The 56922-nt window shown below is 62.9% G+C and carries 54 protein-coding genes and 1 tRNA gene (1 of these 55 running past the window's edge); 15 read left to right on the forward strand and 40 right to left on the reverse strand.

Annotation, left to right across the window (positions count from 1 at the left end):
- Positions 1–74: 74 nt before the first annotated feature.
- From dnaJ to OU994_RS30480, 7 genes are all read right to left on the reverse strand, one after another.
- Positions 75–1199, reverse strand: coding sequence for a molecular chaperone DnaJ (gene dnaJ / locus OU994_RS30450; RefSeq protein ID WP_131143689.1), 1125 nt, complete (start codon positions 1197–1199; stop codon positions 75–77).
- Positions 1200–1437: 238 nt separating this feature from the next.
- On the reverse strand, positions 1438–3399 hold the full coding sequence (dnaK, locus tag OU994_RS30455) for a molecular chaperone DnaK (protein ID WP_281608942.1): 1962 nt from the start codon (positions 3397–3399) through the stop codon (positions 1438–1440).
- An 81-nt stretch (positions 3400–3480) separates the two neighbouring features.
- Complete coding sequence (gene grpE / locus OU994_RS30460) at positions 3481–4062, reverse strand: nucleotide exchange factor GrpE (RefSeq protein ID WP_131143687.1); 582 nt, start codon at positions 4060–4062, stop codon at positions 3481–3483.
- A gap of 268 nt (positions 4063–4330) precedes the next feature.
- Complete coding sequence (gene hemH / locus OU994_RS30465; RefSeq protein ID WP_281608943.1) at positions 4331–5440, reverse strand: ferrochelatase; 1110 nt, start codon at positions 5438–5440, stop codon at positions 4331–4333.
- A 148-nt stretch (positions 5441–5588) separates the two neighbouring features.
- On the reverse strand, positions 5589–7235 hold the full coding sequence (gene recN, locus OU994_RS30470) for a DNA repair protein RecN (RefSeq protein ID WP_281608944.1): 1647 nt from the start codon (positions 7233–7235) through the stop codon (positions 5589–5591).
- Positions 7236–7258: 23 nt separating this feature from the next.
- Entirely contained in the window at positions 7259–8158 is a 900-nt protein-coding gene (locus OU994_RS30475; protein WP_131143684.1) for an NAD kinase, read from the reverse strand.
- 362 nt (positions 8159–8520) lie between these two features.
- Positions 8521–9459, reverse strand: coding sequence for a DUF3667 domain-containing protein (locus OU994_RS30480; RefSeq protein WP_281608945.1), 939 nt, complete (start codon positions 9457–9459; stop codon positions 8521–8523).
- A gap of 134 nt (positions 9460–9593) precedes the next feature.
- Here OU994_RS30480 and OU994_RS30485 point away from each other — a divergent pair, with 134 nt between their 5' ends.
- From OU994_RS30485 to gloA, 5 genes are all read left to right on the forward strand, one after another.
- Positions 9594–9872, forward strand: coding sequence for a hypothetical protein (locus OU994_RS30485; RefSeq protein WP_281608946.1), 279 nt, complete (start codon positions 9594–9596; stop codon positions 9870–9872).
- 117 nt (positions 9873–9989) lie between these two features.
- The gene (locus OU994_RS30490) at positions 9990–11294 is read left to right on the forward strand and encodes a sorbosone dehydrogenase family protein (protein ID WP_281608947.1); all 1305 of its coding nucleotides are present in this window, start codon (positions 9990–9992) and stop codon (positions 11292–11294) included.
- 81 nt (positions 11295–11375) lie between these two features.
- Positions 11376–14321: a hypothetical protein gene (locus OU994_RS30495; RefSeq protein ID WP_281608948.1), complete on the forward strand. Its 2946-nt coding sequence runs from the start codon at positions 11376–11378 to the stop codon at positions 14319–14321.
- A gap of 30 nt (positions 14322–14351) precedes the next feature.
- Complete coding sequence (locus tag OU994_RS30500; RefSeq protein WP_281608949.1) at positions 14352–15290, forward strand: hypothetical protein; 939 nt, start codon at positions 14352–14354, stop codon at positions 15288–15290.
- An 88-nt stretch (positions 15291–15378) separates the two neighbouring features.
- A complete protein-coding gene (gene gloA / locus OU994_RS30505; protein WP_131143679.1) occupies positions 15379–15789 on the forward strand; it encodes a lactoylglutathione lyase in 411 nt (136 codons plus the stop codon).
- Positions 15790–16052: 263 nt separating this feature from the next.
- On the opposite strand, the gene OU994_RS30510 is transcribed toward gloA, so the two are convergent.
- From OU994_RS30510 to OU994_RS30530, 5 genes are all read right to left on the reverse strand, one after another.
- Entirely contained in the window at positions 16053–17360 is a 1308-nt protein-coding gene (locus tag OU994_RS30510; protein WP_281608950.1) for a TolC family outer membrane protein, read from the reverse strand.
- A gap of 112 nt (positions 17361–17472) precedes the next feature.
- Positions 17473–17796, reverse strand: a complete 324-nt coding sequence (locus OU994_RS30515) for a rhodanese-like domain-containing protein (protein ID WP_131143677.1) — start codon at positions 17794–17796, stop codon at positions 17473–17475.
- A gap of 8 nt (positions 17797–17804) precedes the next feature.
- Positions 17805–18458 carry a protein-L-isoaspartate O-methyltransferase gene (locus OU994_RS30520; RefSeq protein ID WP_281608951.1) on the reverse strand — a complete coding sequence of 218 codons (654 nt, stop codon included), beginning with the start codon at positions 18456–18458 and terminating at the stop codon, positions 17805–17807.
- A 145-nt stretch (positions 18459–18603) separates the two neighbouring features.
- A complete protein-coding gene (locus OU994_RS30525; protein WP_131143675.1) occupies positions 18604–19236 on the reverse strand; it encodes a TetR/AcrR family transcriptional regulator in 633 nt (210 codons plus the stop codon).
- Positions 19237–19433: 197 nt separating this feature from the next.
- Complete coding sequence (locus tag OU994_RS30530; RefSeq protein ID WP_281608952.1) at positions 19434–19655, reverse strand: hypothetical protein; 222 nt, start codon at positions 19653–19655, stop codon at positions 19434–19436.
- A 134-nt stretch (positions 19656–19789) separates the two neighbouring features.
- On the opposite strand from OU994_RS30530, the gene OU994_RS30535 reads away from it, so the two are divergent.
- Positions 19790–21010, forward strand: coding sequence for a DUF445 domain-containing protein (locus OU994_RS30535; RefSeq protein ID WP_281608953.1), 1221 nt, complete (start codon positions 19790–19792; stop codon positions 21008–21010).
- Positions 21011–21054: 44 nt separating this feature from the next.
- Positions 21055–21312: a YkgJ family cysteine cluster protein gene (locus OU994_RS30540; protein WP_131143672.1), complete on the forward strand. Its 258-nt coding sequence runs from the start codon at positions 21055–21057 to the stop codon at positions 21310–21312.
- Positions 21313–21318: 6 nt separating this feature from the next.
- On the opposite strand, the gene OU994_RS30545 is transcribed toward OU994_RS30540, so the two are convergent.
- Genes OU994_RS30545 through OU994_RS30560 form a run of 4 tightly spaced genes read right to left on the reverse strand, consistent with a single transcriptional unit; the run spans position 21319 to position 27896 of the window.
- A complete protein-coding gene (locus OU994_RS30545; protein WP_281608954.1) occupies positions 21319–22362 on the reverse strand; it encodes a LacI family DNA-binding transcriptional regulator in 1044 nt (347 codons plus the stop codon).
- Positions 22362–23690: a glucarate dehydratase gene (gene gudD, locus OU994_RS30550; protein ID WP_307731772.1), complete on the reverse strand. Its 1329-nt coding sequence runs from the start codon at positions 23688–23690 to the stop codon at positions 22362–22364. Before gudD ends, OU994_RS30545 begins: the two co-directional genes overlap by 1 nt.
- 8 nt (positions 23691–23698) lie before the next feature.
- Positions 23699–25939 carry a beta-glucosidase BglX gene (gene bglX, locus OU994_RS30555; RefSeq protein ID WP_281608956.1) on the reverse strand — a complete coding sequence of 747 codons (2241 nt, stop codon included), beginning with the start codon at positions 25937–25939 and terminating at the stop codon, positions 23699–23701.
- 13 nt (positions 25940–25952) lie between these two features.
- On the reverse strand, positions 25953–27896 hold the full coding sequence (locus tag OU994_RS30560) for a glycoside hydrolase family 2 protein (RefSeq protein WP_281608957.1): 1944 nt from the start codon (positions 27894–27896) through the stop codon (positions 25953–25955).
- Positions 27897–28414: 518 nt separating this feature from the next.
- Here OU994_RS30560 and OU994_RS30565 point away from each other — a divergent pair.
- Both OU994_RS30565 and OU994_RS30570 read left to right on the forward strand, forming a co-directional pair.
- Positions 28415–29566 (forward strand): glycoside hydrolase family 105 protein, encoded by a 1152-nt coding sequence (locus OU994_RS30565; protein ID WP_281608958.1) that lies wholly within the window; start codon positions 28415–28417, stop codon positions 29564–29566.
- A 127-nt stretch (positions 29567–29693) separates the two neighbouring features.
- Positions 29694–32060: a TonB-dependent receptor gene (locus OU994_RS30570; protein ID WP_281608959.1), complete on the forward strand. Its 2367-nt coding sequence runs from the start codon at positions 29694–29696 to the stop codon at positions 32058–32060.
- 15 nt (positions 32061–32075) lie between these two features.
- Here OU994_RS30570 and OU994_RS30575 read toward each other — a convergent pair whose 3' ends face one another.
- Positions 32076–32423: a hypothetical protein gene (locus OU994_RS30575; protein WP_281608960.1), complete on the reverse strand. Its 348-nt coding sequence runs from the start codon at positions 32421–32423 to the stop codon at positions 32076–32078.
- A gap of 252 nt (positions 32424–32675) precedes the next feature.
- Here OU994_RS30575 and OU994_RS30580 point away from each other — a divergent pair, with 252 nt between their 5' ends.
- Together OU994_RS30580 and recQ are read left to right on the forward strand one after the other, a co-directional pair.
- A complete protein-coding gene (locus tag OU994_RS30580) occupies positions 32676–33509 on the forward strand; it encodes an undecaprenyl-diphosphate phosphatase (RefSeq protein WP_131143664.1) in 834 nt (277 codons plus the stop codon).
- Between the two features lie 124 nt (positions 33510–33633).
- On the forward strand, positions 33634–35454 hold the full coding sequence (gene recQ / locus OU994_RS30585; protein ID WP_281608961.1) for a DNA helicase RecQ: 1821 nt from the start codon (positions 33634–33636) through the stop codon (positions 35452–35454).
- 82 nt (positions 35455–35536) lie between these two features.
- Here the strand turns inward: recQ and OU994_RS30590 are convergent, their stop codons facing one another.
- The gene (locus OU994_RS30590; protein WP_373922515.1) at positions 35537–36493 is read right to left on the reverse strand and encodes a helix-turn-helix domain-containing protein; all 957 of its coding nucleotides are present in this window, start codon (positions 36491–36493) and stop codon (positions 35537–35539) included.
- A 240-nt stretch (positions 36494–36733) separates the two neighbouring features.
- Between OU994_RS30590 and OU994_RS30595 the strand changes: the two genes are divergently transcribed.
- Positions 36734–37645, forward strand: a complete 912-nt coding sequence (locus OU994_RS30595; RefSeq protein ID WP_281608962.1) for a DMT family transporter — start codon at positions 36734–36736, stop codon at positions 37643–37645.
- 56 nt (positions 37646–37701) lie between these two features.
- On the opposite strand, the gene trmB is transcribed toward OU994_RS30595, so the two are convergent.
- Positions 37702–38397 carry a tRNA (guanosine(46)-N7)-methyltransferase TrmB gene (trmB, locus tag OU994_RS30600; protein ID WP_281611761.1) on the reverse strand — a complete coding sequence of 232 codons (696 nt, stop codon included), beginning with the start codon at positions 38395–38397 and terminating at the stop codon, positions 37702–37704.
- A gap of 214 nt (positions 38398–38611) precedes the next feature.
- On the opposite strand from trmB, the gene OU994_RS30605 reads away from it, so the two are divergent.
- Both OU994_RS30605 and OU994_RS30610 read left to right on the forward strand, forming a co-directional pair.
- The gene (locus OU994_RS30605) at positions 38612–39721 is read left to right on the forward strand and encodes a GAF domain-containing sensor histidine kinase (RefSeq protein WP_281608963.1); all 1110 of its coding nucleotides are present in this window, start codon (positions 38612–38614) and stop codon (positions 39719–39721) included.
- 30 nt (positions 39722–39751) lie between these two features.
- On the forward strand, positions 39752–40255 hold the full coding sequence (locus OU994_RS30610; RefSeq protein ID WP_281608964.1) for a hypothetical protein: 504 nt from the start codon (positions 39752–39754) through the stop codon (positions 40253–40255).
- Here the strand turns inward: OU994_RS30610 and OU994_RS30615 are convergent.
- From OU994_RS30615 to OU994_RS30660, 10 genes are all read right to left on the reverse strand, one after another.
- Positions 40219–40578: a hypothetical protein gene (locus OU994_RS30615; protein WP_281608965.1), complete on the reverse strand. Its 360-nt coding sequence runs from the start codon at positions 40576–40578 to the stop codon at positions 40219–40221. The two genes, OU994_RS30610 and OU994_RS30615, sit on opposite strands and share 37 nt — an antisense overlap.
- A gap of 82 nt (positions 40579–40660) precedes the next feature.
- Entirely contained in the window at positions 40661–40843 is a 183-nt protein-coding gene (locus OU994_RS30620) for a DUF3606 domain-containing protein (RefSeq protein ID WP_131143657.1), read from the reverse strand.
- 133 nt (positions 40844–40976) lie between these two features.
- Positions 40977–41771: a DUF2971 domain-containing protein gene (locus tag OU994_RS30625; RefSeq protein ID WP_281608966.1), complete on the reverse strand. Its 795-nt coding sequence runs from the start codon at positions 41769–41771 to the stop codon at positions 40977–40979.
- Between the two features lie 130 nt (positions 41772–41901).
- Positions 41902–43920 carry a TonB-dependent receptor gene (locus OU994_RS30630; RefSeq protein WP_281608967.1) on the reverse strand — a complete coding sequence of 673 codons (2019 nt, stop codon included), beginning with the start codon at positions 43918–43920 and terminating at the stop codon, positions 41902–41904.
- 86 nt (positions 43921–44006) lie between these two features.
- On the reverse strand, positions 44007–44330 hold the full coding sequence (locus OU994_RS30635) for a hypothetical protein (RefSeq protein ID WP_281608968.1): 324 nt from the start codon (positions 44328–44330) through the stop codon (positions 44007–44009).
- A gap of 80 nt (positions 44331–44410) precedes the next feature.
- Positions 44411–44484: transfer RNA gene (locus tag OU994_RS30640), tRNA-Gly, on the reverse strand.
- A gap of 145 nt (positions 44485–44629) precedes the next feature.
- Positions 44630–45088, reverse strand: a complete 459-nt coding sequence (locus OU994_RS30645; protein WP_281608969.1) for an SMI1/KNR4 family protein — start codon at positions 45086–45088, stop codon at positions 44630–44632.
- Positions 45089–45222: 134 nt separating this feature from the next.
- Entirely contained in the window at positions 45223–45819 is a 597-nt protein-coding gene (locus tag OU994_RS30650; RefSeq protein WP_281608970.1) for a hypothetical protein, read from the reverse strand.
- A gap of 187 nt (positions 45820–46006) precedes the next feature.
- Positions 46007–46573, reverse strand: a complete 567-nt coding sequence (locus OU994_RS30655; RefSeq protein WP_281608971.1) for a DUF308 domain-containing protein — start codon at positions 46571–46573, stop codon at positions 46007–46009.
- A gap of 163 nt (positions 46574–46736) precedes the next feature.
- Positions 46737–47321, reverse strand: coding sequence for a TetR/AcrR family transcriptional regulator (locus tag OU994_RS30660; protein WP_281608972.1), 585 nt, complete (start codon positions 47319–47321; stop codon positions 46737–46739).
- A 305-nt stretch (positions 47322–47626) separates the two neighbouring features.
- Between OU994_RS30660 and OU994_RS30665 the strand changes: the two genes are divergently transcribed.
- Complete coding sequence (locus tag OU994_RS30665; RefSeq protein WP_281608973.1) at positions 47627–50377, forward strand: TonB-dependent receptor; 2751 nt, start codon at positions 47627–47629, stop codon at positions 50375–50377.
- 414 nt (positions 50378–50791) lie between these two features.
- Here OU994_RS30665 and OU994_RS30670 read toward each other — a convergent pair whose 3' ends face one another.
- The 11 genes from OU994_RS30670 to OU994_RS30720 form a co-directional block, all read right to left on the reverse strand.
- A complete protein-coding gene (locus OU994_RS30670; RefSeq protein WP_281608974.1) occupies positions 50792–51292 on the reverse strand; it encodes a hypothetical protein in 501 nt (166 codons plus the stop codon).
- A 475-nt stretch (positions 51293–51767) separates the two neighbouring features.
- Entirely contained in the window at positions 51768–52412 is a 645-nt protein-coding gene (locus OU994_RS30675) for a hypothetical protein (protein ID WP_281608975.1), read from the reverse strand.
- Positions 52413–52439: 27 nt separating this feature from the next.
- Positions 52440–53030: an imm11 family protein gene (locus OU994_RS30680; protein WP_281608976.1), complete on the reverse strand. Its 591-nt coding sequence runs from the start codon at positions 53028–53030 to the stop codon at positions 52440–52442.
- Between the two features lie 260 nt (positions 53031–53290).
- Positions 53291–53626 carry a hypothetical protein gene (locus OU994_RS30685; protein ID WP_281608977.1) on the reverse strand — a complete coding sequence of 112 codons (336 nt, stop codon included), beginning with the start codon at positions 53624–53626 and terminating at the stop codon, positions 53291–53293.
- Positions 53627–54090: 464 nt separating this feature from the next.
- Entirely contained in the window at positions 54091–54405 is a 315-nt protein-coding gene (locus tag OU994_RS30690) for a hypothetical protein (RefSeq protein ID WP_281608978.1), read from the reverse strand.
- 10 nt (positions 54406–54415) lie between these two features.
- A complete protein-coding gene (locus OU994_RS30695) occupies positions 54416–54628 on the reverse strand; it encodes an RHS repeat-associated core domain-containing protein (protein ID WP_307731948.1) in 213 nt (70 codons plus the stop codon).
- Entirely contained in the window at positions 54625–55197 is a 573-nt protein-coding gene (locus OU994_RS30700) for an imm11 family protein (RefSeq protein ID WP_281608979.1), read from the reverse strand. The genes OU994_RS30695 and OU994_RS30700 overlap by 4 nt, the downstream gene beginning before the upstream one ends.
- 360 nt (positions 55198–55557) lie before the next feature.
- On the reverse strand, positions 55558–55857 hold the full coding sequence (locus OU994_RS30705) for a hypothetical protein (protein WP_281608980.1): 300 nt from the start codon (positions 55855–55857) through the stop codon (positions 55558–55560).
- A gap of 15 nt (positions 55858–55872) precedes the next feature.
- Positions 55873–56286 carry a hypothetical protein gene (locus OU994_RS30710; RefSeq protein WP_281608981.1) on the reverse strand — a complete coding sequence of 138 codons (414 nt, stop codon included), beginning with the start codon at positions 56284–56286 and terminating at the stop codon, positions 55873–55875.
- A gap of 171 nt (positions 56287–56457) precedes the next feature.
- Positions 56458–56685: a hypothetical protein gene (locus OU994_RS30715; RefSeq protein ID WP_281608982.1), complete on the reverse strand. Its 228-nt coding sequence runs from the start codon at positions 56683–56685 to the stop codon at positions 56458–56460.
- Positions 56686–56769: 84 nt separating this feature from the next.
- On the reverse strand, positions 56770–56922 hold the 3' portion of the coding sequence (locus OU994_RS30720; RefSeq protein WP_281608983.1) for a hypothetical protein. It continues 360 nt past the right edge of the window; only the last 153 of its 513 coding nucleotides appear in the window; its start codon lies off the right edge, out of view; the stop codon is at positions 56770–56772.

Consider the following 56922-nt stretch of genomic DNA (forward strand, 5'->3'; position numbering starts at 1 on the left):
AGCCGGTCCGCCGCTGCGGAGTACCGGAGACCAGCGGCTGGCGTTGCGCAATAGGTTTATCGAGGTCCTACCAATCATTCGAAGAAGTCTTTTACCTTGTCCATCCAGGTTTTCGACTGCGGGCTGTGCTTCGAGCCGCCCTCGGTGGTGGCGCGTTCGAACTCGCGCAGCAGTTCCTTCTGCTTGTCGGTCAGCTTGACCGGCGTTTCCACGGCCACGTGGCAGAACAGGTCGCCCGGATAGCCGGAGCGCACGCCCTTCACGCCCTTGCCCTTCAGGCGGAAGGTTTTACCGGATTGCGTTCCTTCGGGAACGGTGAACGATACTTTGCCGGACAGCGTGGGCACTTCGATTTCGCCACCCAGGGCCGCCTTGGCGAACGAGATCGGCATTTCGCAGTGCAGGTCGTCGCCTTCGCGCTGGAACACAGCGTGCGCCTTGATGTGGATTTCCACATACAGGTCGCCCGGCGGCCCGCCATTGGTACCCGGTTCGCCGTTGCCGGACGAGCGGATGCGCATGCCGTTGTCGATGCCCGCCGGGATCTTCACTTCCAGCGTCTTGTTGCGCTTGATGCGGCCGGCGCCCGAGCACGTGGGGCACGGTTCCGGGATGATCTTGCCGGTACCGTGGCACTTCGGGCAGGTTTGCTGGATGCTGAAGAAGCCCTGCTGCATGCGCACCTGGCCATGGCCGCCGCACGTGGAGCAGGTGACCGGCGACGTACCCGGCTTGGCGCCCGAGCCGTGGCAGGAGTCGCACTTGTCCCATGCCGGCACGCGGATCGTCGTGTCGAAGCCGTGGGCGGCCTGCTCCAGTGTGATCTCGAGGTTGTAGCGCAGGTCCGCGCCGCGGTAGACCTGGGGTCCGCCGCCGCGCCGGCCGCCACCGCCGCCGAAGATGTCGCCAAAGATGTCGCCGAACGCATCGCCGAAGCCGCCTGCGCCACCGAAGCCGCCACCGCCCATGTTCGGATCCACGCCGGCGTGACCATAGCGGTCATACGCCTCGCGCTTTTCCGGATTGGTCAGCATCTCGTAGGCTTCCTTGACTTCCTTGAACTTCTCTTCCGCCTCTTTGTTGTCCGGGTTGCGGTCCGGGTGGTACTTCATCGCAAGCTTGCGATAAGCCTTCTTGATCTCTTCTTCGGAGGCATTTTTTGCCAGGCCGAGAATCTCGTAAAAATCACGCTTTGCCATATGCAGGCACCTAACTGAACTGAATAGAAGGGGGACTGTATCAGGCGGCCGGGGTTACCGCCACCTGACGCCACCGCCCAGTGACCACTGCGACGTTGGCGTTGCGAAACAACCTCAAAACCCTGCCGATTATGCAAAAACGCCGAGCGGGCCACCGTACTACGGCCGCTCCGCTCGGCGGAGCCGGGAACGCCGTCGTCAGGCGTGTTCCCGGCCGGTCTTGACGGCTCGCGCCGGCTTACTTGTTGTCTTTGACTTCTTTGAAGTCGGCGTCGACAACGTCATCCTGCTGCGCGCGGTTGTCCGCGCCGCCGCCCTGCTGGCCGCCCGGAGCCTGCTGGCCCGCGTCCGCACCGCCGGCTGCTGCCTGCTGCGCCTGCATGTCGGCGTACATCTTCTCGCCCAGCTTCTGCGCGGCTTCGGTCAGCGCAGCCACCTTGGAGTCGATGGTCGCCTTGTCGCCGGACTTGATCTCGCCTTCCAGGTCGGTGATGGCCGCTTCGATCTTGGCCTTCTCGTCGGCACCCAGCTTGTCGCCGTATTCGGTCAGCGACTTCTTGGTGGAGTGCACCAGCGCGTCGGCCTGGTTGCGCGACTCGGCCAGTTCCTTCACTTTCTTGTCTTCTTCGGCATTCAGCTCGGCGTCCTTCACCATCTTCTGGATTTCCTCTTCCGACAGACCGGAGTTGGCCTTGATGGTGATCTTGTTTTCCTTGCCGGTGGCCTTGTCTTTCGCGCCCACGTGCAGGATGCCGTTGGCGTCGATGTCGAAGGTCACTTCGATCTGCGGCGTGCCGCGCGATGCCGGCGGGATGCCTTCCAGGTTGAACTCGCCCAGCGCCTTGTTGCCGGCGGCGATTTCACGCTCGCCCTGGTAGACCTTGATGGTCACCGCAGGCTGGTTGTCGTCGGCCGTCGAGAACACTTGCGAGAACTTGGTCGGGATCGTGGTGTTCTTGTGGATCATCTTCGTCATCACGCCGCCCAGCGTTTCGATACCCAGCGACAGCGGGGTCACGTCCAGCAGCAGCAGGTCCTTGCGGTCGCCCGACAGCACGGCGCCCTGGATCGCGGCACCCACGGCCACGGCTTCATCCGGGTTGACGTCCTTGCGCGGATCCTTGCCGAAGAACTCCTTCACTTTTTCCTGCACCTTCGGCATGCGGGTCATGCCGCCGACCAGGATGATGTCGTCGATGTCGGAGACCTTCACGCCGGCATCCTTGATGGCGGTGCGGCACGGCTCGATCGTCGCGGCGATCAGTTCCTCGACCAGCGATTCCAGCTTGGCGCGGGTGATCTTCAGGTTCAGGTGGACCGGCGCGCCGTTCGCCATGGCGATGTACGGCTCGTTGATCTCGGTCTGCTGCGACGACGACAGTTCGATCTTCGCGCGCTCGGCCGAAGCCTTGATGCGCTGCAGGGCGATCGGGTCCTTCTTCAGGTCCAGGCCGTTGATCTTCTTGAATTCTTCGATGATGTAGTCGATCACGCGCTGGTCGAAGTCTTCGCCGCCCAGGAACGTGTCGCCGTTGGTCGACAGCACTTCGAACTGCTTCTCGCCATCCACGTCGGCGATCTCGATGATCGACACGTCGAACGTGCCGCCGCCCAGGTCATACACGGCGATCTTGCGGTCGCCCTTGTCGGTCTTGTCCAGGCCGAACGCCAGCGCGGCCGCGGTCGGCTCGTTGATGATGCGCTTCACGTCCAGGCCGGCGATGCGGCCGGCATCCTTGGTGGCCTGGCGCTGCGAGTCGTTGAAGTAGGCCGGCACGGTGATCACGGCTTCGGTGACTTCCTCGCCCAGGTAATCCTCGGCGGTCTTCTTCATCTTGCGCAGCACTTCGGCGGAGATCTGCGGCGGCGCCAGTTTCTTGTCGCGCACGCTGATCCAGGCATCGCCGTTGTCGGCCTTGTTGATCGAGTAAGGCATCAGGCCGATGTCCTTCTGCACTTCCTTCTCGTCGAACTTGCGGCCGATCAGGCGCTTCACGGCGAACAGCGTGTTCTTCGGGTTGGTGACCGCCTGGCGCTTGGCCGGCGCACCGACCAGGATCTCGCCATCTTCCTGGTAAGCGATGATGGAAGGCGTCGTACGCGCGCCTTCGGCGTTCTCGATGACCTTCGGCTGGCCATTTTCCATGATGGCGACGCAGGAGTTGGTGGTGCCCAGGTCGATACCGATCATTTTGCCCATGGTTTGTTCTTCCTCGTAACGGATTAGTTTCTGAATAAGTCTTATATGCGGAAAAGCTTCTTACTTTTCAAGTGCTTGCGATCACTTCGGCTGGGCAGCCGTGACGATGGCGGGACGCAGCAGGCGATCCGCGATCGTGTAACCCTTTTGCAGTACAGCAACGACGGTATTGGCTTCCTGCTCGGCGGGCACCATGGCGACGGCCTGGTGGCGGTTCGGGTCCAGCTTGTCGCCCGCGGCAGGCACGACTTCGAGCAGCTTGTTGCGTTCAAACGCGGAGGTCAGCTGCTTCAGCGTCATTTCCACGCCCTCCTTCAGCGACTCGACGGATGGCGTTTCCACTTTCAGCGCCATTTCCAGGCTGTCCTTCACCGGCAGCAGTGCCTCGGCAAAGCTCTCCACGGCGAACTTGTGGGCCTTGGCCACGTCTTCCTGGGCGCGGCGGCGGATATTGTCGGCTTCGGCCTTGGCGCGCATGAAGGCGTCGTGCATTTCGGCCAGCTTGGCTTCCGTGGCGGACAGCTGCTCTTCCAGGCTAGGATTGGCTGCGGACTCGGAAGGAGCCTGCTGCTGCGAAGGCTGCTGCGGAGCCTGTTGCTGCGCCTGGGCTGCCTGCTGCACGTCCTCGGGATTCTGGCTGGCCTGGTTTTCCTGGTCTTGCATCGTTTGACTCCTGAAATCGTGTTTGTTTGACATTGCTCTTGCTGCACTGGCCGAATCTGGGGCTATTCCCATGTCATTTCAAGGGGAATTCTGCACCGGGCGCGCGGCACTGTTCGGACAGCGCTTGACAAGAAGCCGGCAAATCATGGCCGGACAAGCCGGCCAGCCTGTTATTTTAACAGGCTGGCACTCCTCGTCCGCAAGTGCTAACAACGTGCGGGAACCGCAATGTTGCGCGATTGCAGCTGACGACGGACCGCTCGGAAAATTATTCGCCGGCGCCCAGGGCGATGGCGCGGTCGCGGCCGATGGCGGCATCGTGCTGGCGCATGGCGCGCTGCGATGGCGACACCATGGCCGGCCAGCCGATCATGTGCTGCTCGGCAACCTGGGCCAGTGCGGCGATCCAGGCCGGGCTTTCGTTCAGGCAGGGGATGTAGTGGAATTCCTTGCCGCCGGCGCTAAGGAAGTCATGGCGCACTTCCATGGCGATTTCTTCCAGGGTTTCCAGGCAGTCGCTGGTGAAGCCAGGGCAGATCACGTCGATGCTGCGCACGCCTTCGCGGGCCAGCTTCTGCACCGTGGGCGCGGTGTACGGCTGCAGCCATTCGGCCTTGCCGAAGCGGGACTGGAAAGTAACGATGTAGTCGTCTTCGCGCAATTTCAGCGCGGCGGCCAGCAGGCGCGCCGTCTTGTGGCATTCGCAGTGATACGGGTCGCCCAGCATCAGTGTGCGCTTGGGCACGCCGTGGAAACTCATCACCAGCTTTTCCGCCCGGCCATGGTGTTCCCAGTGCGACAGCACGTTCTGGCGCAGCGCCTCGATATAGGCTTCGTGGTCGTGGTAGTTCTTCACCAGCCGCAGTTCGGGGATATTGCGGATCTTCCGGTAGTGCTTGAACACGGCATCCCAGATCGAACCGGTGGTGGTGCCGGAATACTGCGGGTAGGCGGGCAGCACCACGATGCGGTCGCAGCCATCGGCCTTCAGCCGGGCCAGCACGTCCGGCAGCGCCGGTGTGCCATAGCGCATCGCCATCGCCACCGTCACATCCTGGTGCCCGCGGGCCTGCAGCGCCTCGTGCAGCAGCATCGCCTGGTTTTGCGTGTGGATGCGCAGCGGCGAGCCGTCTTCCGTCCAGATCGACGCGTATTTCTTGGCCGACTGGCCGGAACGGAACGGCAGGATCACGCCGTGCAGGATGAACCACCAGAGCGCCCTGGGAATCTCGACCACGCGCGGATCGGATAAAAACTGCTTCAGGTAACGGCGCACCGCGCCCCGCGTGGGCGCATCGGGCGTGCCGAGGTTGACCAGCACGACCGCGCTGCCGCTGACGGTACCGTGCTGGTGGGGAGGTTCTTTCGCGAAAGCCATGGAATCGTTCTATCAATCAGGGTAGACCCCGATTATATGCGGCCCGCCGCGCCGCCGCTGCCGGCCGCGTGCCGATACTGCCGGGCTCGCGCCCGAAAGAAGAGCGGTCCCATGGCGGGCACCAGCCGGGCGGCCGTGGCCGAAACGATCAGGAGGCCAGCAACTCGCGGGCGTGCTTGCGCGTGGTGGCGGTAATCTCGAGGCCACCCAGCATGCGGGCGACTTCCTCGACGCGGGCCTTGGCATCGAGCACTTCGATGCGCGAAGCGGTCTTGCCGTTGGCCAGCGTGCTTTTCGCCACCTGGAAGTGGCTGTTGCCCTGGCTGGCCACCTGCGGCAGGTGGGTCACGCACAGTACCTGCCGCTCCTGGCCCAGGCGCTTCAGCAGCCGACCCACCACTTCGGCGACACCGCCGCCGATGCCGCTGTCGACCTCGTCGAAGATCAGCGTGGGCACGGTGGTCGCGTTCGATGTGATGACCGAAATGGCGAGCGAGATACGCGCCAGTTCGCCGCCGGACGCCACCTTGGCCAGCGGCCGTGGCGCCACGCCGGCGTGGCCGGCGACCAGGAACTCCACCTGTTCGAGGCCCTTGGCCGACGGTTCGCACGGATGCAGTGCCACCTCGAAGCGCCCGCCTGTCATGTTCAGGTCCTGCATCGCCCGGGTGACCGCATCGCTCAAGGCCCGCGCCGCGGTGGCCCGCGTGGCGGACAGCTTGCGGGCCACCGCCAGGTACTCTTCCTTCAGCTTCGCTTCCTGCTTGCGCAAGCCTTCGATGTCGGTGGCATCGGCCAGCTGGTTCAGCTGCGCGGCCAGGCGGGCGTGTTCGGCCGGCAGGTCATCGGGGTCGACGCGGAACTTGCGGGCCGAGGAATGCAGCGCTTCCATCCGCGCATCCACTTCGCGCAGGCGATCCGGGTCCAGCTCAACCTTGTCGAGGTAGGTGTTCAGCGCATAGGCCGATTCCTGCAGCTGGATGCGGGCCGATTCGATCAGGTCGACGATCGGCTGCATTTCGGCATCCACGGACACCAGCTTGGCCAGCTTCTGGTTCAGCGACGACAGTTGCGACACGATCGGCTGCTCGTCCGACTCGGAAATGGCGGCGAGCGCTTCCTGCGCGCCTTCGAGCAGGCTGGCCGCGTGCGACAGCCGGCTGTGCTCGTTGCCGATCTCGGCCCATTCGCCCGGCTTCGGCGCCAGCTTGTCCAGTTCGCCGACCTGCCATTCCAGGCGCTCGCGTTCGAGCAGGACGTTGGCGGCGTTGGTTTCGAATTCCTCCAGCTGTTTCGCCAGCGCGCGCCAGGCCTTGTAGGCGATGGCCACTTCCTTGCCGTTCGCGCTGGCCTGGCTGTCGAGCAGTTCGCGCTGCGCATCCGTCTTGAGCAGCGACTGGTGGGCATGCTGGCCGTGGATATCCACCAGCAGGTCGCCCAGCTCGCGCAGCTGGGCCGCCGTGGCGGCGATGCCGTTGATGTAGGCCTTCGAGCGGCCGGCGTTGTCGATCACGCGGCGCAGCAGCGCGCCGCCATCCTCGGAGGCGCACTCGTTCGCTTCCAGCCATTGCCGCGCCGCGTCGGTGAGGGCGAAATCGGCCGTGATGTCGGCCTTGGCCGCGCCTTCGCGCACCACGCTCGCATCGCCCCGCCCGCCCAGCGCGAGGGTAAGCGCATCGATCAGGATCGACTTGCCGGCGCCTGTTTCGCCCGTGAACACCGTGAAGCCGGCGGAAAATTCCAGTTCGATGGAATCGACAATGACGAAATCGCGGATGGACAATGTACGCAGCATAGGTCTCGCAGAAGGCCTTCTTGTTAGATTTTTCCGTCCGTGGACGGGTACTCGTTCCAGTGCAGTTTTTCGCGCAGCGTGTTGTAGTAGCTCCAGCCTTCCGGATGCAGGAAGGTGATCGCGTGCGGCGAACGGCGGATGTGGATGCGGTCTTGCGGCATCAGGCTGGCGAACGTCTGCATGTCGAAGTTCACGGTGATGTCGCGCCCGCGGTTGATCTCGATGACGATCTCGCTGGAATCGGGCAGCACGATCGGGCGGTTCGACAGCGCGTGCGGCGCGATCGGCACCAGCACGATGCCGCCCAGCGTGGGGTGCAGCAGCGGCCCGCCGGCCGACAGCGCGTAGGCGGTGGAGCCGGTGGGGGTGGAAACGATCAGGCCGTCCGAACGCTGGTTGTACATGAAGTGATCGTCGACATCGACGCGCAGTTCCACCATGCCGGACCCGGCGCCGCGCGCCACCACCACGTCGTTGACGGCCAGGCCGACATGGATCGCCTTGCCGTCGCGCAGCACGCGCCCTTCCAGCAGGGTGCGGCGCTCGGCCTTGTGCGTGCCGGCCAGGATGCGGCCCAGCACGGGCAGCATGCCTTCCAGCGGGATATCGGTCATGAAGCCGAGCCGGCCCTGGTTGATGCCGATCAGCGGCACCTCGAACGGCGCCAGCTGGCGGGCGATGCCCAGCATGGTGCCGTCGCCGCCCATCACGATCGCGCAATCGCATTTTTCGCCGATGCCCTGCGCGCTCATCGCGGGGATCTCGGGCATGTTCAGGTGGGCGGCCGTATCCGTTTCAAACACGACGCTGAAGCCGCCGTCGCGCAGGAAAGCGAGAACATCGCGCACGGAATCTTCGATGCCGGCCGTGTTGGGCCGGACGACCAGCGCGATCGTGTTGTACATGGCAGGGGTGGCGGGCATAAGGAGCTCTTCGATGGGGCAGACGGTGGGCCAGGTTCATGCACCCGCGGATTGCATCAGTGAAAGCAGCAGTGAAAGCATCAGTGGAAGCATCACTGCAAGCATCACTGCAAACATCACAGGACACATCGCAGACGCGTCACAAGATACCTCACAGAGGCAAACCGCGCGGCACGGCGAAGGGTAACCCATTTCAATGCCGTTTCGCCATGCAAGCCACGCTATGCAACCAAGTGCGATCGTTTTTACGATCTTTTTTACGATCGTTTTCCTGATCGCTTCACCATCTCTCCGCAAACAAAGTACGCTCACGATTACTGTACGTTTAACCAGTATAAGCTGCGCTGATCACTTGTGCAAGATCAGGGCGCCATGGCCACGCCGAGGAACGCCGCTGCCACGATCGCCACCACCACCGACAGCAGGTGCAGCGCCATCAGCACCGCCCAGCGCCACGCGGTGCCGAACAGGCCCTTGCGGTAGACACGCTGCATGGCCCACGGCAGGTAGCCGATCAGCCAGCAGAACAGCACGAACTTGATGAACCCGTCCGGCATCGGCAGGAAGATGGAAAATACCGCGAAGGCGAACGCGTTGGCATGCAGCGCGAACAGCAGGTGTTCGCCATAACGCCGGCCGGTGCCCAGGTACAGCCCCTTGAGGTACAGCGCGAACACCGGCATCAGGAAGAACATCGCGTACGGCGCGTAACGGAAGAAGCCGTCCTTCAGCAGGCGCGCCTTGTCCTGCGGGCCGAGGGCATCGAAGCGGTCGACCGTGCGCCGCACGGCGGGTGCCCAGCGGTCCACGTCCGGCGCCAGCGCGTCGCCCAGCCGGATCGGCGCGTCGTCTTCCACGGCTTGCACCGCCTTGCCTGGCCCGGCGCTGGCGGTGGCCGCGGCTGGTGCCGACGGCTCCATTTCACTGTAGATGTTTGCGTTCGAAAATTTGACCAGCGCGAAGAACAGGATCGACAGCGTCAGGTAAACCCGCAGCGGTTCCACGTAGCGCCGGCGCCGCCCTGCCAGGTATTCGTTCGTCAGCCCGCCGGGCTGGAACAGCAGCCGCATGAAGGTACCCCACAGCTTGCCTTCCAGCGCCACGTAATGGGTGATGAATTCGTGGGCGAACTCGGCAAGGCTCGGCATGTGCAGCCGCGTTTCCTGCCCACAGTGGGCGCAGTAATTGCCGGACACGGCGGTGCCGCAGTTGCGGCAGTCGGCGGGCACCGCATGGTGATCGGGTGCGTGGTTCGGAACAGGTTTCAAACGATGGCTTTCGGTGGCGATCCAGCCCTCCATGCTAACGATTCCATGCCGGAATTGCACCGGATATGCACTACGGCAATGGCATTCCTGCAACAGTCCAAGCGGGCGACCGTGATTGAAGGTAACCGATAAGATGAGATTCAGTTAAGAAATTGGAGAATGGCATCATGAACGACTCGAGGGAACCGAATACGAAGGACCGCCAGGTCAACACCAACGTGCACATCGAAGACGATGCCGGCAAGCGCCTGCCGCACGAGCGCGACCAGTCGCCCGAGGGGGCGCAGCACCAGAAGGAACGCACGCGCATCGAGCAGGCCGGGCGCGACATCGATGCCGGCCTGGTCGACACCGACGAGTACGGGCGCGACGCCGGCATCCAGAAACCGGCCCCGGCCGGCGAATCGGCCGAAGCGGACCCGCTGCCGGTGATCAAGCGCGATTGAGCAGGAAGCACCGAGCACGAACCACTGAGCACGAACCACTGACCAGGCGGCCGGGCCAGCGCGATTGAGCGGGCCCGGCTGATGTACCCCACAACCGTCCACAAGCGATAACACGTCATGAAACCGATCCTCGTCCTCGGCGCCTTGCTGGCCAGCGGTGCCGCGCTGGCCCAGAACGCCCAATACCCGGCCGGCTGGGGCCCCAATCCCCAGTTGCCGGCACCGGAAAAATCGCTGATCCCGACCGTGAACGTGGCGCCCACCGATGTGTGGCGGGAAAACGAAAAACCGGTCGCCGCGGCCGGCTTCACGGTCACGGCCTACGCGCGCAACCTGGACCATCCGCGCTGGCTCTACGTGCTGCCCAACGGCGACGTGCTGGTGGCCGAGACCAATGCGCCGCCGAAGCCCGAGGACAGCAAGGGCGTCAAGGGCGCGATCATGAAGCACATGCAGAAGAAGGCCGGCGCCGTCACGCCGTCGGCCAACCGCATCACGCTGCTGCGCGGCGTGGATGCGAACGGCGCGGCGCAGCAGCGCCACGTCTTCCTGAAGAACCTGAGCTCGCCGTTCGGCATGGTCCTGGTGGGCAAGGATTTCTATGTGGCGAACTCGGATGCCGTGGTGCGCTTCCCCTATGAGGAAGGGAAGACGGCGATCGCGGCGACGGGCGCAAAGGTGATGAGCCTGCCAGCCGGCCCGCTGAACCACCACTGGACGAAGAACATCACCGCCAGCCCGGATGGCAAGTTCCTGTACATGACGGTGGGCTCCAATTCAAACGTCGCCGAAAACGGCATGGACAAGGAAGAAGGCCGCGCCGCGATCTGGCAGCTGGAGCGCGCCACCGGCAAGTCGCGCCTGTTCGCCACGGGCTTGCGCAACCCGAACGGCATGGCCTGGGAACCGAAGACGAAAACGCTGTGGACCGTCGTCAACGAACGCGACGAACTGGGCAACGACCTGGTGCCGGACTACCTGACCTCGGTGCAGGATGGCGGCTTCTACGGCTGGCCCTACAGCTGGTTCGGCCAGCATGTGGACACCCGCGTCAAGGAACAGCGACCGGACCTCGTGGCGAAGGCGATCGTGCCGGATTACGCGCTGGGCGGCCATACGGCTTCGCTGGGCCTGGAATTCTATGAAGGCAAGCTGTTCCCGGCCAGCTACCACGGCGGCGCCTTCATCGGCCAGCACGGCTCGTGGAACCGCAAGCCGCACAGCGGCTACAAGGTGGTGTTCGTACCATTCGCGGACGGCAAGCCGTCCGGCCCGCCGCAGGATATCCTCACCGGCTTCCTCAGCAAGGAAGAACGCGCCAAGGGCCGCCCGGTCGGCGTGGCGGTGGCCAAGGATGGCGCGCTGCTGGTCGCGGACGACGTGGGCAACACCATCTGGCGCGTGGTGCCGGCCGCCAAGTAACCCAGTCCCTGCGGCGCGGCAGCCTGTTTCGCTGCCGCTGTTTGCGCTATATTCTTGCTTTTTTAACAAAGCAGGGATGTGATGAACAAACTGATGCGTGCCATTGCGCTGGCCTTGTCGGCCAGCGCTGGCGCCAATGCGGCCGAACCGTGCGAGGCGCTGGCCAAGCACATCGCGTGGGCTCCCCAGGCAAAAGGCAAGGAAGCCTCATCGGCGCAGGCACGCAGCCTGTTCGATGCCGCCAACGCGGGCGACGAAGCCGCGTTCCAGTCGCTGCTGGCCGCGGTTCCCTCCCCGAACGACTACGTGATCGATGGCGACAAGCTGCTGCACCGCTTGCTGAGTCCAGCCCGCACCCTGCGCGAGAACGAAGCGCGCTGGCGCAACCAACATCGCGACGGCAAGGATCCCGCGCACTGGGCCGAGCAGCAGCGCAAGCATGCCGCGCTGTATGCGGCCAAGTCGCGGATGCTGGCGTTGGCGCTGCGTGCCGGCGCCGCCGCGAACGAAGCTGGCCGGGATGGCCTGGCGCCGCTGCACCTTGCCGCCCTGTACGGCAACGCCGACATGGCGCGGCAGCTGGTGGCCGCCGGCGCGGACGTGCGCCAGGTTTCCCGGTCGGACAGCCACGAACCGCTCGAGGTCGCGCTGCAGCAGGACCAGGCAGGCGAACTCGATGGCATCGTCACCGCGGACGAGCGCACGGCAACGTTGCTGGTGCTGCTCGATGCCGGCGCCCCGTTGCCGGGGCAGCGGGTGGGCAAGCTGACCGATTGCCAGCTGAAACAGCGCGGCGAAGCACGCGCTTCCGATAAGCGCCCCGACGCCGATTTCCGGATATGGAATGACTTGCTGGCGCTGACCCGCGGCCGCGCCGTGCTGGACCGGATTGCCGCGCTCGGCACGCGCCCCTATGCCGAAGGCGCCGACACCCTGTTCGCGTTTGCGGCATGGGCCGGCAATGCAGGTGGCGTGTCGTGGCTGAAAGAGAACCTGCCGCGCACCGGCAAGGAGGGCAACGATGCCTGGGCCGAGGGTGCGATGTGGGCGCTGGCGGCGCTCAGGACCGCGCCCCAGGGAACGATGGATGGCGTGCTGGATGCGCTGCTGGTCGAGGGCCTGCCGTGGGAGCAGCACGGGCCTGGCGACGCGCGTTCCTACGGAAGCAGGCAGCGCCATCAGCCCTACACGCCAATCCAGGGCAGGACGCTGCTGGAACATGCGGCCCTGTCCGGCCACACCGACATCGTGCGCCGCCTCGTGAAGCTGGGCGCGCCGGTCGATTCCGGCGCGGGAGCGTTGCGCCAGCTGGTGATGTGGGGTGAGGTGCCGATGCTGCGTACCCTGCTGGAGCTGGGTGCGTCGCCGCTCGGCGACAATGCCGAAGCGCTGCGGCTGGCCATTACTCCGGAGAAATGGCCATACACCGAAGGCTTGCTGGCCGAACGTCCTGTCACGCCGCAGCAGCGTACCGAGATGCTCCGCCTGATGCTGGATACGCTGCACCAGCGCAAGCTGGCCTTGCCGAAGGAAACGCGATTGCTGGACGAGGCGTTGCGGCACGCCGCCAGCGCGGACGGCGCCCGCCTCGCTCGCCTGGTACTGGATGCCGGTGCGACGCCGGACAACCTGGCATTCGACAGTGTGCGCAATGCCCTGCTCTCGCCGGACAAGGTGCTGTTCGGCGAGCTGCTCAGGCGTGGCTTCCTGCGTGCCCGCCCGGACAGCGATGACGAGGCAAGCAAGGAAAAAAGCGCCGTACTGCGCGAGGCCATCCTCGCAGGCCGCGTGGACGTGGTTCCCGCACTGCTGGCGCTGCGGCCCGACCTGGCATGGCGCGGCGAGGACGGCCTGAGCGCAGTGGATGCCGCGCTCAGGCAAGGCGACGTCGCCACCGTCGAAGCGCTGCTGGCTGCCGGAAGCGCCCTGGATGGCGCCTCGCTGGATCACGCGCTGGTCTCCGGCAATGACGGCATGGTGCGCCTGGTTGCTGCCCGCACGGGAAAAAGCGTCGCCGCCACCTGCGTTGCGGATACGGCGACGCTGGCGCGGATCGTGCGCACGGCGGGCGATGGCTGGTGGTCGGCGCTGCGGCAGCAAGGATTTGGCGCAGCGCACTGCCAGGACATGGCGCCCCGCCTGATCGGCATGCTCGCGCAGGATACGGTATCGATGCAGTTCGCCGGCTGGCTGGGTGAGCGGCTGACGAAGCGCCTGGCCGAGCTGCGCACCGGCCAACCCGGCGCCGCGCTCGATCCGCCAACGGCCGAACTGTTGCGCGAGCCCCGCAACGCCTTGCTGGCGAAGGTGCTGCGCGACGCGGGCTGGACCATGCCCGTCCTGCCCCAGGCATCGCCGGAGACGCGCAGCGCCGCGCAACGTGCCGCCGACAAGAAACTGCAAGCGGCACTGCCGGGCGACTACGAGCTGTCGGGACGTGAAATCGCCGGTGGCATCCGGCTGCGCCGCGATGGCACGTTCGAGTACGGCCTGGTGTACGGCGGGGTCGACGAACAGTTGCGGGGGCGCTGGCGGGTGTCGGGTGGCAAGCTGCACCTGGCCAATGCGCCTGTTAACGGGAAGGCCATGACCTACACGCTGGCGGACACGGACGCGGAAGCGGCCACGGCGCCACCGCCGCAGGGACAGCTCGCCGTCGACGTGCATTTCCACGACCGCGCCGTGCCGCTGATGCAGGTCACCGCCCTCGGCGACGCCCCCGCGTTCCAGTATGGCTTTACCGGCGCCAGGAAAACGCGTTCCGCCGATCGCAACAGCTGGCGGGCCGACTGGACCGGGCCTGTACGGCACATCGTGCTGGCGCATGCGGAAATCGACAATGGCCGGCCGTATGTGTTCGACGTCCCGCCGGCGATGGCGCAGCGCACGCGCTTCGTATTCCGGATGCCGGACGCCATACCCAACGCCACGTTCGACCAGGCACTGATCATCAAGGGCGATACGCTCGTGTGGCCGCGCGACGACGGTAACTTCCCATTCAAGCGCAAGCGGCAGGCCCGCGACTGAACCGCCATGCTCCTTCCAACATCAACTGCAATGAAACGATCCCTGATTGCCGCGCTGGCCGCGCTGCTGGCCGCCTGCTCCCGGGAAGAAGCCCCGGCGGCGGCCGCGCAGGCCGCCGCGAAACCTGCCACCACGACGCCAGCGGCACCCACCGCCCGGCCTTCCGGCAAGGCAGGGCTGCACGCGCAACTGATGCACGCCGTTTTTGGCGACGCGTACCGTCCCGGGCGCGGCGACGCGCTGGCGGATTTGCCGGACGAGCAATCGGCCGGCGCGGTCTTTGCCGCCGTCCAGACGGCCGCGGACTCGCTGCGCCTGCCTTCCGGCGACACCGTGCTGGTGGTGGCCGGAGAGCAGGCGGACGACAATGGCGAACCGGCCTCGTCGCACGCAGCGTCGGGCCATCTGAGCTTTTACCTGCTGCGCCCGGACAACGGTGGATGGAAGGTGCTGCGGCGCCAGGAAAACGTGGCACAGCTGGGCTCCCACGGCAGCGTCGGCATGCTGAGCTGGGTCACGCTGCCGGACGGACGGCCGCTGCTGGCCGCGCAGCATGGCGGCACGTGGCAGGGCTATTCGATCACCACGTTGTCGCTGTTCGATCCGGCTGCGGAAAAGATCGCCGACCTCGCCGGCATCGCCCTGCACTCGGACAGCGAAGGCGGCTGCAATCCCGAAGGCGGCCACTGCTGGAACGTCGAGGCCGAATGGCATTTCGAGCCGGCGCCAGCGGGCGGCAAGTATCCCGACCTCGTGCTCGACTTCAAAGGCTACGACATGCCGGAGCGCGAAGGGGCACAGGAATCAGCGGAAGAAGTGCAGGCCTCCGGTGACGGCCAGCATGAAGCCGGGGAGGAGACGCACGAAGCCGCGCGCGAGCGCCGCGCCATCGCCGGCAGTGCGCGGTACCGTTTCGAGCACGACAAATACCAGCTGAAGGAAGGCGCCAACCTGGTGCCGAGCGTGTAGTCCGTGGCCAGCCGATCCCGGCTGGCGCGCAGCGTCGTGACCTGAAAACGCATACAATCACTGCTTTGGTTTTACGGAAAGAACTAGCATGCGCATCCTGCACACCATGCTGCGGGTCGGTGACCTGCAGCGCTCCATCGATTTCTACACCAAGGTGCTCGGCATGAAACTGCTGCGCACCAGCGACAATCCCGAGTACAAGTACACGCTGGCCTTCGTCGGCTATGGCAACAACCCGGACCACGCGGAACTGGAGCTGACGTACAACTACGGCGTCGACAGCTATGACCTGGGCAATGCCTATGGCCATATCGCGATCTCCACCGAGAACATCGTCGAAGCCTGCAATGCCGCAAAGGCCAGCGGCGGCAACGTGACGCGCGAACCGGGCCCCGTGAAGGGCGGCACCACCGTGATCGCGTTCATCACCGACCCGGATGGCTACAAGGTCGAACTGATCGAACGCTCCTTCGATGCCGAAGGCGGCGGACTGCGCTAGGAACCTGCCCGCGCAATGAAAAACGCCGGCCGTGCAATGCACTGGCCGGCGTTTTTTCGTTGGCGCTGGAGAACCGGTGTCTGATACTGACGCCGTTAAGTCAAGCCCACCCCTAGGGCAAATTCCGGGGTCAGACCCGGCGGGTCTGACCCCAGCCCTTCGCCGTTGGGGTACATGCATGCGCTTTCATGTGTCAGTTAATGCTTAACTTAGCGGCATTAATGTCTGACACCGGTGTTCGCCTGCCAACCGTTACCGCCCCATCAACCCGCCAGCAGCGCGTTGATCGGCTCCAGATCTTCCGGCTTCAGCGTGCCCGCCGCCGCCTTCAGCCGCAGGCCGTTCATGATCGTGTCGTAGCGCGCTTTCGACAGGTCGCGCTGGGTGGAGTACAGCTGGCGCTGCGCATTCAGCACGTCGATATTGATCCGCACGCCCACCTGGTAACCCAGCTTGTTCGATTCCAGCGCCGACTGGCTCGATACTTCCGCCGCCTGCAGCGCCCTCACCTGCGCCAGGCCGCTGTTCACGCCCAGGAAAGCCTGCCGGGCGTTCTGCGCGGCGGCGCGCCGGTTCGCTTCCAGGTCGTTCCGCGCGCGCTCTTCCAGCGCGATGGTTTCGCGCACCTTGCTGGTGACGGCAAAGCCGTTGAAGATCGGCACCGTCCACGTCACGCCCACCGAATTGCCGCGGGTGACGCCCTGCACGGGTGCGCTGTTGCGGTTCACGTTCGCCGTCAGGTCCACGGTCGGCAGGTGGCCGGCGCGGTTGCGGGAAATCTCGCGCTTGGCGATTTCCACGTTCAGGCGCTGTGCCGCCACGTTGAAGTTGTCGGCCTCGGCGGCCGAGATCCATGGCTCGATATTGGCCGGCTGCGGCGGCGCGATCGTCACGCCGGCGCGCAGCGTCGACAGGGTTGCCGGCGCGGTGCCGATGATCTGCTGCAGCGCGGAGCGCGCCACTTCCAGCGCGTTGATGGCGGCGAATTCCTGTGCCACCACCAGGTCATACGCGGCCTGCGCTTCGTGCGTGTCGGTGATCGTTTGCGTGCCCACCTCGAAGTTGCGCTTGGCCGATGCCAGCTGCTCGGTGGTGGCGGACTTCTGCGCCTGGGTCGAAGCCAGGTTGTCCTGCGCGGTCAGCACGTCGAAATACGCCTGGGCCACGCGCAGTATCAGGTCCTGCTGCGCCTGGGCGAACTGCACTTCGGCGACCGCCTGCGACAGCTTGCTCTGCTCGTACGACTGCCAGGCGCCATAGTCGAACAGCGGCTGCGACAGCGACAGCGTGTAGAGATTCACGTGCGAATCGGCATCGCGCTTGATGCCGCCCGGCGGCGTCACGGTGTCGTACTGGCGCGAATGATTTCCCTGCAATCCCACCACCGGCAACAACTGGGAACGCCCCTGCGTGATCCGCTCCTGGCCAGCCGTCAGCGTATTCCGCGCGACGGCGTACGTGGCGTCGTTCGCCAGCGCCTGCTGGTAGACTTGGATAAGATCGGCCGCCTGTGCCTGTCCGGTAAGCGTCAATGCGCTGGCGATCAGTACGGCGATAAGGGGTCTCTGCATTACATTCTCCGCGTAAGGTCGAGTAATAAACCGTCGAGTAGCAAGTCGTCGAGTGGTCAAAAGTCTTTGTAAGTGGTCTTGTTGCTTTTCCCGGCCGCCGATCGGGCAATGCTCAATACTTCGGCATCGATTCATCCACCTGCAGTGCCCAGGCATGCACCCCGCCCGTCAGATTCGTCACCTTTGCGAAACCATGCCGCTCCAGGAACGCCGCCACCTGCAGGCTGCGTGCGCCGTGGTGGCAGATGCAGACGATCTCCGCCTCTTCGTCCAGGTCGTCGATGCGGGCCGGGATGGTCTGCATCGGCATCAGGGTGGCACCTTCGATATGGCAGGTGTCGAATTCCCAGTTCTCGCGCACGTCCAGCAGGAACGGGCGCGCGCGCTTGTCATCGGCCAGCCATGCGGCCAGTTCCGGAGCGGTGATCTGTTGCATCGCCAGCCTCAGAACGTGAAGTGCGATGGCGTGACGGCAGCCTGCAGCGGCTTCACGTCGGTTTCGAACAGCTTCTTCGTGTCGTAGCTGGAATCGCCGGTGCGGGTGATCAGGTGCGCGGACATGACGGGCGACTCGCCGATGATGGCCACGATGCGGCCTTCCGGCTTCACCTGCTGCAGCACCGTTTCCGGCAGCACCGGCAGCGCGCCGGCAAATATGATCACGTCGAACGGCGCGCCGTTGCTCCAGCCTTGAGCGCCATTGCCCAGTTCCACGGTCACGTTGGTGACGCCGTTGGCCGCCAGGTTCTTCTGCGCCAGGTCCTTCAGGCCCGGGTCGATTTCAACGGCGGTCACGTGGCGGGCGCGGTGCGCCAGCAGCGCGGCCAGGTAACCGGTACCGGCACCGACCAGCAGCACGTTCTCATGCTTCTTCACGTGCGCGTCCTGCGTGATGCGTGCCTCGATCTTCGGGGTCAGCATCGCGGAACCGCCCGGCAGCGGAATGGAGATGTCGGCAAAAGCCAGGTTCTTGTAGGCTTCCGGTACGAAATTCTCGCGTTTGACGACCATCAACAGATCGAGGATATCGGTGTCCAGCACGTCCCACGGACGAATCTGCTGTTCGATCATATTGAATCGGGCTTGTTCGATATTCATCTTTTAGACTTTGGTGAAGGAATAAGAATCCATCATTTTATCGTTGAACTGGTCTGGACGGGATATTAACGATAACGATGGTATAAGGCTGGAAATTGCGACAGTCTGCAGTTTGGCGGGGTTGAACGAGCGAAATCGTCAGCATTCACACAGGCCGTGCCATGCCGCGTTCGACCAGCCCAAGGTAGGCATCCATGAACGCTTCCTGGTCGACCGGACCGCAGAAGGGATCGAAACTGTGCGCCCACAGCATCAGCATCGTGACGGGCGCGGTCAGCACGCGCGTCATGACCTGCGCATCGACGGGCATGAATTCGCCCCGTTCCACGCCGCGCCGCACGATCGATTCGATCAGGGCATGGCCGCGTTCGACCACTTCCTCATTATAGAAACGGGCTATTTCAGGAAAGTTACCGGCTTCCGCGACCATCAGCTTGGCCAGCCCGGAGGCCCTGGTGGAGGCGACATCGGCCCACCAGCGCCGCAGCATGGTGCGCAGCAGCTCGGCGCACGAGGTGCTGTCGGCGGCGGCGAAGTCGCTCTCCGCCTTGCCGATCACGTCGACGATATTGTGGCGGACCACGGCCTTGAACAGCTCTTCCTTGTTTTCAAAGTAGAGATACAGCGTGCCTTTCGACACGCCGGCGCGGCGGGCCACGTCTTCCAGGCGGGTGGCGGCATAACCGCGGTCCACGAACAGGTCCAGCGCGGCGGCCAGCAGTTCCTGCGGCCGGGCGTCTTTGCGGCGCTCCCAGCGCGGTTTCGTGTCGGATTGCATATGAGGCGGAGAGTGACGGTTGCTGCGGATTGACTACGTGCTTCAGGTGTTGCCCAGGTAATGCCAGGGTGCCTTGAGCGATGCTTGCGCGGTGCTCTGCTGCTGTGCCCTGACTGCTGTGCCCGTACATTACTTACTTGCGGGTCAGTAAATGATAGACCTGCACTATAGCAACGTCAAGGAAACAAGGCCCTCCCTCACGGGCGATGCGTGACCCGGCTGCGCTCGGGGTTGGCGGAAAACTCGGCACCGCGGCGCACCGTTTCCAGCTGGCCGGACGGGAATGCCTGCTCATGCTCGCCATCGTCATCGTTCCAGCGGCAGCGGATAGCGTCGCCACGCACCGCGATGACGATCATTTGCTGGTGCCAGCCGATCGGCCGCACCACGTCGCCGGCTTTCGGTCGCTCTCGATCCATGTTCACCTCCCGTGCCCTCATGCTAATCCAGGTCGCCGCATCGTGACGTACCGAACGGTATTGCCGGGCCGCGCCGACGTATCATCGGGCAAATCTTTTGCCGGGAGAATCTGTTGCCGTCCAGGGATCCGCTCATGCGGCTGCGCCGCATCCGCCGCATCGCAACCTGCCTGCTGGCCGCCATGGCCGGCGTCTTCCTGGCCGCCCGGCTGTTCCAGCCCGAGTACCCGTGGCTGGGCTTCGTGGCCGCCTTTGCCGAGGCGGCGATGGTGGGCGGCCTGGCCGACTGGTTCGCCGTCACCGCGCTGTTCCGCCACCCGCTCGGCCTGCCGATTCCCCATACGGCGATCATCCCCCGCAACAAGGACCGGATCGGCGCCAGCATCGCCGAATTCCTCGAACATAACTTCATCACCCCGGAGGTGGTGCGCAACGAACTGAAGGATGTCGACCTGGCCGGTGTCTGCGCGCGCTGGCTGGCCATGGATGCCAACAACCGCGCGGTGGCCGAACGCATCGTCGGCACCATTCCCGCCGTGCTGAACATGGTCGAAGACCGCGACGCCGCCAGCTTCGTGGGCGGCACGCTGGCTTCGAGCCTGAAGGACGTGAAGCTGGCGCCGCTGGCCGGGCAGGTCCTGTCGGTGCTGGTGGCGAATGGCCAACACGTGCGGCTGCTGCAGAAAGTACTGGGACTCGTGGCCAGCGCGCTGGAAGAAAACCGCGGCTACATCCGGCAGAAGGTGCACGACCACAGCCCGAAATGGATGCCGAAGATGCTCGACGAGAAGTTCTACGAACGGCTGATGGACGGCATCCAGAGCATCCTCGACGACATGGCCAACGAACAGGGCGAATGGCACGGGCGCTTCCACGCGGCCGTCACCGAGCTGATCGCGAAGCTGGAGGAATCGCCCGAATACGAAGCCAGGCTGCGCTCCCTGCTGGCCCGGGGCCTGACGCATCCGCTGTTCCGGGAGTACGTGGCCAGCGTATGGGCCGACCTGCGCACCCGGCTGCTGGCCGCCAGCGAGTCGCCCGAGTCGCGCCTGCTGCTGCGCACGCAAAGCGCACTGCGCATCTTCAGCACCGCGCTGGCGCAGAACGAACCGGTGCGCACGAAACTGAACGACTGGCTGAAAAGCTTCGCCGCCGAGGCGATCGTCGAGCGGCGCAGCCTGATCGTGGCCGTGGTGCAGAAGGTGATCGACAAATGGGATGCCGAGACCATCTCGCAAAAACTGGAACTGCACGTGGGGAGCGATTTGCAGTTCATCCGCATCAACGGCACGCTGGTCGGCGGCGTGGTGGGCGTGCTGCTGTATTCGATTACGCTGCTGCTGGGCGGGCACTAGGCGGCGTACAATAGCCGGTTTTCCGATCTGTTCCCGCCGCTTCCATGAACTGCCGCGACCATTGCGGTGCCTGCTGCACCGCGCCATCCATCACCAGCCCGATTCCCGGCATGCCGAATGGCAAACCGGCCGGCGTCCGCTGCGTGCAGCTCGACGACGACAACCGCTGCCGCGTGTTCGGCAAGCCGGAGCGGCCGGCGTTTTGCGGTGGCTTGCAGCCATCCCTCGAGATGTGCGGTCCGGATCGCGAATACGCGATGGTGTGGCTGGCGGAGCTGGAGCGGGCGACCGCTCCAGCGTAGGACGCTTCACGTCGTCGCCCGCTCCACAATCGTAAACCCCACGTCGCACACCGGTTCGGCCACCACCTCCCCTTCGGCGCGCTGCATGATGTACTGCGCGGCGGTATGCCCGATCAGCGTGCCGTCGACCCGCACGGAGGTCAGCGCGGGGTGCAGTTCGCGCGACATGGCCAGGTCGCCCAAGCCGATGATGGCCAGCTGTTCCGGCACCCGGATACCCTGCGCCTGCGCTTCAGTCAGCACGCCCAGCGCCACCATGTCGGAACTGCAGAAGATCGCGTCCAGCGATAGATCCTTGGCGAGCAGCGCACGCAGGCCCTCGCGGCCGCTGGCGACGGAACTGGGCGCCGGCACCATGTGCGTGGGCACCACCTCCACGCCCAGCGCCTGCGCCGCGTTGGCGAAGGCGTTGTTGCGGCGGATCGCGCGTTCGTCGTTGGCGCTGATGCAGGCCATCTTGCGCCGGCCCCGCGCGTGCAGGAACTGCGCCACGGCGCTGCCCACCTTTTCATGGGAAAAGCCCACCAGCATGTCGACCGGCGTGGGCGTCAGGTCCCATGTCTCGATCACGGGAATGCCGCTGGCCACCAGCCGGCGCCGCGCCAGCGTGGAGTGCATGATCCCGGTGAGGATCACGCCATCCGGGCGGCGCCCGATGATGGTTTCCAGCAGCGCATCCTCGCGCGAGCCATGGTAGCCCGACTGGCCCAGCATCATCTGGTAGCCGTTGGCCGCCAGCGTTTCGGTCAGCGCCTGCACGGTTTCCAGGAACACGGAACCGGTAATGGTCGGCACCACGGCCGCCACCAGCCGCGAGCGGCGCGATGCCAGGCCGCCGGCCAGCAGGTTCGGCACGTAGCCGGTGCGTTCGACGGCATCCTTCACGCGCTGCAGGATTTCGTCCGACACCGCGTCCGGCGTGTTCAGCGCGCGCGATGCGGTGATGGGCGCCACGTTGGCCAGCCGCGCCACGTCGCGCAGCGTCAGCCCGAGGCCCTTGCGGCGGCGGCGCTTGCCGGCCGCGCTGTCTGCATCCTTGTCGTCGGCCATCAGCGCACCAGGCAAGGCCGTTTGCTGTCGAACTGCCAGCCGGGGATCAGGAACTGCATGGCCGCCGCGTCGTTGCGCGCGCCCAGGCCCATGCCCAGGTAGCGCTGGTGCGCCGCCTCCACTTCCACCATGTCCAGCTCCACGCCCAGGCCCGGCTGCTTCGGCACGTCGACCAGGCCGCCGGCGATTTGCAGCGGCTGTTTCGTCAGGCGCTGGCCATCCTGCCAGATCCAGTGCGTGTCGATCGCCGTGATATTGCCCGGCGCCGCCGCTGCCACGTGGGTGAACATCGCCAGCGACACATCGAAGTGGTTGTTCGAATGCGAGCCCCAGGTGAGGCCGAAGGCCTGGCACAGCTGCGCCACGCGCACGGAACCCTGCATCGTCCAGAAGTGCGGATCGGCCAGCGGGATCGTCACCGACTGCAGCGCGATCGCATGGCTCATCTCGCGCCAGTCGGTGGCGATCATGTTGGTGGCCGTCGGCAGGCCGGTGGCGCGGCGGAACTCGGCCATCACCTCGCGGCCGGAATAACCGTTCTCCGGGCCGCACGGGTCTTCCGCGTAGGCCAGCACGTCGCCCTTGTCGCGGCACAGCCGGATGGCATCCTTCAGCAGCCAGCCGCCGTTCGGATCGAGCGTGATGCGCGCTTCCGGGAAGCGTTCGGCCAGCGCCGTTACCGCTTCGATCTCCTCTTCGCCGCGCAGCACGCCGCCCTTCAGCTTGAAGTCGCGGAAGCCATAGCGCTCATAGGCCGCCTCGGCCAGCGCCACCACCGCTTCCGGCGTCAACGCTTCCTCGTGGCGCAGCCGGCTCCAGGCGTCCGGCGCATCCGGCTCGCTGGCATACGGCAAGTCGGTTTTATGCTTGTCGCCGATGTAGAACAGGTAGCCAAGCATCGGCACCTGGTCGCGCTGCCGGCCCTCGCCCAGCAGCGCCGCCACCGGCAGGCCGAGGAACTGGCCCAGCAGGTCGAGCATCGCGCATTCGATCGCCGTCACCGCATGGATCGCCACGCGCAGGTCGAAGGTCTGCACGCCGCGGCCACCGGCATCGCGGCTGGCGAATGCCGCGCGGGCCGCGTTCAGCACCGCGTTGTAGTCGCCCAGCGCGCGGCCGACGATCAGGCCTTGCGCATCTTCCAGCGTCTTGCGGATCGCTTCCCCGCCCGGCACTTCGCCGACGCCCTGCCGGCCCGAACTGTCGGTGAGGATGAGCAGGTTGCGGGTAAAGAACGGCGCATGGGCGCCGGAGAGGTTCAGCAGCATGCTGTCGCGCCCCGCCACGGGGATGACGCGGACGGAGGTGATGACGGGGGTATCGCTCATGATGTCTTTCATTGCAGGTGAAGAGTTGTTTCCAGCCGGATGTCGTCCGAGGCGCTGCCGACCATCAGCTTGAATTCGCCCGGTTCGGCGCCCCATTTCAGGTCACCGTTGAAGAATGACAGCGTGTCGCGGTCAATCGTGAAGGTGACGCGGCGCCGTTCGCCCGGTTGCAGGTGGACCTTGGTGAAGCCTTTCAGTTCCTTGACCGGGCGGACCACCGAAGCGACGGTGTCGCGGATGTACAGCTGCGCGATCTCGGTGCCGGCGACCTTGCCCTTGTTCTGCAGCTCGAACGACAGCGTGGCGGTCTGGCCCGGCCGCAGGATCGTGCGGTCCAGCTGCACGCCCGAGTAGCCGAATTCCGTGTAGCTCTTGCCGTGGCCGAACGCATAGCGCGGCGTGTTCGGCGAATCGATATAGGCCGAGCGGTAGACGATGTCCTTCTCGCTGGTCACCGGGCGGCCCGTGTTGTACTGCGCGTACGAGATCGGGATCTGGCCCAGGTTGCGCGGGAACGTGGCCGGCAGCTTGGCCGACGGGTTGTAGTCGCCGAACAGCACGTCGGCCACCGCGTTGCCGCCCTCGGAACCGGGGAACCATGCATACAGGATGGCATCGGCGTTGTCGGCGATCTCGTTGAAGATCATCGGCCGGCCGGCGAACAGCACGGCCACGACGGGCTTGCCGGTGGCCTTCAGCCGCCGGAACAATTCGGTTTGCTGGCCCGGCAAGCCGATATCGGTGCGCGACTTGGCCTCGCCGCTCATGTCCCAGGTTTCGCCGACGGCCAGCACGATCACGTCCGCCTTGGCGGCCGCGGCGACGGCGGCATCGAATCCTTCCGCCGTGGCGCAGCCCGGTGCGCACGCGGCGGCGTGGCTGATCTGCGCGCCCTGCGCGTGGTTGCGGATGCCGTCGAGGATGGAGACCACCTCGCCGCGCACGTCGGAGACCACCCAGCCGCCTTCCAGGTCGCGGCGCGAATCGGCCAGCGGTCCGATGACGGCGATGCTTTTCGCGTTCTTCGCCAGCGGCAGGATCGCATTGCCATTGATCTTGTCGTTCTTCAGCAGCACCAGCGACTTGCGCGCCACGTCGCGCGCGATGGCGCGGTGCCGGGGATCGGCCAGCACCGCCTGCTCGCGCTGCGCGTCGGAGAAGCGGTAGGGATCGTCGAACAGTCCCATCTCGAACTTCTTGCGCAGGATGCGGCGCACGGCGTCATCGACATGCTTCTGCGCCACCTTGCCATCCTTGACGGCCTGTGCCAGGTGGGCGATGTAGGCTTCCCCTTCCATGTCCATGTCGCTGCCGGCGTTGATCGCCTTCACGGCCGCGTCGGGCAAGTCCTTCGCATAGCCGTGCAGGACCATTTCCTTCACGGAGGCCCAGTCGGACACCACGAACCCCTTGTACTTCCAGGCCCCTTTCAGGATGTCGCGCTGCAGGAATGCGCTGCCGGTGGCGGGCACGCCGTTCAGCGTATTGAACGAGTTCATGAAGGTGGCGACACCCGCGTCGACGGATGCCTTGAACGGCGGCAGGTAGACTTCGTACAGCTGCTGCAGGCTCATGTCCACCGCGTTGTAGTCGCGGCCCGCCACGGCGGCGCCGTACGCGGCGAAGTGCTTGGCGGTGGCCATCACTCGGTCGGTGGCGCCCAGCTTCGGGCCCTGGAAGCCGCGCACGCGGGCGGCGGCGATCTTCGAGCCCAGGTAAGTGTCCTCGCCGGCGCCTTCCATCACACGGCCCCAGCGCGGATCGCGGCCGATGTCCACCATCGGCGCGAAGGTCCAGTGGATGCCGGCCGATGCCGCCTCGCGGGCCGCCACCTGCGCCGATTGTTCGATGGCTTCCAGGTCCCACGACGCCGCTTCGCCGATCGGTACCGGGAACACGGTCTTGTAGCCGTGGATGACGTCCAGGCCGAACAGCAGGGGAATCTTCAGCCGCGATTGCAGCGCCAGCGCCTGCGCTTCGCGGGTATCTTTCGCGCCCTTGATGTTGAGCATCGAGCCGACATTGCCGGCGCGGATTTCCGTGTTCTGGCTGGCGCGCTTGGCCGCCTCCGGCCCGGTGGCCTCGGCACCGGACAGCTGGTGCAGCTGGCCGACCTTTTCCTGCAGGGTCATCTGCTTGAGCAGCGCATCGACCTTGCGGTCGATCGCATCCTGGGCCAGCGCGGGTGCCGCCAGGGGAATGGATGCGGCAATCAGCGCCGCGGCCAGTGCAACGGGTCGTAACGTCATCGACGGTCTCCTGTCAGTTTTGTTGGTTTTGCTGGTTTTGCTTGTTTTGTTGGTATTGCTGCTGCTTCTTGTCGTAGTACGCCTTCAGTGTGTGGAACGCCTGCTTGCGCTTGCCCGTCTGCGAGATCAGGCCCTTGCGGTTCCAGAAGTCCTGGAAATACGGGTGCGGGCGGCGCGGCGAGCGGAAGTCCACCAGCACCCACGGCGTCATGCCGCGCAGGCCGGGGATCGCCTCGAGCATCCTGAACTGGTTCTTGTACAGCTGGTCCTGGTATTCCTCGCTCCAGCGGGTATCGGCATCGCCATGGAAACCGCCCAGCGCATCGGCGCCGAATTCGGTGATCATCACCGGCTTGTCGTACGGGATGTTGAAGTGGAAGTCCAGCATGTCCTTGTTGCTGGCCCAGTACCAGCCGGCATATTCGTTGAAGCTGGCCAGGTCGAGCTTGTCGGCGAGCGGGTCTTCCACCGTCACTTCATTGCCCTTGCGGTGCACTTCCAGCGCGGCGCCGACCAGGCGCGTGTCGTCCAGCGCGCGCACCGTGTCGGCCAGCTTGAACATGAATGCGTTGCGCGGTTCGCTGACCGGCGTCTCGTTCCCGATCGACCAGACCACGACACTGGCGCGGTTCTTGTCGCGCACGACCAGCTCCGTCAACTGCTGTTGGGCGTTCTGCAAGGTGGCCGGGTTTTGCCACGAGATCGTCCAGTAGACGGGCACCTCGGCCCACACCATCAGGCCCATCTCGTCGGCCAGCCGTATCATTTCCTCGCTGTGCGGGTAATGCGCCAGGCGCACGTAGTTGCAGTTCATGTCCTTGGCCCACTGCAGCAGCATGCGCATGTCGCCGCTGCCGCGCAGGCGGCCGGGAATCAGCGGGCTTTCATCGTGGAGGGAGACGCCGCGCCAGAACGTCGATTTGCCGTTCAACAGGATGTCACGGCCCCGGGTCTCGATGGTGCGGAAACCGATGCGGTCGCTGACCTTGTCGCCGCCGGCGGCGATCGTCATGCCGTACAGCTTGGGATCTTCCGGCGACCAGTAGCGCAATGCCTTCACCGGAATGCGGATCGTTGCGCGGCCGTTGGCATCGGTGCGTACCTTCGCCGACAGGTTCGCTTCAGGAATGGTGACGGTGACTTCCTGCTCCTTCCGCGCGCCATCGAGCTGCACGTAGCCCTCGATGCGGCGCGCATCGCCCTTCGCCAGCTGCACCTTGTAGTCGGCGATGTAGGTGGCCGGCACTTCGGCCAGCAGCACGTCGCGCGTGATGCCGCCATAGTTCCACCAGTCGGTGGAAACGGTGGGGATCTCGTCCTGGTGGCGCTTGTTATCGGCCTTGACGACCACCGTGTTCGAGCCGGCGGCGAGCTTGCCGGTGACGTCGAACTGGAATGGCGTGAAGCCGCCCTTGTGGCTGCCCAGCTTTTTCCCGTTCAGGTAGACGTGCGCCTCGTAGTTGACGGCGCCGAAGTAGAGGAAGTAGCGCTTGCCGTCCTTCGGCGCGGCATCGAACTTTTGCCGCATCCATACGGTGCCTTCGTAGAACTCCAGCCTGGCATCCTGCGAGTTCCAGTCGCCGGGAATGGCCAGCGTGGGCGAGCCGTCGAAGCTGTATTCGACGATGTCGCCCTTGTCCTTCGGCTGGCGGTCGTCGTAGTAGCCGCCGCTGCCCTTCTCCGACTCGTCGTACGGTTTGCGGCGGTAATCGTAGTACCCCGTTTCATACGGATCGACGATGTAGTGCCAGCGGCCATCCAGGTTCTGGTGGGTGCGGCCGTAAATGTTTTGTAACGTCTGATTCTGTAGCGGCTGGTTCTGCAACGGCTGGTTCTGTGACGCCTGATTTTGTGGTGCCTGGTCCTGCGGTGTCTCGTGTTGCGGCGACGGGGCGGCGAACGCCCCCGCATGCCATGCCAGCACTGCAACGACGACAGCGGAAAATCGGTTCAGCATCGTGTCTCCATGTAATTGTATAGTCGATTCGCCTATGACCGCTGGTACCGCTACCAACTCTAAAATATAAGCCCGGCGGTCGAGGATGTCAAAATAAAAAAACTGCGCATGGCCGGATCGTCCCGGCCGTGCACTGGTGCCCGGGCAGGAGAGCGCAACAATGCCTCTTCCATCCAGGGTTCCGTGCCTGTAGATGAGAGCGCCAGCGCGATGGCGGATGCCGATGGCGCCAGTGCGTCGTCGATTTTTCAGTGCATCCCTGCCTCCTTCCGTTTCACTCACGGGATGTCGCCACGTGGCGGAAACCGTTTAACACTCGCGCGCGTCACCGTACCGCCAGCCAAGCCACTTGCCTGATTCCGCAAAGCCAATGCCGGATTAAACGTTTTCCCCAAAACGCAACAAATCATCCGCGCAAGATGGATTCGCGTTGTGGCTGGTAGCGGTTTCAATTATTCTAATCCGAAAATTGGAAAGCTTTCCAAGCACGTTCCACAAAACCCACAGGAGACCGCACAATGACGCGACACTTCATCCGGACCGCTACCGCCCTCACCTTCGCCATCGCGCTGCTGCATGCGCCCACCGCGACGGCGGCAGGACAATCCCCATCGGCAGCGCCGCCCCAGGCCGCCCCGCTATCGGCAGCCATTACCCCACAAGCAGTGCTGGCCGCCATGGAGCGCGTGGCCGACTGGCAGCTGGCCAACCCGAGCCGCCACCGTCCCGACGACTGGACCCAGGCCGTCGGCTACACGGGTTTCATGGCGCTGGCCGGCGTGTCGAACGACACCCGCTACCGCGACGCGATGGTGCGCATGGGCGAAAAGAATGGCTGGAAGCTGGGCCCCAACCACTATCACGCGGACGATCACGTGGTAGGCCAGACATACGCCGAACTGTCGATCGCGCTGCGCGATCCGAAGATGATCGCGCCGATGCGTGCGCATTTCGACGACATCCTGGCCAACCCTCGCACCGGTTCCCTGGAATTCACGGTGAAAGGCAACCAGGACCGCTGGTCCTGGTGCGATGCGCTGTTCATGGCCCCGCCGGCATGGCTGCGGCTGTGGTCCATCACCGGCGACAAGCGCTATGTCGATTTCGCCGTGCGCGAATGGTGGGTCACGTCCGACTACCTGTACGACAAGGACGAGCACCTGTACTACCGCGACAGCAACGCGTTCGCGGCGCGCGAAGCCAACGGCAAGAAGGTGTTCTGGGGCCGCGGCAACGGCTGGGTGATGGGAGGCCTGGTGCGGATGCTGCAATACATCCCGGCTGCCCACCCGGCACGCGCGAAGTTCGAGCAGCAGTACCGCGAGATGGCGGCGCGCATCGCCGGGTTGCAGCAAGCCGATGGCCTGTGGCGTTCCAGCCTGCTCGATCCGGCCAGCTATCCGATGAAGGAGTCTTCCGGCTCGGCGCTCTACACCTATGCGCTTGCGTGGGGCGTGAACGCCGGGCTGCTCGACCGCGCCACCTATGAGCCGGCGGTGCGCAAGGCATGGACCGCGCTGGTCGGCAACGTCAACCCGGATGGCCGGCTCACGCACGTGCAGCCGATCGGCCTTGCGCCGAAGGTGTTCGACGAGCAGGCCACCGAAGTCTACGGGGTGGGTGCGTTTCTGCTGGCCGGCAGCGAGGTATACCGGCTCGCCAGGCGATAACCCCGCATGACTGGCACTTAGATCAACTCATTACGCGGGCCTGCCGGTCCGCCGCTGCACAGCCAGGCCTGTCCGCATTCGCCGGACCGGGGCCAGGCCCCCTCACACCCAAAACAAGGAGACAACCATGCTGTGGAAAGAACAACGCACCCCGCTCGCGCTGGCGGCGGCACTGCTGGCGGCTGGCGCCGCCCATGCGCAGGAAGGCGATGGCGGCAAGCTGGAATCGGTCGTCGTCACCGCCAACAAGCGGGTGCAGAACCTGCAGGACGTGCCGGCATCGATCACAGTGCTGGGCGACGCCGTGCTGCAGCGTTCCAATGTGCGCGAGCTGGACGACCTGCCGTCGCTGTCGCCGGCGCTGACACTGTCGTACGGCACGCAGCCGGGCAATTTCAGCATCAACATGCGCGGCGTGGGCACGTTTTCACTGGGGATCGGCGTGGAGGCCGATGTCGCCGTGATCGTCGACGACATCCCGCTCGGCATGCAGGCCAATGCGTTCAAGGACCTGGCCGACGTGCACCGCATCGAGGTGCTGAAAGGCCCGCAAAGCACGCTGTTCGGCAAGAGCTCGATCGCCGGCGCCCTGAACATCACCACCAGGCCGATCGGCGGGCCGGTGAAGACCAGCGCCACGCTGCTGGCCACCAACGACCATGAATGGCGCGCCGGTGTCAGCGTTTCGGGCGCCGTGTCCGACACGTTCCGCATGCGCATCGCCGCCAGCAAGACCGACTACGACGGCACGCTGGACAACCTGACGACCGGCGGGCGGCTCAATGGCAGCAAGGGCGACAACCTGAACGCGAAGTTCGAATGGCAGCCGCTCGACAACCTGACGTTCACGCTGTCGCCGCGCTACAACCGCACCGAGAAGTTCTGCTGCACCACGGCCTTCACGTCGATGACGCCCGGTGGCCTCTACCGCAACGCGCCGCAGCTGCCGCAATCGGTCGTGCTGCGCGACATCCACATCGCGCCGGGCAACCGCGGCGTGCGCAACGACTATCCCACCGGCGGCAAGTTCCGCGACTGGGGCGTGGGCTTCAAGGTCGACTATGGCCTGGCCGCCGGCCACACGCTCAGTTCCATCAGCTCGTACGGCAAGTACCACATGGACGACTACCAGGACAACGACGCCACCGACATCGACATCCTGCAATACCTCACCCTGCAGGATGGCTCGCCGACGGGAATGCACGGCGGCTTGTACCAGTATGGCCAGTTCAACGTGAAGTCGACCACGCAGGAGTTTCGCCTGACGTCGCCGGACAAGGGTACCGTGCGCTACGTGGTCGGCCTCTGGTACGGCAAGAATGACCTGAACCGCGAGCTGGCGAAGGCGCCGCTGATCTTCAACTACGGCACCAACTACGGCGCGGATGCGTGGAACGTGAACAAGGCGGTCTACGGCCAGGGCACGTGGGACCTGCGCCCCGACACGAGCCTGATCGTGGGCGCCCGCTGGAACGACGAGGATACCGGCTACAACTACCGCCGCTACACGGTACCGCCGCAGGCGTTCGCGCTGACCGAGTTCTACACGAAGTCGGACAGCAACAGCAGCAAGACATGGAAGCTCGGCCTGGAACACCGGCTGACGCGCGACGCGATGGTGTATGGCACGGTATCGACGGGCCACAAGGGCGTGGCGTACGACCTCACGTCCGGCTTCACCGCGGCGCTGGCGGCCAAGCCGGCGGTGCCGCCCGAAACGGCGCGCAGCTATGAGCTGGGCTGGAAGCAGAGCCTGTGGGACAACCGGGCGATGTTCTCGATGGCGCTGTTCCGCACCGAGTTCCGCAACTTCCAGCAATCGGCCGGGTTCTTCGACTACGACGGCATTTTCCGCACCGCGCTGAACAGCCTGGGTGGGCTGCGCACCCAGGGGCTGGAGGTGGAAGGTTCGGTCCGGGCGACGCCGCGGCTGCAGCTGAACGGCAGCTTCGCGTACACGGAAGCGACGATCACGGAATTTCGCAACGGCCCGTGCTACAACGTGCTGAACGCGGCCGGCACCGCTGCCACGCCGGGGCCCGGCTGCTTCCAGAGCCCCGAGTTCAACAACACCAATGTGCAGGACCTGGCGGGCAAGACCTTGCCCAACGCGCCGAAAGTAAAGCTGAACCTCGGTGGCCAGTACGACGTGCCGCTGGCGTCGCTGCCGTTCAATGCCTTCATTTCAGGCACCACGCGATTCCAGAGCCGCACGCAGTATTCGCTGAACCAGGATCCGATGACGATCCAGGGTGCCTACGCCATCAGCAACCTGTCGGTCGGGGCAACGGACAAGCGGGGCCGCTGGAAGGCCAGCCTGTTCGTCAACAACCTGTTCGACAAGCGCTATGCCGCGGGGCTGAACAACAGCATCGCCAACGGCACGTGGAGCCCGAAGGCGCCGAACGCGCCGCGCGCGGTGAATACGACGGAATGGCTGCCGCCGCGCGACTGGCACCGGTATTTCGGTGTGCGGGCGAACATGACGTTCTGACGGATCGGTGCCGCCTCACCGGGCGGTCGCCGGCATGCGGGCCGCAGCCGGCAACCCGCCGCGGCCGTCCCATGCCAGCCAGCAGTACGAAATCAGCTGGATCGCCACCAGCGTACCGAGCGGCACGGCCAGCAGCGCCGGGAACGCCAGCACGAGCGTCAGTACGCGCGCCCAATTCTTCGCCTTCGCTGCGCCCCACCCCATCACCGCATGCGGGACGGCCAGCGCGCCCACGCATGCCGGCAAGTGCCAGCCGATTTCCACGCCGAGCAACGGCCCGGCAACCAGCAGCGCACCGCCCGACAGCGCGTAGCAGCCGGCGAAGATGAAGTGGGCGCGGGCGGCCCGGGTATGGTTTCTCATCGTTACCTCCTGGAAGATGAAACGCCATCTTTATCCAAAAGGCAATTTTGTTTATTGATTCATAACATCAGCGCGATGTCCTGGATCGCTGCACTGGTCCATGTTTTCCGGATCGGTATCCCGGCCATGGCAGACCGGACGGCCGCGCTGCGGATGTTGTCGAGGTCGCAACGTGGTAAGCTTCGGCGCGCGCTTTCCGCCTCGTTCCGTACACGTCTCACATCATCACCTCCCTCTACCTTACCCACATCCATGGACATCGTTCTCGCATTGAAGGCCCTGATCATGGGGCTGGTCGAAGGTTTTACCGAATTTTTGCCCATTTCCTCCACTGGCCACCTGATCCTGACGGCGAGCCTGCTGGACTTCACCGGCGAGAAGGTCAAGGTCTTTGAAATCGCGATCCAGGGTGGGGCGATGCTTTCCGTGATCTGGGAATACCGTGTCCGCATCGGCAGCGTCCTGGCCGGCCTGGCGTCCGAGCCGAAAGCACGGCGCTTCATGATGAACGTGCTCATCGGCTTCTTCCCGGCCGCCCTGCTGGGCCTGTTCTTCAGCCGCCTGATCAAGGAAAACCTGTTCGCGCCCGTGCCGGTGGCTGCCGCCTTCATCGTCGGCGGCTTCGTGATCCTGTGGGTGGAGCGCCGCGCGCGCAACAACCCGGTCTCGGTACGGATCCACTCGGTCGACGACATGACGATGGCCGATGCGCTGAAGGTGGGCTGTGCCCAGGCATTCGCGCTGATCCCCGGTACCAGCCGTTCGGGCGCCACCATCATCGGCGGCATGATGCTGGGCCTGTCGCGCAAGGCGGCCACCGAATTCTCGTTCTTCCTGGCCATTCCCACGCTGCTCGGCGCGACCTTCTATTCGCTGTACAAGGAACGCGAACTGCTGTCGGCGGCCGACCTGCCGCTGTTCGGCGTCGGTTCGGTTGCCGCCTTCATTTCCGCCTTCCTGTGCGTCCGGTGGCTGCTGCGTTATATCAGCACGCATGACTTCACCATCTTTGCGTGGTACCGTATAGTGTTCGGCATCGTGGTTCTCGCCACTGCCTACACCGGTACTGTTGCCTGGGTCGACTAAGGTTCCTGACCTGACTGTCGGCCGACCTAAGCGTCGGCTGACCTAAGCGTCGGCTAACCTGAGCGTCGGCTAACCCTGGCGGCAACCCCGGGCCGGACTTCACCCCGGGTTTAAAAGCTTATCAATGGATCAACTGGACATCTCCCAACGCGCCCTTCACCTGCTCGAAACCGTCTTCGGGTATTCGGCCTTCCGCGGCCAGCAGGCAGAAATCGTCGAACAAGTCGCCAACGGCGGCGATGCGCTGGTGCTGATGCCGACCGGCGGCGGCAAGTCGCTGTGCTACCAGATTCCCGCCCTGCTGCGCGATGGCGTGGGCGTGGTGATCTCGCCGCTGATCGCGCTGATGCAGGACCAGGTGGACGCGCTGGCCGAAGTGGGCGTGCGCGCCGCCTTCCTCAATTCCACGCAAACCTGGGAAGAAACCGCGCGGATCGAACGCATGGTGCGCACCGGCCAGCTCGACCTGGTGTACGTGGCGCCCGAGCGGCTGATGACGCAGCGCTGCTTCGACCTGCTGCAGGATTCCAAGATCGCGCTGTTCGCGATCGACGAGGCGCATTGCGTGTCCCAATGGGGCCACGATTTCCGGCCCGAGTACATCAAGCTGTCGGTCTTGCACGAGCAATTCCCCGGCGTGCCGCGCATCGCCCTCACGGCCACGGCGGACCAGCAGACCCGCGCCGAGATCGCGCATCGGCTCGATCTCACCAACGCCGCACAATTCGTCTCGTCGTTCGACCGTCCGAACATCCGCTATTCGATTGTCGAAAAGACCAATGGCCGCAAGCAGCTGCTGGACTTCATCGGCGGCGAGCACAAGGGCGATTCGGGCATCGTCTACTGCCTGTCGCGCAAGAAGGTCGAGGAAACGGCCGAGATGCTGAACGAGAACGGCATCCGCGCGCTGGCCTACCACGCCGGCATGGATCACACGAAGCGCGCGGCCAACCAGGCCCGCTTCCTGCGCGAGGAAAACATCGTGATGGTGGCGACGATCGCCTTCGGCATGGGCATCGACAAGCCGGACGTACGCTTCGTGGCCCACCTCGACCTGCCGAAGAGCATCGAGGGTTATTACCAGGAGACCGGCCGCGCCGGCCGCGACGGCATGCCGGCCAGCGCCTGGATGGCCTACGGCCTGCAGGACGTGGTGCTGCAGCGCCGGATGATCGACGAATCCGAGGCGGACGAGGATTTCAAGCGCGTGCTGGGCTCGAAACTCGATGCGATGCTGGGGCTGTGCGAGACGCTGTCGTGCCGGCGCGTGCGGCTGCTCGATTATTTCGGCGAAGCTTCCACGCCGTGCGGCAATTGCGACACCTGCCTGTTCCCGCCCGTGTCGTTCGACGGCACGGTGCCGGTGCAGAAGCTGCTGTCGACGATCTACCGCGTCGACCAGCGCTTTGCCGCCACCCACGTGATCGAGGTACTGCGCGGCCAGGAAACGGAGCGCATCAAGACCTGGCGGCACGACCAGCTTTCCGTGTTCGGCATCGGCGCCGACCGCAGCGAGCAGGAATGGCGCGCCATCCTGCGGCAGGTGATCGCGCTGGGCCTGGTCTCCGTCGACCACGACCAGTACATGTCGCTGAAACTGACCGATGCGGCCCGCCCCGTGCTGAAGGGCGGCCAGAAAGTGCAGCTGCGGCAGTACGCGAAACCGGTGAAGGTGAAACGCGGGTCCACGCCGAAGGGTTACGTGGAAATGGATCTCGATTCGTCGGAACAGGCGATCTTCGAGCGCCTGCGCACCTGGCGGATGGGCGCCGCGCGCGAGCACAACGTGCCGGCCTACGTCATCTTCGTCGATGCCACGCTGCGCGAAATCGCCAAGGCCAAGCCCACTTCGCTGGACGACCTGCGCGGCGTGTCCGGCGTGGGCGAGAAGAAGCTTGCCTCGTACGGCGAGGACATCGTTCGCCTGATTCGCGACCTGGCCTGATTCAGCCCTGACGCAGCCCGTGATTCAACCCCTGATTCAACCCCTGATTCAGCTCCTGGTTCAGGCCTGATTCAGGCCTGAATCAACCCCTCAGCGCGGCGCGCCACTGGCCCGGCGGCACTCCCGTCGCCGCCCGGAAGCGGTGGCTGAAGTGGGACAGGTCCGCATAGCCGCACGCATCGGCCACCTGCTGCAACGGCAGCGCTCCCGTCTTCAACAACGCTTTCGCGCGATCGATGCGCCGCGCCGCGATCCATGCCGACGGCGGCATGCCGAACGACATGCGGAACATGCGCGCCAGGTGGAACTCCGACAGGCAGGCCAGTTCCGCCAGGCGGCCCAGCGTGACCGGCTCGTGCAGGTGCGCCTCGATCCAGTCCGCCAGCCGGCGCCGCAGGTAGGGTGCCAGTCCCCCTTTCAGGCGCAGGTCGGGTCGCAGCGCCGCCTGGTCGCGCAGCAGCTGCGACAGCGCCTCGTGCGTGATCTCGTTGGCACGCAGCAGCTGGTCGGTGCCGAGCCACGGCGCATCGAGCAGCGACTGGCACAGGTGCGCCAGCGCCGGGTTGTCGAAATAGGTGCGGTCCTGCAGCATCAGCTCGCGCGGCTCGCGGTCCAGCTCCAGCACGGCCCGGCGCGTGAACTGGTCGGGCATGAAGTAGATGTGCATCAGCCGCAGCGAATCGCGCACCATCCAGCCCGACTCGTGCCAGTCCGGCAGCGAGCACAGGCGGCCCGGCGCCCCGAACTGCCCGGGCGCCCCATGACGCTCGACACGGTAGCCCCCGCCCAGGTAGCACGACAGCGTGTGATGGCCGGGCTGGCTGTACGCGGTGAGCTGCTCGTCCGTGTGGCGCTCCCACACCGCCGCCGCCAGGCCATCGCCCAGCCATGCGAAGCGCTCCAGCCGGGCATCGGTGCCGCTCATCGTGCGGAACACCGCGTGCCCCATCGCATCGCGCGGCGCCGCTTCGAGCGCCGCCCGCGCCGCGGGCGCCAGGCGCTCGTCGGGGATCGGGTGGTGGAGGATGCCGGTGTTCATGGCGAAAAGTCTAGCATCCCCGCCCTCCTCCCGCCGCCTCCGCCCCTGAAATGCGCAAGACCAGACAAGCGGCCACGCATTCCACCCCGCAATATTTCCAGAAACCGGGGTCAGACCCCGATTTTTGGCAACTTTTGACAACTCAGTTTTGGTTGTTTCACAACACCGGGGACAGTCCCCAGGTTTTTACACCGGGGACAGTCCCCAGGTTTTTTACAACAGCTTGCGATCGGGAATGAAATGAATGCTCTTCTTTATGTGACCACGGTGCTGATCTGGGGCACCACATGGATCGCGATCAAGCTGCAGCTGGGCGACGTGCCCGCGCCGGTGTCGATCGCGTGGCGGTTCTGGCTGGCGGCGGCGGTGCTGTTGCTGATACTGGTGGTGACGAAGAAACCGGTATGGCCGCCGCGCCGCGCATGGCGCTACCTGGTGGCGCAGGGCACGGCCCTGTTCTGCTGCAATTTCCTGTGCTTTTACTATGCCAGCGCGCACGTGCCGAGCGGACTGGTGGCCGTGGTGTTTTCCACCGCGCCGGTATGGAATGCGATCAACGGCCGGCTGTTCCTGGGGCGGCCGATCCGGGGCATGGTGATGGGCGGCGCGGCGTTGGGCCTGGCCGGCATCGGCCTGCTGTTCCTGCCGCAGATGGCCGGCCACTGGAACGACGGCAACATGCTGGCCGGCCTGGCGCTGGCCCTGCTGGGCACGCTGTGCTTTTCGGCGGGCAACCTGCTGTCGTCGCGGATGCAGGCGCTGGGCCTGACGCCATGGCTGACCAACACGTGGGCCATGTTCATCGGCGCCGCCATCCTCACGCTCGGCGCGCTGGCGCTCGGCATGCCGTTCCGCTTCGAGCCGACCACGCAGTACGTGGGCTCGCTGCTGTACCTGGCGATCCCCGGCTCCGTGATCGGCTTCACGGCCTACCTGCTGCTGGTGGGAAGGATGGGCCCGGACCGCGCCGCGTACTGCACGGTCCTGTTCCCCGTGGTGGCGCTGACGGTGTCGTCGGTCTACGAGGATTACCGCTGGAGCGCCGCCGCCTTTGCCGGGCTGGCACTGGTCATCGCCGGCAACCTGCTGGCCTTCCTGCCGGCCAAAACGAAAACGCCGGCCGCCGTGGGCACGGCGCCGGCGCGTTCATGAGGCAAGGCGGGCTTGCCTGATGCGGGCTTGCTTGATGCGGCTTGCCTGATACGGGCTTACCCGATACAGGCTTGCTTCTTCGTGAACACCAGGTCCCACACACCATGGCCCAGCTTCAGGCCGCGGTTTTCGAACTTGGTCAGCGGGCGGTAGGCCGGCTGCGGCGCGTAGCCCTCGGCCGTGTTCTGCAGCCCTTCCTCGGCGGACAGCACCTCGAGCATCTGCACCGCGTAATCTTCCCAGTCGGTGGCCAGGTGCAGGTAGCCGCCCGGCTGCAGCCGGTCGACCAGGAGCTTCACGAACGGTCCCTGGATCAGGCGCCGCTTGTTGTGGCGCGCCTTATGCCACGGGTCCGGGAAGAACACGTGCACGCCGGCCAGCGTGCCGGCCGGGATCATGTTGTTCAGTACCTCGACCGCATCGTGCTGGATCACGCGCAGGTTGGTGAGCCCTTCCTCGCCGATGAGTTTCAGCAGGCTGCCCACGCCCGGCGTATGCACTTCCACGCCGATGAAATCCTTCTCCGGCATGTGCCTGGCGATATGCGCGGTGGTCTGGCCCATGCCGAAACCGATTTCCAGCACGACCGGCGCGGTGCGCCCGAATGCCGCCGCCGTATCGAGCGGCGCCTTGGCATACTCGATCATGAAGCGCGGCCCCAGGTCGTTCAGCGCACGCTCCTGCGCGGTGGACAGGCGGCCGGCGCGGGTGACGAAGCTCTTGATGCGGCGTTCGGTCGGGTCGTACAGCATGGACCGCGCGGGGCCCTTCGGTGGGGTTTCGGAAGACATGGAACTTTGCTGAAAAAAAGGGCGATTATAGCAGCAGCCTCCGTGCCGGACGCCCCCCGCGGTCTGCTACACTTTTCCCTTGAACACTTTTCTGGAACGGAACATGACGCAAGCATGGCCGCCTCCGGTACAGGCAGTCCAGGCACTGCCGTGTGTACCGGATATTCTCTCCGTCATGGCCGAAATGACAGGCCTGCGCTTCGTCTGCGTCGCGCACGTGACGCCAGCCAGCTGGACCACCTGCGCGGTACTCGACCTGCTCGGCTTCGGCCTGCAGCCGGGCGATCCGCTCGACGTCACCACCACGCTGTGCGACAGCGTGCGCAAGGCCGATGCCGTCATCGTGATCGACCATGTCAGCAAGGACGAGCTGTTCCGCGACCACCCCTGCCCGCGCCAGTATGGCTTCGAAAGCTATATTTCGATCCCCATCTACGACACCGCCGGCGCCTTCTTCGGCACGCTGTGCGGCCTCGATCCAAAGCCGCTGGTGCTGTCCGAATCGAAGACGGTGAAATCGCTGGAACTGTTCGCCCAGCTGATCTCGAAGCAGCTCGAAGCGGAACGCCGCCACGCCGAGCGCATTTCCGAACTGACCGATGAAAAGGCCACCGCCCTGCTGCGCGAAGGGTTCATCGCGGTGCTGGGGCACGATATCCGCACGCCGCTGTCCTCGATCCTCCACGGCGCGCAGATCCTGCAGCAGCGCGGCGGCGACAGCACCACGCTGACGGTGGCCCGCACGATCCAGCGCAGCGGCCAGCGCATCGGCCGCATGATCGACGACGTGCTCGATTTCGTCCGTGGCCGGCTGGGCGGCGGCATCGCGCTGGAGCTGGAGCCGGTGACCGACCTGGCCGAGGCGCTGGCGCAGACCGTCGTCGAGTGCCAGAGCGAATATCCGCAGCGCGCCATCGTCACCGATATCGCCATCCCGGGCACCGTATGGTGCAACCGCGACCGCATGACGCAACTGCTGTCGAACCTGTTGTCGAACGCGCTGCGCTATGGCGAGCCCGGCACGCCGGTGCGCGTCGACGCGCGCGTGGAAGACGGCACCTTCCGGCTGACCGTGGCCAATGAGGGCGAGACGATCGCGCCGGACAAGCTGGGCAAGCTGTTCCAGCCCTACTGGCGCGACGACGACGGCCAGCCGCGGCGCGGCCTCGGCCTGGGCCTGTACATCGCCTCCGAGATCGCCCATGCCCACGGCGGCAAGCTGCACGTGGTCTCGCGCGACCGCCGCACCGCATTCACCTGTTCGGCGCCGGCCGGGCTGCGATAATAGCGGCCCCGCCAATTTCCGGACCGATCCGTGCAACAAGCCCTTCTCATCGCAATCATCCTCGTGGCGCTGCTCGCGCTGTATTTCCTCGTGAAGGGCCGGCCGAAGGCGGCGCCATGGCAGGGGCATCCCACCGGCGGTTCGTACACGCCGGTGCCGGACGGCGAACCGGTGCGGCACTGGTCGGACGGCGGCCGCTTCGAGCTGGAAGTGGTGGGCGAATCGCGCTACCGCGACACGATCCGGGCACTGGCCGGCGAACATGGCGAAGCAAACGCCGATGCACGCCACCCGGCGCTGCTGCTGCCGGATGACGCCAATCCCTACGAGGACAAGGCCGTTGCGGTGTTCGTGTCCGGCAGCATGGTGGGCTACCTGGCGCCGAAGGATGCGCTGACGTTCCGCCAGATGCTGGCGCGCCACGAGATCGACGGCAAGCCCACGTCCACCGACGCCGCGGTGCGCGGCGGCGGCACGTGGGAAGGCAAGCGCCTCGCTTACTCGGTGTGGCTGGATGTATCGCTGAACGGCTGAGCGGCCGGTACAGGTGATACAGGTGATACAGGTGATATAGGTGATATGGGCGGTACGGGCGGCACGGGTGCATCGTGCCGGTGACTGGCGATGTGCTCTTCGAGCCGCCCGCCGTCGATCAGTTCACGCGCCAGTGCGCGCGCCTCGATCTCGGCCGCATGCTCGCGCTTGAACAGCGCCGGCGTTTCAATCACGATGGGCGGCTCGAACGTGCGGCCCGTGTAGCGGTGCGCCTTGACATGAATGCAGCCGCGATAGCGTCCGGATTCTTCCGCCACCTCGACGCTGTAGACGTAACCCTTCACCCAGATATCTTCGGTCATGCTACTTCAACAATATGAAAGGGCGGATGCTAGCACGCGCGACCAGGGCCGCGCGCACGCTTGCTGACAGTAATTGCGGCGCTCAGGCAGGCTTGCCCAGGTGCTCGCGCACGGCCTTGACGCTGGTCCCGGCATCCTTCACCGCCTGGCGCAATTCATCCGCGGACAAGCCCAGTTCCTTCGTCCAGTAACGCAGTTCCCACTCTTCGTTGACGTTGATGCGGCTGCGATCCTGCGGGCCGCGCTCTTGCAGATTGTCCGACATGATGTTCTCCTTCGATGCATGAAATGAAGCAGGGAAATGACGCACGACATGCTGAAGCACGGCATGCGTCGTTCATGAAAGGATCGCGCGCGGTGCATTACCGGTCGGTTAGCTGACGCACCTTGCGGCAAGTTCAGTTCTCGCAGTTCCAGTGGTCCAGCGGGCGGATATGCAGGCGGAACTCCTGCTGGTCCGGATAGGCGCGCAGCAGTTCCAGCGGAGCACGGCGGCAGCTGGCCCATTCGCGCACCCGCTCTTCCGCCTCCTTCGACGCGTTCGCGCCCAGCACGATGCCCGTCAGCGCTTCCGGCTCGAACTCCACCGGCCCGGGCCCCTCGTAGCGCACCGCGCGCCATTCGCCTTCATACAGCCAGTGCCGGCTCTTCATCAGGAAAGTCTTGGCGGCCATGTCCTCGTCGCGATCGCGAAATGGATTAATCAGCTCACGGCGCTGCTCGTAGCCGATCGGGCGCGCATCGCGCAGGAAGGCGGCGCGCGCATCGAAGCGCAGGCAGATGCCCTTGTGGCAATCGGCATAGTGCGACCACATCAGGATATGGTCGCGCTCGGAGGAGAGGCACAGCACGCCGACTTCCTCGGCCAGGATGCGCGAATGCAGTTGCTGGATCCTTTGCTGCCCCTGCGGCGTGCGCAGGTCGGTGGCGGGATCGGCCAGGATCTTTTCCAGCTCTTCCTCGCAAGCCCGTTCCGTCAGCTGCGGCATCTGCTTGCTGCACATGCGGCGGTAATACGCCTTCATCTCGTCGAACGGCGCATCGAAGGTGAACGCAGGCCGCGAATCGAAGGGATCGTTGAATGTGCATGGCGGCGCGAAGTAGATCGTGTTGTCGCACACGATCTGCCGCGTGAACTCGATATCGCATTCGCTGGCGAATGGCCGGTATTTGTACAGGTACTCCGGGTGCACGGTCCTTCCTCCCGCTGTGATGCCGCATGCCGAAATCTTAGCGAAACGGGCGGGACGGAGCGCACGGCCCCGCGGCTGGCGTGCTGTAACGAACCCTAAGCCAGCGCGGTTAACCGAAAATCAGGCGCGATCAGAACTTGGCACGCACGCCGAACACGATGCCGCGGCCGGCCAGCGGCGCGATATCCTTCAGCACCGATGTCGACACGCGGATCTCGTCGTTCAGCAGGTTCTTCGCCAGCAGGAAATACGTGAGGTCCAGGGCGCCGGCTTTCTGTGTATAGGACAAGTTGGCGTTCAGCTGGTTGTAGCTGTCCGTAGGCGTGCCTTCGAACGACGCTAGCCGGTCCTGCCCGCGCGCGTGCACCAGCGACAGGCCGGCGCGCAGCGCATCCATCTTGTAGCCGACCGATGCGCCGATGCGGTCGGCCGGCTGCAGCGGCAGGCTGCCGGCGGCATCGAGCTTGCCGCGCGACGTGTCGGCAAACACGCGCCCCGACCAGCCGGCGCCATGCTCGTTGACCGTCAGCTCGGCCTCGGCGCCTCGGATCGTGGCATTGCCCTGCTCGAAGATCCGTTCGCGCAGGTCGCTGCCCGGGTTGCCCTCTTCATCCACCAGCACGCCGGTCACGTTCCCGTAGATGAAATCGTCGACCTTGTTGCGGTACAGGTTGGCCTTCCAGCGCACCAGGCCAGCCGTCTTCTGTACCGACAGCTCGACGTTGCGCGACACTTCCTTCCGGAAGTCGGGATTGCCGATGTCGAACGTCACGGTCGCGTCGTGCGGGCCATGCGAATACAGCTCCTCGGTGGCCGGCGCGCGCTGCGCATACGAGTACGTGACGCCGGCGGCATAGCCCGGCATGAACGGCCACTGCGCACCCACCGAGCCGGACTTCAGGCCGAACGAGCGGTCCAGCCCCGTGACGGGCTGGCGCTTCACGTGCTCGAGCCGCGCCCCGGCGGACAGGCGCACCGGCCCCAGGTCTTTTTCCTCGACGAGGAAGCCGGCCTGCGACGTGGACCGCGTGACAGGTACCGTATCCGGCCCGCCCTCCGCCGACAGGGCGGAGAAATGCGTGTTCTCGGTCTGCAGGCCGAAGGTGCCCCGCCAGCCGCCCACCGGCAGGTGCGACAGTTCCGCCCGGGTTTCCGTCGAGCGGTTGTCGAAGATCACTTCGGGCGCATCGTCCTCGCCCAGTTCCGCGTGTTCATAGCTTGTATGGCCTGCCTTGAATTTCAGGTTCTCGAACCCCGCGAACGGCGCCTTCACCACGCCTTCGATGTCGTAGCGCGTCTGCTCCTGGTCGATGCGCGACCCCTCGGCGCTGGGGATGCCGTACAAGTTCGTCAGGTGCGACACCGAAGCGCCGGCATAGCCCCAGTCATCGACATACGAACCGCCGAGGCCCACGTTGCGCTCCCGCGTAAAGGAGTTGGCGAGGCGGCCGGAACCCGAGTCCGGGTCGCCAATCGAACGCGTGCCGGGGATCTTGTAGTCATCGGCGTTGCGCCAGTTGCCGTCGGCATGCAGCGCGAACTTGCCCACCGAACCGTCGATCGTGCCGGACGCGTTCTTGCCCGTATCGACGGTGCTGTAGCGCGCCTCGGCCTGCCCGGTCAGTTTCGGTTCCAGCGTGGTGGGAATGCGTTCGTTGACGACGTTGACCAGCCCGCCAATGGCGCCGGACCCGTACAGCAGCGCGGCCGGCCCGCGCAGGATCTCGATCTGGCGCGCCACGGCGCCTTCGGCCGCCACCGCGTGATCGTTGGACAGGCCCGACACGTCCGACACGGCCATGCCGTTCTCCAGCATCTTCACGCGCGGGCCTTCCATGCCGCGGATGATCGGGCGCGATGCGCCGGCGCCCAACGCCGAAGCGGAGACGCCCAGCTCCTGCGACAGCGTTTCGCCCAGCGAACTGCCGGCCTTGTCGCGCAGTTCGTCGCCCTGCAGCACCTTGGCCGGGGTGAGGATCTGGTCGCCCTCCGTGCTGCGGAATGGATTGGCGGTGACGACTACCTGCTGGACCTGGCCGGTGCCCTGCGGATCGGCGCCCTGCGGTTCGGCGCTGCTGGTATCGGCGTGCGCGGTGGAAGAGATGGCGGCCAGGATGGCACTGGCCAGCAGCGTTTTTTGGGTGTTCATGATGCGTACCTCGGATATCGGGAATGACGAGCCGCCGCCGCGCACATGGAGTACGCGGCGGCGAAAATTGCTATTACGGGTGCTGGTCAGGCCCGGGGCGGGGCGCGCGGCTGGAAGGCGCGGACGATCTTGCTGCTGGCCGGCCGCGCGGACGGTTCTTCCAGCGAAAGATAGCCGCTGCCGGCTACCTTGAAGTGGTACGTCGGCACGCCGAACGCGTGCGCGAACTGGTCGGCCGAGAGGCATTGCGCGCACAGGTGATCCGTTGCCGCCGGCGGAGCGCCATCCTGGTCGCGCAACTGCTCGGTGGCGCTGCGCTGGACGTGCGTATAGCCGTGTGCCAGCGCCAGTTGCTGGGAAACCAGCAACAGCAGCGACAACAACAACTGGACGATGACGCGCGGGGACATGCGGCTGTTCGGGGAACTTTCGGTTGGCTGGGCCGCGGCTCGGGAATCCGGCCGGCAGCGTGGCTGCGAACATGGAGATCTGGAGCGGGTGAAGGGGATCGAACCCTCGTCTTAAGCTTGGGAAGCTCCTGCTCTACCATTGAGCTACACCCGCGTGCCGCACATTCTACGCGGGATTAACGGGCGCTGACAATATTGCAGGCTTAACGCAAGGCGCTGCCGGAGTGCGGCGCTCGCGGCATGCGGCGCCCTCGGATTTCCCCGCAAACGCTCCAGACCGGCAGATGGGGCGTGGCTCCTCAATCCGGGTCTTGACCTGGTGCATTGCACTCTTCGTCGAAATACCATGACAGGAAAGCGTTGAAGGACCTCCACCGAGCCGGAACCCTGCCCTTGACGAAATCGTCGTATTCGCAAAGATCGAAATCATGCACCGTCCCATCCTCTCGATCGAACAAATACATGCCTTCACTCTCATCCGATGTCAGGGCAAGAAATTTCTCCGGAAACCGATATCGATCTCGAACGTAATCCGTTTGGTCGGGAATAGCGGGAATCTGCGGGCCTTCAATGTCCAGCAATTCGGCCACAGCGCGGGGACTGATGAAGTTCCCCTGGTAAGTCAGATAGAACTCGCCGAATTCGGTGCTGGCATCCACGCCGAGGCGGCGCAGCATATGCAACGCCGATGGACGATCATTGCGCAGCACATCGCCTGTCTCTTTCGCCAGGAATGCTCTTACTCGTACCGGGATCATTTCCGACTCCTCGCCATTTTTCCGGGCTTTCTATCACTGGCGCAGTTCACGCATTTACCGGGGAGAAGATCGAACTGAGTATAGGCCGGGAGCAATGGGACCTGCGTGATACCGTGTGTACGTTTCAAAGAGTATCAGGTCACCTGGGAAAAAAATTTCCCCTCCACGTCTTTTGTATCAGGCAGATACAAGTAAGCGACTGCATCGGATAACCCGAAAATGTCGGCATGCCGGCTGGGAAAATCTGAGCTGCTCAGTTGTAGGATATAGTTGAAGCCATCGAGATCCATCTCTTCATTCTGCAGGAAAGTTGGCTTGCCTCCGATACGCGATCCGCAGTCCGCGTCATCCGTAACAGCCTCGCCTGTATCCATTCGATACGCCGCGATAGCATACGGCTGGCATATCTCCTGCCCGGCGGGGTGCTGAATCACCCTTGTCGTTCCTGAATCGATCACGGCAAGCTCTTCCGGGTGACCATGGTAGTTGATCTGATCCAGGAAGTAGTCGGCTTCCGAATAGTATGAGAAAACCGAAGTGAACATCCCTGACGAGAGCCGAACCCCGGTATGTTGTGCCAGGAAAGTGTTGGGAATCGAAGCGACCAGCATCAATAGCGTTCCATCCGGAGCAACGGGCCATTCTGCAACCCCGCCAATCAGTGCGCCGCCACCGATGCGCGCTTCGAAAGGGTCGGTCGATTCATTGGTGAAAAGCAGACGCTTTGTCATATCTCCACATCCAAGAGTATCTGTACTTCATGCAACTCAATCCGAAGTACGCACATTATTCACGTGCCGATGCGGCACGAACACGATAAATATCCATCTGGAGATTCACCTTCCAAACGCGAGGGAAAGTCATCTTTGTACTGGCCTCCCACAGTCTACCGTGTCCGCAAGGCCATCAGGCCCCGACTCAGCTACGTTTCCTACGCCATCCGTCGGCACTCAGCGACAGTGCCGACGCCAGGAAATAGAATGCGCCAAACCCCGCATAGCCTGCGAGGCTCACGATCGATGGCATCGTGGGCAACTGCGCCTGGTAGATGAAGAACGTACCGGCGAGCGCGGATTGCGCGCCGCTCACGGCCATGGCCCATTGTGCCCCATGGCTTTTCCAGCGCCGCACCGCCGTGCCGAACTGGAGCAGGCCGGACAGGATAGCCCAGGCACCGAACACGCCCAAGGCGCCGTGCATGTCGGGCCATGTGACGGCCAGCGCCAGCGCTACGGCAAAACTGACGACGACATTCAGCAACTGGGTACGGTTCGCAGCCAGCCCGCCGCTGCGCCTGCTGTCGATCAAGTTGGCAACAGCATCCCAGGCTGGATACGCGACCAGCAGCACCGCACTGGCTGCTGCCGAAGAGGGTGCAATCGCGAGGACCGCGATGATCCACGTGATCGAGAAGGCGGCGCGGATAAAGTAATAGCGCTTGAGCCAGCCTTCGTGCGCGGCAGGGTGGAATATGGTGTCATTCATGTTGCTGCTCCCATCGTTAAGAATCCGGTTATCTGCCTACTAGTTGGTAGGTAGATCGATCAAAAAAATCGGCAGCGCAGATCGGCAGCTCATGAGAACTGGCTGGGCATGCGGTGCCGGTTACTACTCCGTCTCGACGCAGCAAGCGGCCTATGCAGAGGGCCTATGACTCCGTCGAGTAGCGGGCCAGCTGGCTTTCCGCCACCGTGGCGAAGACGGCGACATCGCCGTAGGCCCGGGCGGAGAGCATCGCCCCATGAATGCTTGCCATGAGAACCTCCGCCTCGACTTGCGGGCCATTCACGGACCGGACGGTTCCCTCGCGCATCCCCTGCTCCAGCACCGATGCCATCCACCCCGACAGAAAGCGGAAATACGCGCGTACTTCCACCGCGATTTCCGCTGGCAGGACCGGCAACTCCCCGGCCAGCAGTGCGCAGATACAAAACGGCGCACTCAGGTCGCTGATGCACTGTTCCCAGTACCCCACATACGCGCGCAGCTGTCCCATGGCATCGGGAATGGCGTGACGTAGATTGCCGAGCCCTTCTTCGGTTGCCTGGCGGTGCTGCACGACGAGCGCCTTGACCAGGTCGGCCTTGTTCGGGAAATGGTGATGGATGCTGGCTTTTCGTATGCCGACCACATCTGCGATGTCCGCATAGCTGAAAGCGTTGTAGCCGCCTGCGACGATGAGGCCGCGCGCGCACGCCAGGATTTCTTCGGAAGTGTTCGACAATTTGGCCATGGACGAAGCCTACCTTCTGGTAGGTTGGCTGTCAACTGGCTGTTATCCGCGCAGCGGTGGCACCCGGATCCGAATGCGCCAACTACATTTATATATGTAGTCGCGGTACATCATGGCATTTCGGTGACTGTAGGGAAAATACAACTTCTGACGACAGCAGGGGTGATAAGCCGCGTTTACCGTTTACGACACGTGTATTTTTGATACAGTTTCGTCAACCTGTTTATCTAGTTTTAGTACAACCGGTCGAACCGCCAGTAGAGCGTGTCCAAAGCAGCACTTTTCAAAAACCATTGGAGACATCAATGCACGACCAAGTATCGTCCCGCAGTTCGCTTGCCTGCTTCCCGCTGCATCCCATTGCCACCGCCTGCGCAGTGCTCCTGTCGTTATCGAGTATCCCGGCAATGGCCCAGGATGCCGTTGCCGCAGCCGCCGCGCCAGCCACTACCACGAGCACCGGAGACGGCAGCATCGCCACGGTGAAGGTCTCGGGCATCCGCCGTGGCATCGAGGATGCCATCTCCGTGAAGAAAGACGCCACGTCCATCGTGGAATCGATTTCCGCCGAGGACATCGGCAAGCTACCCGACACGAGCATCGCGGAATCCATCGCGCGCCTGCCGGGCCTGGCCGCCCAGCGCGTGGCGGGACGGGCACAGGTGATCAGCGTGCGCGGCCTGTCGCCCGACTTCGCTACCACCCTGCTGAACGGCCGCGAGCAGGTGAGCACGGGCGACAACCGCAGCGTGGAGTTCGACCAGTACCCGTCGGAGCTGCTGAGCGCGGTCACCGTGCACAAGACGCCGGATGCCGGCCTGGTGGGCCAGGGCCTGTCCGGCACGATCGACATGCAGACCGTGCGGCCGCTGTCGTTCCCAGGGCGCACCATTTCGTTCAACGTGCGGGGCGAGAAAAACTCGCTGGGCAAGATCGCCGATGCGAAGGACCATGGCCACCGCGTCAGCGCCAGCTACATCGATCAATTCGCCAACCGCACCATCGGCGTGGCATTGGGCGTGGCGAACATGGAGTCGCCGATCCTGGACAATGAAACCGGCACCTACGAACCGTTCGACCAGACGCGCATTTCCGGCGTGCCGGCCGGCACCTACGTCACGGCCGGTGTCAAGGCGCTGGCGAAAAGCGGCCGCCTGACCCGCACCGGCGTGATCGGCGTGCTGGAATACCGCCCGAGCCGCATGTGGACCAGTACCCTCGATGTTTTCGCATCGAACTTCAAGCAGGTCGACACGAACAACCAGTTCGAAGTCAACCTGGGCGGCTTCAACGGCAACAACAACCCGATCGGCTTCAACTACGCGAGCACCAATATCGTCGACAACACGCTGATCGGCGGGACCGCCACGGGTGCCTATCCCCTGGTGCGCGGCCAGCATAATCACCGCGAAGACCGGATCCGCACCGCCGGCTGGGGCAACCGCTTCAATTTCGGTGACTGGTCGCTGGTCGTCGATGCCAACTATTCGCAGGCCAAGCGCGACGAGACCTACCTGGAGAACAACCTGCAATTGCAGACCGCGGATGGCGGCGCGTTCAACGATCCGCTGATGACGGTCGGCTGGCGCACCGGCCAGTTCGCACACCTGTCCGGCCAGCTCGACTACAGCAACCCGGCCATCCTGCATACAGGCAATTCGATCTATGGCTATGGCAAGACCTACTCGCCGCACCTGAAGGACCGGCTGGCGAGCCTGAAGGTAGCGGCCAACCTGCCGGCGCCGGCGGCAATTGAAAACTACCTTTCCGGCTTCGACGTCGGCGTCAACTACAGCGACCGCACCAAGACCAAGCGCCAGCCCGAAGGCCAGCTGTTCGCCAAGGGCACGCCGACGATTTCCAGCGACCTGCTGCACGCACCGGTCGACCTGGGATTTGCCGGCGCCGGCATCGTGCCATCCTGGAATGTGCCGGCGGTGATCGCCAAGTACTTCGACCCGATCAACTACAGCCTGGCAAACAATGCCGGCACGATCAGCCGGGCGTGGGACGTCACGGAGAAAATCACGACAGCCTTCGCCCGCGCCAATATCGACAGCGAGATCGGCGGCTATCCGGTGCGCGGCAATATCGGCGCGCAGATCATCCGCACCGACCAGTCGTCGGAATCGCTGTACGCCGATGCGGCAGGCGTGGCCCACCCGATCGAAAGCGGCAAGAAGTACACCGACGTGCTGCCGAGCATGAACCTGGCGATCAGCCTGGACGACAGCCAGACCCTGCGCTTCTCGCTGGCGAAGCAGATCGCCCGCCCGCGCGTGGACCAGCTCAATGCGGGCTTCAATTTCAGCGTTGCCAGCGGAACTCGCCTGCCGAATGGCAGTGGCGGCAACAGCAAGCTCGATCCATGGCGCGCCAAGGCATTCGACGTCTCGTATGAAAAGTATTTCGACAAGAAGGGCTATGTCGCGCTGGCCGGTTTCTACAAGAAACTGGACACCTACATCTACACCTTCTCGGAAACGCGCGATTTCTCGCAATTCACGCCGGGCACGAACGCCATTTCCAACTTCGGGCAGTACACCACGTCGTACAACGGCGATGGCGGCATCCTGAAAGGTGCCGAACTGACCGTGTCGGTGCCGCTGGAACTGCTGACGCCGGCGCTGGATGGCTTTGGCGTGCTGGCCAGCTCCTCCTGGACGGAAAGCGGCATCGACATCAAGGAAGTCAATTCCGCGATCGGCAAGATCCAGCTGCCGGGCCTGTCCCGCAATGTCTCGAACATCACGCTCTACTATGAAAAGGCGGGATTCTCGACGCGCGTCAGCGGCCGCCGCCGTTCCGATTATGTGGGCGAGATCGGCAATTTCGCCGGTGACCGCCAGCTGCGCTTCGTGCACGACGCCCCGACGGTGGACGCGCAGGTGGGCTACACCTTCAACGACGGCCGCTACAAGGGCCTGGGTCTGCTGTTGCAGGTGAATAACCTGAACAATGCCGCGTATGAAACCTATGCGAACCGCAAGGATCGCCAGCTGGAATATGCCAAGTATGGCCGCACCGTGCTGTTCGGTGTGAACTACAAGTTCTGACGGACACCCATCGTCCAAGGACGCCGGCGCGACAGTGCCGGTCTTGGTCCTGCGGGCTTGCTGCCTGCAGGGCCATTTTTTTTTGCGCTTGGGAGTGCTCTTCGCGATGGTTCACGCAAGGGAGATGCGGCAGCGCGATGTGGTTCTATACAGTTTTCGGTGGAATCGGCATCGGTGCCATGCGAGCCAGTGTCAGTTCTTGAACCTTGAAAGCGCCAGATCAGCTGGCTTTCGAAGCCATTGCAGACCAGGGCCAGCGCAGCGTAGCGACGTTGCCGTCATTCGCAGCTATCCAAGCATGGGCCGACGATGGATGCTGCCGTCGCAATGTTTCACGCTGGAGTACCGGCTTCAAATCAAAGCTGGGAAGGGGCAGGACTGCAACATGACGAGTGACCTTGGATTGATCGCGAGCTAGAAGTTCGAGAAAACGACCAGCTTTCCTTCAGGATACCGTCCATCCCATCCGCAAGGAAACCCGTCGTGCAGATATACATCCAGAATAGCCTTCCAGATATCGGGAAAATACTCATTGGAATAGCAGTTCAGTATTATTCTCATATCCCGGATCATCAGTTCATGCAGCAGGCAGGGTCCTTGTGTGAGTCTTATATCGGCACCGTTGAAGTTCTTTGCTTCGATGCCAAAGTACCTGTTCTTGTGCAGATTGTGGTCGATCCAGCTGCTCCAGTCAAAACTCTCCGGGAACACCGCTTCTGAATCTGTAACTGTCTCCCATTCGTCGAAATCATCAAATGAATCATCCGACGCATATTTAAACGCTGCTTTACCATCCTGAATAATTAATTTATTCGATCCATCTCCACAATATGGTTTCGTGAAGTAAGCATCTCTGTCCAAATATTCAATGAATGGCGCGGCTACTACAACCAGATCTTTCCAGTGTTTCCTCATGTACACCCCAAAAGTGCCACACAATCTAGTGCGATTTCGTTTGGCAAGTAAGCATCACGCAACACTTCGACCATCGCGCCGTCGTCCGCACTTACGCAGCAGCGCTTCGTCAAGCACGCATGGTCGTGCCGTCTCGATAGTGATGCCACCGCCATCACGCACGCCAGGCAAGACTGTGGCAACGGTCGCGGGACAGGTCGAGGAGGTTTCGGCATGGCGTTCACACCATCGTTACTCTGCGGCGGCAGTCCCGGCACTGAAGATAGATTACAGGTGCTGCCGTCTCGCCAGGTCAGCGTGAACTGCGTGTCATATCGCGGCGCGCGGATCACACCCTCGCCGCAGAGGGCGTGCTGCTCGCCGGGTGTCAGCGTCGCTTGCAAAGTGCGATGTTACTGGCTTCCTGATAGACCAGGCTCCTGCGCTGCGACAAAGGGAGCGTGCAAGCGGCCAACTCAACCGCGCGCCCAGTGGATTAACGGATGACGTTCGCCCAGTCCACTATTTTCCCTGCAAGATACTTATCTTCCGATTGCTTTTCCTTTTCGGAAGAAACTCTCGTATCTGCTTCAATCTCATCTTCTTCCGAATCGCTGAGTACCATTGCAAGCCCTCCCAAAGCGTTCAGATAGTCGTTTGCAGCCTCGTATCGGAACGACTCAAGCGCCTCTTCCAATATGTGCTGGACCGACAAAGAATGCCCTTCCTGCAGATACAATATCAGGCAAGACAAAGCGTAATAAACCCGGTTGACTAAAGATTCTTCAAACCCAGCATCTTGCTCATCGACTATCAATCGCTCTATTTTTCGATCGATTTCTGTCAGTGCAACCCTGTTTTTTTGCCCTCGTAACACGAGCCAAAGATCATCGACAAACAGCGAAATCTCAGCAGGCACGGTTAACTTTCTGGATTCCAGATTCAACAGAAGCCTGCCGATGCACTTGAGTGCCACATATAACTCTGTTTCTCTGAATATCATTGTTTTCTCGATGAGTAGGCAAGCAGTAGGCAGGCGGCATCTGCTTCTAAATCTGCTTGCGCATGGCAGTTCCGCGAAATAAGAAACAAGCGTCTCACACCAATCAAGGTTTTTCTGGTTAAAGCGACTCGCCATCATAAAAAATCTTTATGATATACGGTTTCTTTACTTAAGTAGGACGTCCTTTTCGTAACTTCCAACTCCGTTACGCAAGAACTCAACTCCCCTTATTCCCGCACTCTTGCAAGCTTGCATAAAGTCTTCCGAAACAACAATGGTTTGCGGATCCTCTTTGCATCTAACAATTTTGTGATCATTTAAACTATTATCAATGAATTCAAACCGAGTAAATTTAATGGGGCCATCGGGGCAACTCTTGAGAAGCGGCTTGTAGATCGACTTTTCCATATCGACGCATGAAACTAGGTTAGCAATATTCCCAATACAAAATCCATTCATTTTCTCACCATTTACATAAACAGATGCCTCTATAATCTGTACATCGCCAGCGGCCAAATTCCGCATCAAGTCAGCGAACTTGGCGCTTATAAAATCCCCGCCATCTGACATAAGAAAATCAAAACCGAGAAACCGGGCGATGCTGATTTTTTTATCCAAAGTAAATAGAGGCGGCCGCTTTGGTTGGTCGACAGCCTCCCCGGATTGGAATGATAGATAGCTCGGCGAGTTATCATGGTCGTATTTGAACCAGTAGCTATCCGGATAGTCATCACTAACCGACAAAACGTAGTACATCGCAATTCCCCTATGGAAACACGAAACCTGAGCTCATCAAGACATTATTCAGGATAATGTCAGGGCTTCAAGGTTCGTCGAGCTGGCCTGCAGCCGGCACCGGCAGGCGCAGCGCGCGGCCGCTGGCTCCGTGGCACGTTTCTGAGTGCAGGTAGATAGAACACTGGTATAGGGCATGGCACAGCGCGGCCCTAAATTCGCTGTGTAACGCGTCCAGTATCAGACGGGCACTCGACACTTGGTTGCCCCACATTTTAATCTTACCTCATATAAGTTATGTTAACTAACGAAAGGTCCTTCAAACAGTAAACATACGTGACGCCCATTCCATTCTTAAAAATTCCACGGTGCGCAACTTCAAAAGGAACCCCATCAATTAAATATTCTGGATCCGGCAAGAAAGAAATGGCGGCATATGATTCATCCTCATTAACTTCGACCAAAATTTCATAATCTTCCAAGGACCAATTGCCGCTCGATAATTTATTGAATTCATTAATAGCCAGCGGGAATATGGGAAGGAGCTTGGCTCTGAAAGAGAAGTCACCTGGATATCCTGATATTAAATGTTGCCATTTTTCTTTTTCAGAAGACATGGGATCCTCGCGTGACCGTGTGTTTTTGAAATGTCCACCAAGCGCTCATAAATAGGATTGATAGCACTTGCCGCCCAGCACGAACGTGTCGGCGCTGCCGTCGCGCCAGGTCAGCGTGAACTGCGTTTGGCTGTCGCGGCGCAGCATGAAGCCTCCGCTGCGGTGGTCGTGCTGCTGGCCTGGGCCAGCGCCGGCAGGCGCCGCGCGGCCGCTGGCTTCGCTGTAGACGGTGCCCTGCGCGCAAGCGAAAAGCGAACTGGTATAGGGCGTGGCCAGCGTGCGCCCAGCAGCCTCCAGTCCTTCGTTTCCGCCATCACCCTCAGCGCATCAGTAAGCTTGTTCAGCTTAGCTTCGCGCCCATGGTCGGCAGATAGGCATTGATCCTGAAAATTTACGTCTGGTTCGAGACGCTAGCATCATGAGAAAATCGGAAGGATGTTTCGAGATACCAATACGGAATAATTTCAAAATTCGATAAATGCGCCATTATCAATGTAGAAATTAAACGCATCAAATAGGTCAGTTACCGTGGGATCTTCAATTTGTGCCTCTGCATTAGAAACAATATCTTCGATTCCAGCTGCATCTAGCGTTTCCACCCACCCTTCTTTCTTAACAAAATCTGGTATATGATCCTCAGAATCGGGATCAGCATCCTTGTCTTCTTCCACAAGAACTCCTTCTGTATCCAAAGACCAAGGCTTCGGCGGCAAATAAAACCACCCACTGTATTCATTTTTCTGCAAAAGGATATCTCGAATTTTTACTCTTTCGCTCATATTATAACCCTCAGTTAGGTGGCACATCCATTGGAGCTTTTAAAACCGTCGCTTGCTTAGGTGTAAAGTAGACTGAACCGGTCCAGGAGCTTGGTGGATCTTGCGTGACATACCGGGCCGTGTCGGGATCGTAATACCTATGGCGATTACAGAAGAGCCTAGTTTCCGTATCCTCGTATTGGCCTTGAAACCTCAGTGGCTTCGCGTACTTGGCTCTCGCTATTCGTAATCCCTAACTCCATTACGCAAAAATGCAACGCCTTTTATCCCAGAACTTATGCACGCTTGCTTAAAATCTTCCGAGACAACAATGGTCAAAGGGCTTTCTTTAGACCGCATAATTTTGTGTGAACCTAAACTATTTTCAATGAATTCATATCTAGTAAATTTTTTCGGCCCTTCTGGATCGCTTTTGATAAGTGGCCTATAAGTTGATCTCTCCATATCAACACAAGCAACTAGATTCACAATATTCCCGATATAGTATTCAGCTATTTTTTTGCCATATATATATACATCAGCCTCAATAATCTGCACATCATCTCCGGCAATATTTAGCATTAAATTAGCGAACTTCGCACTTATAAAATAGCCTCCGTCTGACACCAAAAAATCAAAATCCATCAATCGGTCGACGCTGATTTTCTTATTTATCCTAAATACGGGCTGCGCGCTTAATTCCTCAACCATCATCCCTGATTGAAACGAGAGATAGCTTGGTGAATTATCATGATCGTACTCGAACCAATACCTCTCTGGATAATCATCATTAACCGATAAGACGTAATACATTTAAAGTCCTCCTATTGCAAAAAAGAACTGTAGCGTTTTGATTCTTTTTCAGTATGATCTCACGACGCGTCGATTGAGCCCGCTTTTCCGCTATTAGGTCTTCTATGGCGCTCTTGCACTGTGCTTTCCCCCACCGCTTTCTTAACCATTCATATCGATACTGAAGAGTTCCTCTACTATTTCTATACTGCATACAGGATACGACCTTCTATGTACGGTTCGGGTAGCATGATTTTTTTCATCGCAAGGTAGCCAAAATGATCTTTTTTCGGTCACGAATGGCTATGCGCGTCTCCATCGGAGGGACGTTTGCATTTCACCCAGGCGATGCGCTTAAAATGTTGCTTTCACCTAAAAAAATTATGTTAACTCAGCTATCAATTTTCTCACAGCGTCTTTTGCTTCTGACACATCTGCAGCTTCCCTTATAGCAACGGGATCACTCCAATTCCCATTTTTCACCGCTACAATATAGAATTTTCCCTTCGGTATGAAAGAAGGCCGCCAACCGATGTCGATCAAAACCCCATTTGGGAATCTAATCTGCAGCATATCTTCCTTTAGGAAATCGACATGATCTTTGGCTTTGAACGCGTCAGGCAAATGTGATATATCATCATATTCCACAATACCCTGCCCGATATTAATCCCCCAAAACATCTCGGCCTCTCTTTATCAAGCTACTGTATTACTGCTTACGAAAAGAAATCCATGAATAAGGCCTTGACTACATTCAATTTCGACGAAATTTGTTGCCTTTCCTCCACTGGCACCCACTACAGAAGGCAATGCAATTACTTTCCACGTGTTTTTTCCACGCGCCAGTAGGCGGTGTTCGTACCCCTGGGTACGCGACTGGCCAACGATATTGAACTGCTCGACAAGGTCGCAGCGCAGCGGCAGTGCGTCGAAGGAGCCGGAAGCCGCCCCGGCAGGCGGCAGCGCATCCACCTCGTAGCGATAGCGCACATGACACACGCGGGTGCCATCGGCAAGTACTTGGTCGACCTGGCCGATGCGCGGCGCGGCGGCCAGGTCCTGCTCGATCTCGACTGACAGGTAAGCGTCGCGCAGCGCTTCGATCATCATGCCATCGTCCGTGCGCACGCGCAGCTGCACTTCGCCGGGGCGTGCCTGGTGGTGCCGCTCGATGGTGATGCCGGTGCCATCGCGCTCGGCGCGCCGGTGAGGTGGAAACGCTGGGTGAGCGCCGATGCGCGGGGCTTCAGCATGGCGTTCACGCCTAGTAGCATGCGGCAACTAGTCGTCGCCGCGCAGCACGAACGTGTCGGTGCTGCCGTCGCGCCAGGTCAACGTGAAGTGCGTGTCGCTGTCGCGGCGTAGCACAAAACCTTCGGCGCGGTGGTCATGCTGCTGGCCCGGCGCCAGTGCCGGCAGGCGCAGCGCGCGGCCGCTGGCTTCGTGATAGACCGTGCCTTGCGGGCAGGTGGACAGCGAGCTGGTATAGGGCGTGGCCCAGCGCGCCACCGGCTAGCTCCAGCCTTTCGTTTCCGAACGCAGCAGAAATCTGCGAGCTTACAAATTCCTCCGGAGAATATCTATCCGTTAGTTCTAATCAATAGGATTATTCGAAAAAACAACCAATTTTCCGTCCGGATAGCGCCCATCCCACCCGCAGGGAAAGCCATTATTTAGATAAACGTTCAAAATATCCCTCCATATGTTCGGGAAAAAGTCATTCGAATAGCAGTTCAATATAATTTT

The sequence above is a fragment of the Pseudoduganella sp. SL102 genome (genome assembly GCF_027856995.1).
Lineage (GTDB): Bacteria > Pseudomonadota > Gammaproteobacteria > Burkholderiales > Burkholderiaceae_D > Rugamonas > Rugamonas albidiflava.

Excerpts from the sequence above, each read along its gene's own strand:
- dnaJ (WP_131143689.1), bottom strand. The coding sequence starts at position 1,199 with ATGGCAAAGCGTGATTTTTACGAGATTCTCGGCCTGGCAAAAAATGCC.
- dnaK (WP_281608942.1), bottom strand. The coding sequence starts at position 3,399 with ATGGGCAAAATGATCGGTATCGACCTGGGCACCACCAACTCCTGCGTC.
- grpE (WP_131143687.1), bottom strand. The coding sequence starts at position 4,062 with ATGCAAGACCAGGAAAACCAGGCCAGCCAGAATCCCGAGGACGTGCAG.
- hemH (WP_281608943.1), bottom strand. The coding sequence starts at position 5,440 with ATGGCTTTCGCGAAAGAACCTCCCCACCAGCACGGTACCGTCAGCGGC.
- recN (WP_281608944.1), bottom strand. The coding sequence starts at position 7,235 with ATGCTGCGTACATTGTCCATCCGCGATTTCGTCATTGTCGATTCCATC.
- OU994_RS30475 (WP_131143684.1), bottom strand. The coding sequence starts at position 8,158 with ATGCCCGCCACCCCTGCCATGTACAACACGATCGCGCTGGTCGTCCGG.
- OU994_RS30480 (WP_281608945.1), bottom strand. The coding sequence starts at position 9,459 with ATGGAGGGCTGGATCGCCACCGAAAGCCATCGTTTGAAACCTGTTCCG.
- OU994_RS30485 (WP_281608946.1), top strand. The coding sequence starts at position 9,594 with ATGAACGACTCGAGGGAACCGAATACGAAGGACCGCCAGGTCAACACC.
- OU994_RS30490 (WP_281608947.1), top strand. The coding sequence starts at position 9,990 with ATGAAACCGATCCTCGTCCTCGGCGCCTTGCTGGCCAGCGGTGCCGCG.
- OU994_RS30495 (WP_281608948.1), top strand. The coding sequence starts at position 11,376 with ATGAACAAACTGATGCGTGCCATTGCGCTGGCCTTGTCGGCCAGCGCT.
- OU994_RS30500 (WP_281608949.1), top strand. The coding sequence starts at position 14,352 with ATGAAACGATCCCTGATTGCCGCGCTGGCCGCGCTGCTGGCCGCCTGC.
- gloA (WP_131143679.1), top strand. The coding sequence starts at position 15,379 with ATGCGCATCCTGCACACCATGCTGCGGGTCGGTGACCTGCAGCGCTCC.
- OU994_RS30510 (WP_281608950.1), bottom strand. The coding sequence starts at position 17,360 with ATGCAGAGACCCCTTATCGCCGTACTGATCGCCAGCGCATTGACGCTT.
- OU994_RS30515 (WP_131143677.1), bottom strand. The coding sequence starts at position 17,796 with ATGCAACAGATCACCGCTCCGGAACTGGCCGCATGGCTGGCCGATGAC.
- OU994_RS30520 (WP_281608951.1), bottom strand. The coding sequence starts at position 18,458 with ATGAATATCGAACAAGCCCGATTCAATATGATCGAACAGCAGATTCGT.
- OU994_RS30525 (WP_131143675.1), bottom strand. The coding sequence starts at position 19,236 with ATGCAATCCGACACGAAACCGCGCTGGGAGCGCCGCAAAGACGCCCGG.
- OU994_RS30530 (WP_281608952.1), bottom strand. The coding sequence starts at position 19,655 with ATGGATCGAGAGCGACCGAAAGCCGGCGACGTGGTGCGGCCGATCGGC.
- OU994_RS30535 (WP_281608953.1), top strand. The coding sequence starts at position 19,790 with ATGCGGCTGCGCCGCATCCGCCGCATCGCAACCTGCCTGCTGGCCGCC.
- OU994_RS30540 (WP_131143672.1), top strand. The coding sequence starts at position 21,055 with ATGAACTGCCGCGACCATTGCGGTGCCTGCTGCACCGCGCCATCCATC.
- OU994_RS30545 (WP_281608954.1), bottom strand. The coding sequence starts at position 22,362 with ATGGCCGACGACAAGGATGCAGACAGCGCGGCCGGCAAGCGCCGCCGC.
- gudD (WP_307731772.1), bottom strand. The coding sequence starts at position 23,690 with ATGAGCGATACCCCCGTCATCACCTCCGTCCGCGTCATCCCCGTGGCG.
- bglX (WP_281608956.1), bottom strand. The coding sequence starts at position 25,939 with ATGACGTTACGACCCGTTGCACTGGCCGCGGCGCTGATTGCCGCATCC.
- OU994_RS30560 (WP_281608957.1), bottom strand. The coding sequence starts at position 27,896 with ATGCTGAACCGATTTTCCGCTGTCGTCGTTGCAGTGCTGGCATGGCAT.
- OU994_RS30565 (WP_281608958.1), top strand. The coding sequence starts at position 28,415 with ATGACGCGACACTTCATCCGGACCGCTACCGCCCTCACCTTCGCCATC.
- OU994_RS30570 (WP_281608959.1), top strand. The coding sequence starts at position 29,694 with ATGCTGTGGAAAGAACAACGCACCCCGCTCGCGCTGGCGGCGGCACTG.
- OU994_RS30575 (WP_281608960.1), bottom strand. The coding sequence starts at position 32,423 with ATGAGAAACCATACCCGGGCCGCCCGCGCCCACTTCATCTTCGCCGGC.
- OU994_RS30580 (WP_131143664.1), top strand. The coding sequence starts at position 32,676 with ATGGACATCGTTCTCGCATTGAAGGCCCTGATCATGGGGCTGGTCGAA.
- recQ (WP_281608961.1), top strand. The coding sequence starts at position 33,634 with ATGGATCAACTGGACATCTCCCAACGCGCCCTTCACCTGCTCGAAACC.
- OU994_RS30590 (WP_373922515.1), bottom strand. The coding sequence starts at position 36,493 with ATGAACACCGGCATCCTCCACCACCCGATCCCCGACGAGCGCCTGGCG.
- OU994_RS30595 (WP_281608962.1), top strand. The coding sequence starts at position 36,734 with ATGAATGCTCTTCTTTATGTGACCACGGTGCTGATCTGGGGCACCACA.
- trmB (WP_281611761.1), bottom strand. The coding sequence starts at position 38,397 with ATGCTGTACGACCCGACCGAACGCCGCATCAAGAGCTTCGTCACCCGC.
- OU994_RS30605 (WP_281608963.1), top strand. The coding sequence starts at position 38,612 with ATGGCCGAAATGACAGGCCTGCGCTTCGTCTGCGTCGCGCACGTGACG.
- OU994_RS30615 (WP_281608965.1), bottom strand. The coding sequence starts at position 40,578 with ATGACCGAAGATATCTGGGTGAAGGGTTACGTCTACAGCGTCGAGGTG.
- OU994_RS30620 (WP_131143657.1), bottom strand. The coding sequence starts at position 40,843 with ATGTCGGACAATCTGCAAGAGCGCGGCCCGCAGGATCGCAGCCGCATC.
- OU994_RS30630 (WP_281608967.1), bottom strand. The coding sequence starts at position 43,920 with ATGAACACCCAAAAAACGCTGCTGGCCAGTGCCATCCTGGCCGCCATC.
- OU994_RS30635 (WP_281608968.1), bottom strand. The coding sequence starts at position 44,330 with ATGTCCCCGCGCGTCATCGTCCAGTTGTTGTTGTCGCTGCTGTTGCTG.
- OU994_RS30645 (WP_281608969.1), bottom strand. The coding sequence starts at position 45,088 with ATGATCCCGGTACGAGTAAGAGCATTCCTGGCGAAAGAGACAGGCGAT.
- OU994_RS30650 (WP_281608970.1), bottom strand. The coding sequence starts at position 45,819 with ATGACAAAGCGTCTGCTTTTCACCAATGAATCGACCGACCCTTTCGAA.
- OU994_RS30655 (WP_281608971.1), bottom strand. The coding sequence starts at position 46,573 with ATGAATGACACCATATTCCACCCTGCCGCGCACGAAGGCTGGCTCAAG.
- OU994_RS30660 (WP_281608972.1), bottom strand. The coding sequence starts at position 47,321 with ATGGCCAAATTGTCGAACACTTCCGAAGAAATCCTGGCGTGCGCGCGC.
- OU994_RS30665 (WP_281608973.1), top strand. The coding sequence starts at position 47,627 with ATGCACGACCAAGTATCGTCCCGCAGTTCGCTTGCCTGCTTCCCGCTG.
- OU994_RS30670 (WP_281608974.1), bottom strand. The coding sequence starts at position 51,292 with ATGAGGAAACACTGGAAAGATCTGGTTGTAGTAGCCGCGCCATTCATT.
- OU994_RS30675 (WP_281608975.1), bottom strand. The coding sequence starts at position 52,412 with ATGATGGCGAGTCGCTTTAACCAGAAAAACCTTGATTGGTGTGAGACG.
- OU994_RS30680 (WP_281608976.1), bottom strand. The coding sequence starts at position 53,030 with ATGTACTACGTTTTGTCGGTTAGTGATGACTATCCGGATAGCTACTGG.
- OU994_RS30685 (WP_281608977.1), bottom strand. The coding sequence starts at position 53,626 with ATGTCTTCTGAAAAAGAAAAATGGCAACATTTAATATCAGGATATCCA.
- OU994_RS30690 (WP_281608978.1), bottom strand. The coding sequence starts at position 54,405 with ATGAGCGAAAGAGTAAAAATTCGAGATATCCTTTTGCAGAAAAATGAA.
- OU994_RS30700 (WP_281608979.1), bottom strand. The coding sequence starts at position 55,197 with ATGTATTACGTCTTATCGGTTAATGATGATTATCCAGAGAGGTATTGG.
- OU994_RS30705 (WP_281608980.1), bottom strand. The coding sequence starts at position 55,857 with ATGTTTTGGGGGATTAATATCGGGCAGGGTATTGTGGAATATGATGAT.
- OU994_RS30710 (WP_281608981.1), bottom strand. The coding sequence starts at position 56,286 with ATGATGATCGAAGCGCTGCGCGACGCTTACCTGTCAGTCGAGATCGAG.